This is a genomic window from Ruegeria sp. AP11 (assembly GCF_056535865.1).
The window spans coordinates 115343-172460 of sequence record NZ_JBQFJB010000002.1; the positions used below are offsets into that span (position 1 = coordinate 115343).

53 protein-coding genes and 1 pseudogene (2 of these 54 cut by a window edge) are annotated in these 57118 nt (G+C 56.9%); 35 read left to right on the plus strand and 19 right to left on the minus strand.

The features are described 5' to 3' along the window. From phnY to ACR3E4_RS18430, 4 genes are all read left to right on the plus strand, one after another. Nucleotides 1-804 carry the 3' portion of a phosphonoacetaldehyde dehydrogenase gene (gene phnY, locus ACR3E4_RS18415; protein ID WP_480536138.1) on the plus strand. Its footprint begins 660 nt before the window's first position, so 804 of the gene's 1464 nt are visible here — the last part of the coding sequence; the start codon falls outside the window, past its left edge; it ends in the stop codon at nt 802-804. A gap of 103 nt (nt 805-907) precedes the next feature. After that, complete coding sequence (gene pbfA / locus ACR3E4_RS18420) at nt 908-2260, plus strand: (R)-1-hydroxy-2-aminoethylphosphonate ammonia-lyase (protein WP_480536140.1); 1353 nt, start codon at nt 908-910, stop codon at nt 2258-2260. 214 nt (nt 2261-2474) lie between these two features. Further along, the gene (locus ACR3E4_RS18425) at nt 2475-4139 is read left to right on the plus strand and encodes a Na/Pi cotransporter family protein (RefSeq protein ID WP_480536142.1); all 1665 of its coding nucleotides are present in this window, start codon (nt 2475-2477) and stop codon (nt 4137-4139) included. A 90-nt stretch (nt 4140-4229) separates the two neighbouring features. After that, nucleotides 4230-4514 carry a hypothetical protein gene (locus tag ACR3E4_RS18430; protein WP_480536143.1) on the plus strand — a complete coding sequence of 95 codons (285 nt, stop codon included), beginning with the start codon at nt 4230-4232 and terminating at the stop codon, nt 4512-4514. Nucleotides 4515-4576: 62 nt separating this feature from the next. Here ACR3E4_RS18430 and ACR3E4_RS18435 read toward each other — a convergent pair whose 3' ends face one another. Further along, nucleotides 4577-5173: a LuxR C-terminal-related transcriptional regulator gene (locus ACR3E4_RS18435; RefSeq protein ID WP_480536154.1), complete on the minus strand. Its 597-nt coding sequence runs from the start codon at nt 5171-5173 to the stop codon at nt 4577-4579. Nucleotides 5174-5424: 251 nt separating this feature from the next. On the opposite strand from ACR3E4_RS18435, the gene ACR3E4_RS18440 reads away from it, so the two are divergent. The 12 genes from ACR3E4_RS18440 to ACR3E4_RS18495 all read left to right on the plus strand — a co-directional run bounded on the left by ACR3E4_RS18440 (nt 5425) and on the right by ACR3E4_RS18495 (nt 21142). Further along, entirely contained in the window at nt 5425-6666 is a 1242-nt protein-coding gene (locus ACR3E4_RS18440) for a pyridoxal-phosphate-dependent aminotransferase family protein (protein WP_480536144.1), read from the plus strand. A 28-nt stretch (nt 6667-6694) separates the two neighbouring features. After that, nucleotides 6695-7891 (plus strand): malate--CoA ligase subunit beta, encoded by a 1197-nt coding sequence (locus tag ACR3E4_RS18445; protein ID WP_480536146.1) that lies wholly within the window; start codon nt 6695-6697, stop codon nt 7889-7891. Then, complete coding sequence (gene sucD, locus ACR3E4_RS18450; protein ID WP_480536148.1) at nt 7891-8781, plus strand: succinate--CoA ligase subunit alpha; 891 nt, start codon at nt 7891-7893, stop codon at nt 8779-8781. Before ACR3E4_RS18445 ends, sucD begins: the two co-directional genes overlap by 1 nt. After that, nucleotides 8781-9752: a 2-hydroxyacid dehydrogenase gene (locus ACR3E4_RS18455; RefSeq protein WP_480536150.1), complete on the plus strand. Its 972-nt coding sequence runs from the start codon at nt 8781-8783 to the stop codon at nt 9750-9752. Before sucD ends, ACR3E4_RS18455 begins: the two co-directional genes overlap by 1 nt. Further along, nucleotides 9752-12382, plus strand: coding sequence for a phosphoenolpyruvate carboxylase (locus ACR3E4_RS18460; protein ID WP_480536152.1), 2631 nt, complete (start codon nt 9752-9754; stop codon nt 12380-12382). Before ACR3E4_RS18455 ends, ACR3E4_RS18460 begins: the two co-directional genes overlap by 1 nt. A 21-nt stretch (nt 12383-12403) precedes the next feature. Further along, nucleotides 12404-13699 (plus strand): serine hydroxymethyltransferase, encoded by a 1296-nt coding sequence (glyA, locus tag ACR3E4_RS18465; RefSeq protein WP_480567132.1) that lies wholly within the window; start codon nt 12404-12406, stop codon nt 13697-13699. Nucleotides 13700-13717: 18 nt separating this feature from the next. Beyond that, nucleotides 13718-14695, plus strand: coding sequence for an HpcH/HpaI aldolase/citrate lyase family protein (locus ACR3E4_RS18470; protein WP_480536480.1), 978 nt, complete (start codon nt 13718-13720; stop codon nt 14693-14695). A 7-nt stretch (nt 14696-14702) separates the two neighbouring features. Then, a complete protein-coding gene (locus ACR3E4_RS18475; protein ID WP_480536479.1) occupies nt 14703-15986 on the plus strand; it encodes a glycerate kinase type-2 family protein in 1284 nt (427 codons plus the stop codon). Between the two features lie 109 nt (nt 15987-16095). Then, a complete protein-coding gene (locus ACR3E4_RS18480) occupies nt 16096-17346 on the plus strand; it encodes a sarcosine oxidase subunit beta family protein (protein WP_480536478.1) in 1251 nt (416 codons plus the stop codon). Nucleotides 17347-17359: 13 nt separating this feature from the next. Continuing rightward, on the plus strand, nt 17360-17647 hold the full coding sequence (locus tag ACR3E4_RS18485) for a sarcosine oxidase subunit delta (RefSeq protein ID WP_480536477.1): 288 nt from the start codon (nt 17360-17362) through the stop codon (nt 17645-17647). After that, nucleotides 17644-20589 carry a sarcosine oxidase subunit alpha family protein gene (locus ACR3E4_RS18490; RefSeq protein WP_480536476.1) on the plus strand — a complete coding sequence of 982 codons (2946 nt, stop codon included), beginning with the start codon at nt 17644-17646 and terminating at the stop codon, nt 20587-20589. The genes ACR3E4_RS18485 and ACR3E4_RS18490 overlap by 4 nt, the downstream gene beginning before the upstream one ends. Continuing rightward, the gene (locus tag ACR3E4_RS18495; RefSeq protein ID WP_480536474.1) at nt 20582-21142 is read left to right on the plus strand and encodes a sarcosine oxidase subunit gamma; all 561 of its coding nucleotides are present in this window, start codon (nt 20582-20584) and stop codon (nt 21140-21142) included. Before ACR3E4_RS18490 ends, ACR3E4_RS18495 begins: the two co-directional genes overlap by 8 nt. A 9-nt stretch (nt 21143-21151) precedes the next feature. On the opposite strand, the gene ACR3E4_RS18500 is transcribed toward ACR3E4_RS18495, so the two are convergent. Next, nucleotides 21152-21997 carry a GlxA family transcriptional regulator gene (locus ACR3E4_RS18500; RefSeq protein ID WP_480536472.1) on the minus strand — a complete coding sequence of 282 codons (846 nt, stop codon included), beginning with the start codon at nt 21995-21997 and terminating at the stop codon, nt 21152-21154. Between ACR3E4_RS18500 and ACR3E4_RS18505 the strand changes: the two genes are divergently transcribed. Together ACR3E4_RS18505 and ACR3E4_RS18510 are read left to right on the plus strand one after the other, a co-directional pair. Next, nucleotides 21996-22265 carry a hypothetical protein gene (locus ACR3E4_RS18505; protein WP_480536471.1) on the plus strand — a complete coding sequence of 90 codons (270 nt, stop codon included), beginning with the start codon at nt 21996-21998 and terminating at the stop codon, nt 22263-22265. The genes ACR3E4_RS18500 and ACR3E4_RS18505 overlap by 2 nt on opposite strands. Nucleotides 22266-22296: 31 nt before the next feature. Then, nucleotides 22297-22926 (plus strand): helix-turn-helix domain-containing protein, encoded by a 630-nt coding sequence (locus ACR3E4_RS18510; protein ID WP_480536483.1) that lies wholly within the window; start codon nt 22297-22299, stop codon nt 22924-22926. On the opposite strand, the gene ACR3E4_RS18515 is transcribed toward ACR3E4_RS18510, so the two are convergent. From ACR3E4_RS18515 to ACR3E4_RS18535, 5 genes are all read right to left on the minus strand, one after another. After that, complete coding sequence (locus ACR3E4_RS18515) at nt 22904-23308, minus strand: GNAT family N-acetyltransferase (RefSeq protein ID WP_480567267.1); 405 nt, start codon at nt 23306-23308, stop codon at nt 22904-22906. The two genes, ACR3E4_RS18510 and ACR3E4_RS18515, sit on opposite strands and share 23 nt — an antisense overlap. A gap of 111 nt (nt 23309-23419) precedes the next feature. Next, nucleotides 23420-24487, minus strand: coding sequence for a heme-dependent oxidative N-demethylase family protein (locus tag ACR3E4_RS18520; RefSeq protein ID WP_480536469.1), 1068 nt, complete (start codon nt 24485-24487; stop codon nt 23420-23422). Nucleotides 24488-24500: 13 nt separating this feature from the next. Next, entirely contained in the window at nt 24501-25463 is a 963-nt protein-coding gene (locus ACR3E4_RS18525; protein ID WP_480536468.1) for a PDR/VanB family oxidoreductase, read from the minus strand. After that, nucleotides 25460-26056, minus strand: a complete 597-nt coding sequence (locus ACR3E4_RS18530; RefSeq protein ID WP_480536467.1) for a dimethylamine monooxygenase subunit DmmA family protein — start codon at nt 26054-26056, stop codon at nt 25460-25462. The genes ACR3E4_RS18525 and ACR3E4_RS18530 overlap by 4 nt, the downstream gene beginning before the upstream one ends. 55 nt (nt 26057-26111) lie before the next feature. Further along, the gene (locus ACR3E4_RS18535; protein ID WP_480536466.1) at nt 26112-27257 is read right to left on the minus strand and encodes an aminomethyl transferase family protein; all 1146 of its coding nucleotides are present in this window, start codon (nt 27255-27257) and stop codon (nt 26112-26114) included. Between the two features lie 341 nt (nt 27258-27598). Between ACR3E4_RS18535 and ACR3E4_RS18540 the strand changes: the two genes are divergently transcribed. The 7 genes from ACR3E4_RS18540 (at nt 27599) to ACR3E4_RS18570 (ending at nt 34496) form a co-directional block, all read left to right on the plus strand. Then, nucleotides 27599-28972: an ammonium transporter gene (locus ACR3E4_RS18540; RefSeq protein ID WP_480473113.1), complete on the plus strand. Its 1374-nt coding sequence runs from the start codon at nt 27599-27601 to the stop codon at nt 28970-28972. Nucleotides 28973-28984: 12 nt separating this feature from the next. Beyond that, nucleotides 28985-29200 carry a hypothetical protein gene (locus tag ACR3E4_RS18545; protein ID WP_010437786.1) on the plus strand — a complete coding sequence of 72 codons (216 nt, stop codon included), beginning with the start codon at nt 28985-28987 and terminating at the stop codon, nt 29198-29200. A 146-nt stretch (nt 29201-29346) separates the two neighbouring features. Continuing rightward, entirely contained in the window at nt 29347-30276 is a 930-nt protein-coding gene (locus ACR3E4_RS18550; RefSeq protein ID WP_480536465.1) for a class II glutamine amidotransferase, read from the plus strand. A 1-nt stretch (nt 30277) separates the two neighbouring features. Continuing rightward, entirely contained in the window at nt 30278-30961 is a 684-nt protein-coding gene (locus ACR3E4_RS18555; RefSeq protein WP_480536464.1) for a protein GlxC, read from the plus strand. 20 nt (nt 30962-30981) lie between these two features. After that, entirely contained in the window at nt 30982-32310 is a 1329-nt protein-coding gene (locus tag ACR3E4_RS18560; protein ID WP_480536481.1) for an FMN-binding glutamate synthase family protein, read from the plus strand. 80 nt (nt 32311-32390) lie between these two features. Beyond that, nucleotides 32391-33719: a type III glutamate--ammonia ligase gene (gene glnT / locus ACR3E4_RS18565; RefSeq protein ID WP_480536463.1), complete on the plus strand. Its 1329-nt coding sequence runs from the start codon at nt 32391-32393 to the stop codon at nt 33717-33719. 66 nt (nt 33720-33785) lie between these two features. After that, entirely contained in the window at nt 33786-34496 is a 711-nt protein-coding gene (locus tag ACR3E4_RS18570) for a type 1 glutamine amidotransferase (RefSeq protein ID WP_480536462.1), read from the plus strand. Nucleotides 34497-34506: 10 nt separating this feature from the next. On the opposite strand, the gene ACR3E4_RS18575 is transcribed toward ACR3E4_RS18570, so the two are convergent. Next, a complete protein-coding gene (locus tag ACR3E4_RS18575; RefSeq protein ID WP_480536461.1) occupies nt 34507-34941 on the minus strand; it encodes a group II truncated hemoglobin in 435 nt (144 codons plus the stop codon). 141 nt (nt 34942-35082) lie between these two features. On the opposite strand from ACR3E4_RS18575, the gene ACR3E4_RS18580 reads away from it, so the two are divergent. After that, entirely contained in the window at nt 35083-35928 is an 846-nt protein-coding gene (locus tag ACR3E4_RS18580; RefSeq protein WP_480536460.1) for an EamA family transporter, read from the plus strand. On the opposite strand, the gene ACR3E4_RS18585 is transcribed toward ACR3E4_RS18580, so the two are convergent. From ACR3E4_RS18585 to ACR3E4_RS18605, 5 genes and pseudogenes are all read right to left on the minus strand, one after another. Then, nucleotides 35913-36221, minus strand: coding sequence for a hypothetical protein (locus tag ACR3E4_RS18585; RefSeq protein WP_480567133.1), 309 nt, complete (start codon nt 36219-36221; stop codon nt 35913-35915). The genes ACR3E4_RS18580 and ACR3E4_RS18585 overlap by 16 nt on opposite strands. A gap of 170 nt (nt 36222-36391) precedes the next feature. Continuing rightward, nucleotides 36392-37281 (minus strand): annotated as a pseudogene (folD, locus tag ACR3E4_RS18590) (bifunctional methylenetetrahydrofolate dehydrogenase/methenyltetrahydrofolate cyclohydrolase FolD). Nucleotides 37282-37328: 47 nt separating this feature from the next. Further along, nucleotides 37329-37634 (minus strand): chorismate mutase, encoded by a 306-nt coding sequence (locus ACR3E4_RS18595; protein WP_480536660.1) that lies wholly within the window; start codon nt 37632-37634, stop codon nt 37329-37331. A 59-nt stretch (nt 37635-37693) separates the two neighbouring features. Then, the gene (locus tag ACR3E4_RS18600) at nt 37694-39370 is read right to left on the minus strand and encodes a formate--tetrahydrofolate ligase (RefSeq protein WP_480536662.1); all 1677 of its coding nucleotides are present in this window, start codon (nt 39368-39370) and stop codon (nt 37694-37696) included. A gap of 174 nt (nt 39371-39544) precedes the next feature. Further along, on the minus strand, nt 39545-40480 hold the full coding sequence (locus tag ACR3E4_RS18605; RefSeq protein ID WP_480536376.1) for a LysR substrate-binding domain-containing protein: 936 nt from the start codon (nt 40478-40480) through the stop codon (nt 39545-39547). 238 nt (nt 40481-40718) lie between these two features. On the opposite strand from ACR3E4_RS18605, the gene ACR3E4_RS18610 reads away from it, so the two are divergent. The 6 genes from ACR3E4_RS18610 (at nt 40719) to ACR3E4_RS18635 (ending at nt 48368) form a co-directional block, all read left to right on the plus strand. Further along, nucleotides 40719-41669, plus strand: a complete 951-nt coding sequence (locus ACR3E4_RS18610) for an ABC transporter substrate-binding protein (RefSeq protein ID WP_480536375.1) — start codon at nt 40719-40721, stop codon at nt 41667-41669. 84 nt (nt 41670-41753) lie between these two features. Then, a complete protein-coding gene (locus ACR3E4_RS18615; protein WP_480536373.1) occupies nt 41754-42782 on the plus strand; it encodes a quaternary amine ABC transporter ATP-binding protein in 1029 nt (342 codons plus the stop codon). Further along, nucleotides 42782-44764, plus strand: coding sequence for an ABC transporter permease (locus tag ACR3E4_RS18620; protein ID WP_480536372.1), 1983 nt, complete (start codon nt 42782-42784; stop codon nt 44762-44764). The genes ACR3E4_RS18615 and ACR3E4_RS18620 overlap by 1 nt, the downstream gene beginning before the upstream one ends. A 1-nt stretch (nt 44765) precedes the next feature. Further along, on the plus strand, nt 44766-45137 hold the full coding sequence (locus tag ACR3E4_RS18625; RefSeq protein WP_480536370.1) for a cupin domain-containing protein: 372 nt from the start codon (nt 44766-44768) through the stop codon (nt 45135-45137). Next, on the plus strand, nt 45134-47533 hold the full coding sequence (locus ACR3E4_RS18630) for a trimethylamine N-oxide demethylase (protein WP_480536368.1): 2400 nt from the start codon (nt 45134-45136) through the stop codon (nt 47531-47533). The genes ACR3E4_RS18625 and ACR3E4_RS18630 overlap by 4 nt, the downstream gene beginning before the upstream one ends. A 151-nt stretch (nt 47534-47684) precedes the next feature. Further along, nucleotides 47685-48368, plus strand: a complete 684-nt coding sequence (locus tag ACR3E4_RS18635) for an IS6 family transposase (RefSeq protein ID WP_480536380.1) — start codon at nt 47685-47687, stop codon at nt 48366-48368. 423 nt (nt 48369-48791) lie between these two features. Here ACR3E4_RS18635 and ACR3E4_RS18640 read toward each other — a convergent pair whose 3' ends face one another. The 5 genes from ACR3E4_RS18640 to ACR3E4_RS18660 all read right to left on the minus strand — a co-directional run bounded on the left by ACR3E4_RS18640 (nt 48792) and on the right by ACR3E4_RS18660 (nt 53556). After that, complete coding sequence (locus tag ACR3E4_RS18640) at nt 48792-49655, minus strand: sugar phosphate isomerase/epimerase family protein (protein ID WP_480536366.1); 864 nt, start codon at nt 49653-49655, stop codon at nt 48792-48794. 14 nt (nt 49656-49669) lie between these two features. After that, nucleotides 49670-50560 carry an NAD(P)-dependent oxidoreductase gene (locus ACR3E4_RS18645; protein ID WP_480536365.1) on the minus strand — a complete coding sequence of 297 codons (891 nt, stop codon included), beginning with the start codon at nt 50558-50560 and terminating at the stop codon, nt 49670-49672. 149 nt (nt 50561-50709) lie between these two features. After that, nucleotides 50710-51990, minus strand: a complete 1281-nt coding sequence (locus ACR3E4_RS18650) for a TRAP transporter large permease (RefSeq protein ID WP_480536364.1) — start codon at nt 51988-51990, stop codon at nt 50710-50712. Between the two features lies 1 nt (nt 51991). Then, nucleotides 51992-52495 (minus strand): TRAP transporter small permease, encoded by a 504-nt coding sequence (locus ACR3E4_RS18655; protein ID WP_480536363.1) that lies wholly within the window; start codon nt 52493-52495, stop codon nt 51992-51994. 65 nt (nt 52496-52560) lie between these two features. Further along, entirely contained in the window at nt 52561-53556 is a 996-nt protein-coding gene (locus ACR3E4_RS18660; RefSeq protein ID WP_480536362.1) for a TRAP transporter substrate-binding protein, read from the minus strand. 167 nt (nt 53557-53723) lie between these two features. Between ACR3E4_RS18660 and ACR3E4_RS18665 the strand changes: the two genes are divergently transcribed. Next, entirely contained in the window at nt 53724-54761 is a 1038-nt protein-coding gene (locus ACR3E4_RS18665; protein ID WP_480536361.1) for a LacI family DNA-binding transcriptional regulator, read from the plus strand. 3 nt (nt 54762-54764) lie between these two features. On the opposite strand, the gene ACR3E4_RS18670 is transcribed toward ACR3E4_RS18665, so the two are convergent. Next, the gene (locus tag ACR3E4_RS18670) at nt 54765-55808 is read right to left on the minus strand and encodes a LacI family DNA-binding transcriptional regulator (RefSeq protein WP_480567134.1); all 1044 of its coding nucleotides are present in this window, start codon (nt 55806-55808) and stop codon (nt 54765-54767) included. Between the two features lie 222 nt (nt 55809-56030). Here ACR3E4_RS18670 and ACR3E4_RS18675 point away from each other — a divergent pair, with 222 nt between their 5' ends. Beyond that, nucleotides 56031-57005: a fatty acid desaturase gene (locus ACR3E4_RS18675; protein WP_480567135.1), complete on the plus strand. Its 975-nt coding sequence runs from the start codon at nt 56031-56033 to the stop codon at nt 57003-57005. Between the two features lie 27 nt (nt 57006-57032). Continuing rightward, nucleotides 57033-57118, plus strand: the 5' portion of a protein-coding gene (locus tag ACR3E4_RS18680; RefSeq protein WP_170680686.1) for a MocE family 2Fe-2S type ferredoxin. Its footprint extends 229 nt past the window's final position; 86 of the gene's 315 nt are visible here — the first part of the coding sequence; its start codon is at nt 57033-57035; its stop codon lies off the right edge, out of view.

A 57118-nucleotide genomic window follows, 5' to 3' on the forward strand; every position in this document is an offset into this window, starting at 1 on the left:
GAAATGATCACCAACGATCACATCGACATCATTACCTTCACCGGCGGTGTACCGGTCGGCAAGATGATCGCCGAAAAGGGTGTCTACAAACGCCAGGCGCTGGAACTCGGCGGCAACGATCCCCTTATTATTCTAAATGATCTCAGCGACGCGGACCTGGACAAGGCGGCAACAATTGCGGTTGCGGGCGCGACCGGCAACTCCGGCCAGCGCTGTACGGCGGTCAAACGCATTTTGGTGCAGGAAGGTGTGGCGGACAAGTTTGTGCCGCTGGTTCTGGAGAAAGCCAAAAAGATCAAATTCGGCGATCCGCAGGATCCCGAAACTGAACTGGGTTGCGTGATCCATGACAAGGCAGCAGAGATCTTTGAAAACCGCGTTTATCAAGCAGAGAAAGAGGGCGCCGAAATCCTCTATCACCCCGGTCGTCAGGGCGCGCTGCTGCCACCCATCGTGGTCGACAAGGTACCTCATGACAGTGAATTGGTCATGGAGGAAACCTTTGGCCCGATCGTCCCCATCGTGCGTGTGCCCGACAATGATGAAGAGGTGATGGCGATTTCGAACTCGACCGAGTTTGGCCTGTCTTCGGGCGTCTGCACCAACGATCTGAACCGCGCGATATCCTATATCAACGGGTTGGATGTGGGCACCTGCAACATTTGGGAACAACCCGGATACCGCATCGAAATGTCGCCCTTTGGCGGCATCAAGGACAGCGGTAACGGCGTTAAAGAAGGCGTCATCGAAGCGATGAAGTTCTTTACCAACGTCAAAACCTATTCACTGCCCTGGCCCGGCTGATATTCCTGCCCATCCCGTTGGCGGGCGGGGCTTCAAAATTCCTCCCCTACTGGCGGACCTTTCGGGGTCCGCATCTTTTACGAAGCAACAGCGAGAAGCGGATATGCCACAGATTGTCCATACCGAAGGGGAATCGAATACTTCGGAAGCCCGCAAAACCTGGCTGAAGAAGTCTATCGGCCCCAAATCTTCGCCACTGCTAAAACGCGACGCGGATGTGTTCCTGCATCAATCCTTGTCCAGCCCCTGCGTTAGCACGATTGCCAAGGCAGAAGGGATCTGGATCGAGGACCTCGATGGCCGCCGCTATATGGATTTCCACGGCAATTCGGTGCATCACATCGGTTATGGCCATCCCCGGTTGGTGCAGGCTATCAAGGATCAACTGGACGACCTGCCCTTTGCCCCGCGCCGCTTCACCAATGACCCGGCGGTGAAACTGGCCGAGAAACTGGTCGCTATCACCCCCGGTGATCTGGGCAAGGTGCTGTTCACCACCGGCGGCTCGGACGCTAATGAAGTCGCGCTCAAGATCGCGCGCGCCGCTACGGGCCGCTTCAAGACGCTCAGCTTCTGGGACGCCTTCCATGGTGCCGGTTTTGGCGCAGCAAGCATTGGCGGCGAGGCCACGTTCCGCAGCCATATTGCCGGGCCACTTTTGCCGGGAACCGAGCATGTGGCCCCCTTCCACCCCACCCGCTGCCCTTATGGGCACACAACGCTTGAGGCCAGCGCCGAAGCCTGCGCCAACATGATCGACTATGTGCTGGAGCGCGAAGGCGACATCTGCGCCGTGGTGGCCGAAGCGATGCGCGCCGTCCCCATTGTGCCACCGCCGGGTTTCTGGAAACGGGTGCGCGAAATCTGCGACCGCCATGGTGCATTGCTGATCCTGGACGAGATTCCGACGGGGTTGGGTAAGACCGGGCAGATGTTCTCGTTCCAACATGACGAGATCGTTCCCGACATTGTCACCATCGGCAAATCACTGGGCGGAGGTATCCTCCCCATCGCCGCCTGCATCGCCCGCAAGAATCTGGATGTTTGCGGCGATTTTGCCATCGGGCACTACACGCACGAAAAGAACCCTGTCACCGCGCGCGCCGCATTAACCACGCTGCAGATCATTGAGGATGAGGGATTGGTCGAACGGGCGTCGGAGTTGGGCGAACATGCAATATGCCGACTTATGGAGACATTGCAAAACGTTCCCATCGTTGGCGACATCCGGGGCCGTGGCCTTATGTTCGGGATCGAGATTGTCGAAGACCGTGTTACCAAGACACCGGGAAATACCCGCGCGGAACGGATCTATTATGCCTGTCTCGAAGCGGGGCTGAGCTACAAGATCAGCCAGGGGTGCGTTCTGACCCTGTCGCCGCCGCTGACTATTTCGAAAGGTGAACTAGACCGGGCAATCGATATCGTAGTTGCAGCGATTGAAAACGAGGTCTGACCGGTCGGTCCGCATACGCCGTGCAAAACTCTAGCGCGGGGGAGCACAGTTCAAACCGATCAAACCCTGACGCGGATGACACGGCGCGAACGCTCATCGCGAAGTTGATTGAAACCGACGTTTCTAGCGCCGCGGTCAAAAAAGTAAAAGCTACTTGCAGATTATCGCACAAGAGCTGCGGTGAACTGAGCCTATATTGAAGTCGGAGTGAAGTATGGCGATTGTCACCTTCCTGATCAGCCTGGCCGGGGCCACCATGCTGCTGCTGTACGCGGTCCGCATGGTGCGTACCGGGATAGAACGCAGCTACGGCGCGTCGTTCCAGCGGGTGATGACGCAACAACGTAGTTACGTGCAAGCTTCGATGGTGGGCGTGGTGATGGCGATGGTGCTGCAAAGCTCGGCGGCGGTAGCTCTGTTAAGCTCGGGTTTTGCTGCCAGCGGATTGCTGAGCTTTCCGGCTGGGCTGGCCATTGTGCTGGGTGGCGATCTGGGCTCGGCACTGATCATTCAAATCCTTTCGTTCAAACTGGACTGGCTTGTTCCGTTGCTGCTGGCCGTTGGCGGCTATCTGTTCGTCAAGACCGAGGCTAAAAAAGCCCGACAGCTGGGGCGTATCCTGATGGGTGTTGCCTTTATACTGATCTCGCTCAGGTTTCTGCGCGAAGCGATGGACCCCATTCGCGACAGCGCATTTCTACCCGCCGTAGCCGACTATTTGGCCCGTGACTATATTACCGCCTTCCTTGTCGGAGGTGCGCTGGCCTTTGTCATGCATTCTTCGGTCGCAGCCATCCTTATGTGCGTGACGCTTGTGCAGATTGGCGCAATCCCGTTCGCCGCCGGTATGTCATTGGTCTTTGGCGCGAATTTCGGCTCAGCCTTCATACCGGTCTGGCTGACGCGAGGGATGCCCGTGACCGCCCGGCGTATACCCTATGCCAATCTGGCGCTACGGGGCAGTTGGGCACTAGTCACATTGTTTGCCGCTAACTTCGCCTTGCGGACCGGGCTGTTGGGCGACCCGCAAGGGGGCCAGATGCTGGTTAACGTACATCTTGCATTCAACCTGTCGCTTCTGGTTCTGGCTCTTCCGTTTTGCGGACGCGTGGAGGGCTTGTTCGAAAAGCTCTTGCCCGACCAGAAGAAAGAAAAGGAATCCCGACCTGCGCGCCCGACCTGCGCACTGGACATGGAAAATGTGGCTAACCCGAGCCAGGCCATGCCGAGCCTCAAGCGTGAGCTTCTGCGGATGAGTGACTTTCTCGAAACCATGTTCCGTCCTGTCCTGGAGCTGTACCGCAGCGGAGACAAGGAACAGATCCGCTCGGTACAGGCTATTGACGAGGACGTAAACAGATGCCTTTCCGATATTCGAGCCTTTATCGCTGCGATGCCCTCAGAGCTATATGAAAAACGGGATGCAAAAACCGCGCGCGATTTAATGGAATTTGCGATCCGGCTTGAAACGGCAGGGGATGTTGTCGCCAAACGCCTGACAGTTTTGGCCGGCGAAATGCGCGCAAAGGGATCAAGTTTTTCACAGGAAGGCTGGTCGGAACTTGTTCAGATGCACGAGGGAATTCTGGCCAATATGAAACTGGCATCGAATGTGCTGATTTCGGACGATCTGGAAAGCGCCCGGCTTCTCAGCCTTGAAAAAACCGAAATCAAACGCGTGGAGCGAGACAGCCGCAAACGACACCTACGCCGACTGCAGCACGGCACAACGGAAAGCTTCGAGACCAGCGACATTCATCTGGAGACTTTACGGGCATTCCGGGAATTCAACAGCCACATCGCTTCGATCGCCTACCCGGTCCTGTACCGGAATGGTCAGTTGCTTGAGACACGATTAATCACCCAGATTGCTGACTAACGAGTTGCCGAATGGAGTACTTTATTAAGCACTTGGACGACGAAATCGTGTTACTATCGGTAAGGCGGTCTGACACAGGAGTCAGTTTCAATGAAAAAAGTCAAATCAGAAGATGGAAACAAGGAAATAGGTACAAGTAATTCCGTTCGCATACATCAGTTTGTCTCAGGATTGTCAGGCTTTTTTAAAAGCCTCGCTAATAGACGGTCTCAGGCGGGCGGCTTCGAACCAGCGAAGCCCGTTGATTGCCACTTTGAACTCCGATTCTTCGACACTCCTTCAACTCAATCAAAACAAAGTGAGCCAACTTCCAGAAATAAAGATGGAACCGAAAGTAGCAAGACTCAAAGGGCCGAACCATTTTATTTACCATAATTTCGCTTACACCCAGATATTGCGTGTTCGATAGTACACGCCCGGCTATTGGCGCAATTCAATTAATCTGAGGCTGCGCCAGAAGAGTAGAAGAATGCAATCGCTTGTGCCCGATTTTTGACTGAGAGCTTTTCATATATATTGGACAGATGAAACTTGACTGTGTTTGTCGAAATTTGCAGGTCCTTAGAAAGCTCGCGGTTTGACAGACCCTTGGCCAATGCCTCGAGGATGACACGTTCTTTGCGTGAAAGGCTATGAATTGGGTCCTGCTGCATCTTCCGAACATCGATGAACGGAAACACCATTTTACCAGCCGCCACGTCCGCGCAGGTTTCCAACAATCCTTCGACCTCACCAGACCGGGATGCAAACCCCGCGGCACCGGCCTGCATCGCAAGGCGCGGAACATCTCCTGCCTCATCGCCGTAGACGACAAAACGGGGCGCGTTTTCCTGTTCACGCAAAACCTCGATCAGTTTGGCTGCACCCAGGACCGGCAAATTCCAGGCAATCACGCAGACCTTAACCGGAACTCTCATCACCGCACCCAGGAAGCCTTCGGCGGTTGCAGATGTAGCAACCAGAGAGAATCGCGGATCACGTTCAAAAATCTCTGACATGGCCGACAATACCAGCGGATTGTTGTCGGCAAGCATAACGTCAATAGGTTGCTGTGAAGGCTCTGTCATTGATTTTACACCCAAAATTCGCAAAACCTACCCAGTAGTATAGGGCTTTTCTTGGTATACATCGGCATTCTTGCAAAAATGGGTAGGTTTTTCCCAGTCCTATTAGAAGGCCTAAAGCAGTAGTAAGTTACGTTGCGCGATGATGCAAGCAACGCTTTTCTGATCCACAAAACGATATTTGGGCGTGGTCGACCACCCCGACGATCAAGGAGGATCGAATGACTTTCCATATTTACCCCACGCTCGAAATCCCCGAGACGCTGGCCGCTGGTCCGGGGCCGGGCAACACCGATGCTCGCGTTCTTCAGGCCTTCTCCAACGCCGGAGTTGCGGATCACATGCAGGGCGACGTTCTGCGTGGCATGGTCGAATGCAAGCATATGCTACGCGAGATCTGGGGCACTTCGAATACATATACTTTCGCAGTCGCAGGCACCGGCTGGAGCGCGCTGGACACCATGTTCTCGGCCGTCATGCCCGGCGACAATGTTGTTGCATTTAACAACGGCACATTTTCAGGCATCGACACGCTGACCCTTCGAATCAAGGCGGCCACGGCGGAAGAGCATGCCGCCAACCCTCTGGACCCGCATGCCGCCAGTGTCACCGTCATCGACGTGCCGCATGGCCAATCGGTGACCGGTGAAATGGTCGAGGCCACACTGGCCGAGCACAAGCCCAAATGGGCGTTCATGGCGCATTGGGAAACGGGTTCGGGTCGTATCAATGATCTCCGCGGGTTCTCAGATGCCTGTGAACGCCACGGCGCAATGGGTCTGATCGATGCCGTTTCGTCTTTGGGTGTCGAGGACTTCCGGATCGACGATTATCCGGGCATCGCTGGCTGGGCCTCGTGCCCGCAAAAGGGCCTGTGCTGCTTGCCATTGACCTATGCGCCGGTCAGCTTTTCCGATGAATTTATCGACAGCCTGAAATCAACAGGTGCCTACAGCTATGTCCACAATCCCATTTTCGAGGCCCGTCATTGGGGAATCGTCGATGGGCAGGATGTCGAGAAAGGTACCTATCACCGGACCCATTCCGGCTACGCTGTGGCCGCCTTCCATGAATCCCTTCGTCTGACGCTGACTGAGGGATTGGCAAAGCGGTCGGGCTCGTACCGCACGCACGAAAAGGTGCTGCGTGACGCCGTAACCGCGATGGGGTGCGAAGTGACTTCGGATATGCCCAGCCTACTGGTCCTCAACCTGCCGCCGGAGCTCGCCGGTCGCGAGATGGAGCTGGTCCAGAATTGCCGGGCGCGCGGGTTCGGCATCTGGCCGACGCTCAGCGCACCGGTACAGGTCCGGATCGGCATCCTCAACCAGCTGAACCGCCAGGCGATCAGCCAGATCATCCGTCTATTCGCCGAAGCCATGCGCGAACTGGGCGGCACCGTCGATTTTGAAGAGATCGAGGCATTGCTCGAAAGCCGTTACGGCACGTCGATCGCTGCTTGAACGCACTGCATAAACGGGAGGAATGCAGATGGATATTCATGAGTATCAGGCGAAGGAAGTTCTTTCGAACTTCGGTGTTGCCATACCGTCCGGCGCGTTGGCCTATAGCCCTGAACAGGCAGCCTATCGCGCCCGAGAGCTTGGCGGAGACAAGTGGATTGTCAAAGCACAAGTCCACGCAGGCGGCCGCGGCAAAGCGGGTGGCGTCAAGCTGTGCAACAGCGAAAATGAGATACATACGGCCTGCGACGAGATGTTCGGCCGCAAACTGGTGACCCACCAGACCGGACCGGAAGGCAAGGGCATCTATCGTGTCTATGTCGAATCCGCTGTGCCGATCGATCGCGAGATTTATCTGGGTTTCGTTCTGGACCGTTCCAGCCAGCGGGTCATGATCGTAGCCTCCTCGGAAGGTGGAATGGAGATTGAAGAGATTTCCGCCGAACGCCCTGACAGCATCGTGCGCTCAATCGTGGAACCAGCCGTTGGACTGCAGGAGTTTCAGGCCCGCGAGATCGCTTTCAATCTGGGCCTTGAACCCCGTCTGGTGCAGCAAATGGTTCGCACGTTGCAGGGCTGCTATGCCGCCTTCAACGAACTGGACGCGACCATGGTTGAGATTAACCCGCTGGTCGTCACTGGCGACGACCGGGTTCTGGCGCTGGATGCGAAGATGAGCTTTGACGACAACGCATTGTTCCGTCATCCCCAGATTTCCGAACTGCGAGACAAAAGTCAGGAAGACCCGCGCGAAAGCCGTGCCGCGGACCGGGGGCTGTCTTATGTGGGCCTTGAAGGCAATATCGGCTGCATCGTGAACGGTGCAGGTCTGGCCATGGCCACGATGGACACGATCAAGCTGGCGGGCGGCGAGCCTGCGAACTTCCTCGACATTGGCGGCGGCGCCTCGCCGGAACGTGTCGCCAAGGCTTTCCGACTGGTTCTGTCCGACAAGAACGTTCAGGCAGTGTTGGTCAACATTTTTGCCGGTATCAACCGCTGTGACTGGGTCGCCGAAGGCGTCGTACAGGCGCTGCGCGAGTTGGAGATCGACATCCCTGTCATTGTGCGACTTGCGGGGACCAACGTTGAAGAGGGTCAGAAGATCCTCGCCAAATCCGGCCTGCCGATCATCCGAGCCACTACGCTGATGGAAGCCGCCGAACGGGCGGTGGGTGCCTGGCGGAACGATCTGACACAAAACACCAAGGTGAGGGCTGTATAATGAGCATTCTTCTCGACCGCGACTCTCGCGTAATCGTTCAGGGCATCACCGGACGTATGGCGCGCTTTCATACCAAGGATATGCTGGATTATGGCACCAACGTAGTCGGCGGCGTCGTTCCCGGAAAAGGTGGCGAAACCGTCGAGGGTGTGCCCGTATTTGACACAGTCAAGCAGGCTGTTGAATGCACCAGCGCGGATGCGAGCCTTGTGTTTGTCCCGCCCCCGTTTGCGGCGGATTCGATCATGGAAGCCGCAGATGCGGGTATCCGCTATTGCGTTTGCATCACCGACGGTATTCCGGCTCAGGACATGATCCGCGTCAAACGCTACATGTATCGCTATCCCAAGGACAAGCGTATGGTATTGACCGGCCCGAACTGCGCCGGAACGATCAGTCCCGGCAAAGCTCTGTTGGGGATCATGCCCGGGCATATCTACCTGCCCGGAAATGTCGGCATCATTGGCCGCTCGGGGACGCTTGGCTATGAGGCTGCGGCTCAGTTGAAAGAACGCGGTATCGGAGTTTCGACCAGCGTCGGCATCGGAGGTGATCCGATCAACGGTTCCTCGTTCCGTGATATACTCGAACGCTTTGAGTGGGATGAGGACACCGAAGTTATTGCCATGATTGGCGAGATCGGCGGGCCGCAAGAGGCTGAAGCGGCTGAATACATTCGCGATCACATCTCGAAACCCGTCATTGCCTATGTTGCTGGTCTGACCGCGCCAAAAGGGCGGACTATGGGCCATGCCGGTGCGATTATCTCGGCTTTTGGTGAAAGTGCATCGGAAAAGGTCGAGATTCTGTCCGCCGCCGGAGTAACCGTTGCCGAAAACCCTGCTGTCATCGGTGAGACGATCGCCCGTGTCATGGGAAAGGCTGCGTGATGGTTAAGCCTTCGGTTCTTGTCACCCGTCGTTGGCCTGCTGCGGTCGAAGCGCAGTTGACCGAGAACTACAACGCCGTGCTCAATACCGGGGACAAACCAATGTCCCCGGCCGAAATCCGCGATGCGCTGAAAAGCTATGACGCGGTTCTGCCCACGGTTACGGACACGCTCAGCGCCGAAGCGCTGGACGTTCCCGCAGCACAGACCAAAATCCTCGCCAATTATGGCGTGGGATATAGCCATATCTGCGAACCATCGGCGCGCAATCTTGGGATGACCGTGACCAATACACCGGACGTCCTGTCCGAATGTACGGCCGATCTGGCCATGACGCTGCTGCTGATGGTTGCCCGTCGCGCTGGCGAAGGCGAGCGCGAACTGCGCGCTGGAAACTGGTCCGGTTGGCGCCCGACCCACCTTGTCGGTACGAAGGTCAGCGGCAAGACGCTTGGCATTATCGGCTTTGGACGGATCGGGCAGGAAATGGCGCGGCGCGCGCATCACGGCTTTGGCATGAAAATTGTGATTCAGAACCGCAGCGCAGTGTCAGCCGAGGTACTGAAGCAGTTTAACGCTACGCAGGTCGAAACGGTCGATGATTTGCTGCCACAATGTGATTTCGTCTCGCTACATTGCCCCGGAGGATCGACGAACCGGCACCTGATCAATGGGCGCAGGCTCGACCTGATGAAGCCTGACGCATTCCTTATTAACACCGCACGCGGCGAAGTTGTGGACGAGCACGCTTTGGTACAGTCGCTGATGTTCGACACGATCGGCGGCGCGGCACTGGATGTCTTTGACGGCGAGCCCCGGATCAGCCCGGACCTGTTGCAATGCGACAGTCTGGTGATGTTGCCCCATCTGGGCAGCGCCACGCGCGAATCCCGCGAAGCCATGGGGTTCCGCGTACTCGACAATCTCGGCGATTTTTTTGCAGGCCGCACTCCGCGGGATCAGGTGATCTGATGCAAGCGCTGGCCCGAAATATTCCACCCACCCCGGAACCTTCGAATTATGCCGAAGGGTTGCGCTCGGAATTGCGGGTGTTGTGGCGGAACATTTTGCTAAAACGGGCGCCCCATGTAGCGACCTGGGCCGAGGCCACGCCATTGCAACCCATCCCCACCGGTCCTGAAGCAACGCCCTACCTACAGGCCCTGTCGATCTGGTTCCAACTTTTGCGCATCATTGACGAAAACGCAGAAGTCCGGGACCGTCGCCTGACCGAGACCCAAAGCGGGGCCGAAGCGGTCGAAGGCGGATTCGCCGAGGTATTGTCTGACCTGTCCCTGACGGATCGCCAGACGGAAAAGCTGACCGCTGATCTGTGTGCAGGTCCCACCCTGACCGCGCATCCGACCGAGGCCAAACGGGTCACTGTTCTGGAAATTCACCGTCGGATTTACCGCAACCTCGTCGGTCTTGAAACCCAACGCTGGACCCCGACCGAACGCGCCGATTTGCTGAATGGTCTGGAGGGTGAGATCGATCTTTTGTGGCTGACGGGTGAACTTCGACTGTCGCGCCCAAGCCTGCACGATGAAATCGAATGGGGGTTGCAATTTTTCCGGGATGCAATCTTTGACGCCGTCCCGCAGGTAATGGATCGATTTGATCAGGCCTGCCTGCATGTGCTGGGCCAGACACTGAACGAAACACCCGATATCCGCTTTCACAGCTGGATCGGCGGTGATCGGGACGGCAATCCGAATGTCACGACCGAGACGACCGCGCTGGCCTTGCAACGCGGGCGTGAAACGGTTCTTGACCTTTACCGTCAGGCCCTTGATCGGGCTGCAAGCAGGCTGAGTATAAGTGCACTCATATTGCCGCTGCCCGAGCTCAACAGGGCGCGAATACAAGAAATAATCGACCGGTTTCCGGACGCTGGCCGCAATCGGAACGAACCGTTTCGGCAAGCTCTCAATGCCATTCGCCATCGGCTGACAGATGGCGGCTATGATCACATCTCACAATTCGTGAGCGATCTTGATGCGCTTGATAACGCATTATGCGCGGTCAATGCCGATATTCTGGCGCGACGACATATCCGCCCCCTGCGCCGAGCTGCGACGGTTTTTGGGTTCCGAACCACAACGTTGGATATCCGTCAGAATTCGACCGTCACAACCGATGTTCTGGCCGAAATCTGGTCACAATCCGGGCAGGCTCCGGACTATGGCACGGCCGAATGGTCTGCCCGTTTGCGAACCGAACTGGCGGATCAGAACCTGCCTCATCAAAGCCGCGATGCACTGAGCGATCAGGCACAGGAATTGCTCGCCCTTCTGGCGCTGGTCCATAACGTGCGATCAGGGCCAGATCCCAAGGCAATCGGCCCGCTCATCCTGTCCATGACCTGTTCTGCCGATGATATTCTCGGCGTCTACCTGCTGGCCCGTTATGCCGGGTTCGGGTCCGAAACACTGGATATTTCGGTGGTTCCGCTGTTTGAGACGATTGCCGATCTGCGCAACGCCCCGGCGATCCTGCTGGATGTTCTGGGCGTTCCGCTCGCCCGCCGCAGCCTCAAAACTGACGGTAACGTAATCGAGGTGATGCTGGGATATTCGGACAGCGGTAAGGATGGCGGCTATTTCTGCTCAACATGGGAGTTGGAGCGTGCCCAACGCCGGATCGTGTCGGCACTGGCCTCGCAAGGCTTTAAGGCCACATTTTTTCATGGTCGCGGCGGCTCGGTCAGCCGGGGCGGCGCACCTACCGGACGCGCCATTGCCGCGCAACCCAGCGGAACAATTGCCGGGCGATTGCGCGTAACCGAACAGGGCGAGGTTGTTTCGACCAAATATGCTAACCGCGGTACGGCTGCGGCGCATCTAGAATTGCTGCTTTCAAGCACGCTGCGCCATACAGCCAACCCCGGCGAAACCCCTGCCCGGCCCGAGTTCGACGACGCGCTGGATGCCCTGTCGGAACTGTCTCAGATGGCTTATGTCTCGCTTCTTCAGATGCCGGGCTTTCTGGATTATTTCCAGCAAGCCAGCCCGGTCGAAGAACTTGCCCGCCTGAAAATCGGCTCCCGCCCGACCCGCAGGTTCGGCGCAGCCAGTCTGGATGACCTGCGGGCCATACCATGGGTTTTTGCATGGTCGCAGAACCGTCACCTGATCACCGGTTGGTACGGGTTTGGCGCCGCCATGACCAGCTTTCGTAAATTCCGTGGCGCGCGAGGTGATGAAGTGCTGCAGGACATGTTCAATGATTCTCGCCTGTTCCGCCTCGCCGTCGATGAGATGGAAAAATCGCTCTATCAGGCGGATATGGATATCGCCGCACAATACGGCGAATTGGTCCCCGATGCGGAGACTTCTCAACGCATCTCGCGGGCTATCAAAACGGAATACGACAGTGCCTGCAGCGCAGTGCAGTTTCTGACCGGCGGTCAGACCATCGGTCACCGTTTTCCTCGTCTGTGTGAGCGGTTTGATCGTAAACGGGCCGAACTGGCCCGCATTCACGCGCTGCAAGTCGAACTGCTGCGACAAGCCCGAAGCGAGCCGCAGGCAGGATCGGTACCTGTGCCTTTGCTGCAATCCATGAACGCCATTTCCGCTGGCCTCGGCTGGACCGGCTAACCCTTTTCAGGAGGTTTCAACGTGAACGCCCCGCAACGCACTCAAGGTTTTTTCACCCAGTCCCTTTCGGATCGTGACCCCGAGCTGTTCGGCTCGATCACGTCCGAGCTGGGCCGTCAGCGCGACGAGATCGAGCTGATCGCGTCCGAGAACATCGTCTCTGCCGCCGTCATGGAGGCGCAGGGCTCGGTTCTGACCAACAAATACGCCGAGGGCTATCCCGGACGCCGCTACTATGGCGGCTGCCAGTATGTCGACATCGCCGAGAATCTGGCCATCGATCGCGCCAAGCAGCTGTTCGGCTGCGAATTCGCCAACGTTCAGCCGAACTCGGGCAGCCAGGCCAACCAGGGTGTGTTTCAGGCGCTGATCCAGCCTGGTGACACCATTCTGGGCATGAGCCTGGATGCCGGCGGTCACCTGACCCACGGCGCGCGTCCGAACCAGTCGGGCAAGTGGTTCAACGCCGTGCAGTATGGCGTGCGCAAGCAGGACAACATGCTGGACTACGATCAGGTCGAGGCGCTGGCGAAAGAGCATAACCCCAAGCTGATCATCGCCGGTGGTTCCGCCATCCCGCGCCAGATCGACTTTGCTCGTATGCGCGAGATCGCGGACATGGTCGGCGCCTATCTGCATGTGGACATGGCGCACTTTGCCGGTCTGGTCGCAGCCGGTGAACATCCCAGTCCGTTCCCGCACGCGCATGTGGCGACGACCACCACGCACAAGACCCTGCGCGGTCCGCGTGGCGGCATGATCCTGACCAATGATGAAGATATCGCCAAGAAAGTGAATTCGGCGATCTTCCCCGGCATTCAGGGCGGCCCGCTGATGCATGTGATCGCAGGTAAGGCCGCGGCCTTTGGCGAGGCGCTGCGGCCCGAGTTCAAAGGCTATATCCAGCAGGTGATCACCAACGCACAGGCGCTGTCGGATCAGCTGATCAAGGGCGGTCTGGACACGGTGACCCACGGCACTGACACCCATGTGGTTCTGGTCGACCTGCGTCCCAAAGGCGTCAAGGGCAACGCGACCGAGAAGGCCCTGGGCCGTGCGCATATCACCTGCAACAAGAACGGCGTGCCGTTTGACCCCGAGAAGCCGACCATCACCAGCGGCATCCGCCTGGGCTCCCCCGCCGGGACCACCCGTGGCTTCGGCGAGACCGAATTCCGCCAGATCGCCGACTGGATCATCGAGGTTGTCGACGGTCTGGCCGCCAACGGCGAAGACGGCAACGCCGCCGTCGAGGCAAAGGTCAAAGCCGAGGTCGCCGACCTCTGCGCCAGATTCCCAATCTACCCGAACCTGTAAGACGAAGGACCCTAACCCATGAGCTTTCATTCCATTGACCAAGCCCCTGCCCGCCTGAACCGCAGCGAATTGGCCGTACCGGGCAGCCAGCCCGGCATGTTCGAAAAGGCTGCACAATCGGACGTGGATGTCATCTTCCTTGATCTCGAAGATGCCGTCGCACCTGACGAAAAGGAACAGGCCCGTAAGAACATCATTCAGGCACTGAACGATATTGACTGGGGCAACAAGACCATGTCGGTGCGGATCAACGGGCTTGATACCCATTACATGTATCGCGATGTGGTGGATGTGGTCGAACAGGCCGGAGAGCGGCTGGACCTCATCATGATTCCCAAGGTCGGCACTGCAGCTGATGTTTATGCGGTAGACATGCTGGTGACCCAGATCGAGGACGCCAAGGGCTACAAGAAGCGTATCGGGTTCGAACACATCATCGAAACCGCGCTGGGGATGCAGAATGTCAGCGAAATCGCGGCGGCTTCCAAACGAAATGAAAGCCTGCATTTTGGTGTTGCGGATTATGCAGCCTCGACCCGGGCGCGGACGACCATCATCGGTGGCGTGAACCCTGACTATTCCGTTCTGACCGACGCAGATGCGGACGGTGGCCGCCTGTCCCATTGGGGCGACATGTGGCACTATGCGCTGGCCCGAATGGTTGTTGCAGCCCGTGCCAATGGCCTTCGCCCGATTGATGGCCCCTTTGGTGATTTTCAGGACCCCGACGGCTATCGCGCGGCGGCCAAGCGGGCGGCTGTTCTGGGATGTGAAGGCAAATGGGCAATTCACCCCAGCCAGATTGCGTTGGCGAACGAGGTTATGTCTCCTTCGGATGCCGAAGTGAACAAGGCTCAGCGCATTCTTGTAGCAATGGCCGAGGCCGAAGCGTCCGGCAAAGGCGCCGTGTCTTTGGATGGTCGCCTGATTGACTATGCCTCGATCCGTCAGGCGGAAGTATTGGTCGAAAAGGCGGGTCAGATCGCTGCCGCATGAGCGAACTATGACCGGGCAATCCTCAATAAATCTGTGGGATAGAGCCGCAGCCATCTTCGCTGCGGCGGTCACCGCCGCAGATCCGGCAGATTCGCTGCGCAGACAATTGCGAACGGCACCGCTTCCCGCACCAAAACAGGGCGGGCGCAGCATCCTTATAGCTGTTGGAAAAGCTGCGCCTGCCATGATGGCAGAGGCATTGCTACATGTTCAGGGCGACCACATCGCCCTAGCCGTGACACATGCCGAAAACCAGACCAATGTGGACGGAGCGACCGTATTGAATTGCGCGCACCCCGTCCCGGACGAACGAGGACTGAAAGCCGGGAGACAGATCATCGCACTGCTCAAGGCAGCACGTGAGGAAGATCAGATCATTGCGCTGATCTCGGGCGGGGGATCGGCCTTGGTTCCCGCGCCTGTCAAAGGGTTGACCCTGTCAGACAAAATCACGGTCAACGAGGTTTTGCTGTCCTCCGGGCTCGACATCGTGCGGATGAATCTTGTGCGTCAGCACCTGAGCCGAGTTAAGGGCGGAGGGTTCTTGCGACACGGCTCGCCTGCCCCGGTCACGGCCTATATCCTGTCGGATGTGATCGGAGATGATCTGCGCGCTGTTGCCAGCGGACCGACCGCCCTTCCAATCGGAAGCCGCGCCGACGCCCGCAGAACCTGCATCGAGGCCGGTATCTGGCATCGGTTACCAAAATCTGCCCGCGCCCATCTGGAACAAAGCACTCCTGAACAGGCCATAGCGCCTGAGGCAACCAATCACCTGATCGGATCGAACACGATCAGCCTTGAAGCGGCACATGCATGTGCATCGCAGACCTGCCGCGCCGAAATTGCCTCTGACGCGTTGATCGGTGACGTGTCAGATGCCGCAGACAAGATTTTGCAAGCAATCCCGTCCGCAACTGTTGAGCGTCCAGTCGCTCTGCTGTTTGGTGGTGAGACTACTGTGCGTTTGCAAGGCTCCGGGCACGGAGGGCGCAATCAGGAATTGGCACTGCGGGTGGCCCAACTGGCGGAGGGACGATCAATACCCGGCAACTGGGTATTCCTCAGCGGCGGCACGGATGGACGCGATGGCCCCACCCCCGCAGCGGGTGCGATTGTGGATGCCGGGACGTTCGGCCGAATCCGCGCTTCAGGGCATGACCCCGCCGCCCTTTTGGCAAACAACGACAGTTACAAGGCGCTGACGCTGTCAGGTGACCTTCTGATAACCGGCGCGACCGGGACCAATGTTGCGGACATCCAGGTCTTGCTGCTTGGCGCTAACGCGTAAGGCGTTGTGAATTCGCCGGCCTTCAGGTCTGATTCAACGCTATCGATGTCGGATTTGAGAGTATCAATTCAAATGATTTGCGTGGAATCTGGCGAAAAAGGTCCGATCCATGCGATATTCTGGCTTCAAAGTCATCAAAGAGGCGCTTACCGGCCACAAAGGTTGGAAGCCAGCCTGGCGCGACCCTGAACCCAAGCCGCAGTATGACATCGTGATCATAGGCGGCGGCGGTCATGGTTTGGCCACGGCGCACTACCTTGCCAAGGTCTATGGTCAGCGCAGCGTGGCGGTGATCGAAAAGGGCTGGATCGGTGGTGGCAATGTCGGGCGCAACACCACGATCATCCGCTCAAACTATCTGCTGGACGGGAATGAGCCGTTCTATGAGTTCTCGCTAAAACTGTGGGAGGGTCTGGAACAGGACGTCAACTACAACGCGATGGTCAGCCAGCGCGGGATCATCAATCTGATCCATACGGATGCGCAGCGTGACGCCTTTACCCGGCGGGGCAATGCGATGATCCTGAACGGCGCGGATGCCGAATTGCTGGATGCCGATCAGGTGCGCCGGGAATATCCCTTTCTGAATTTCAACGATGCGCGGTTCCCGATCAAAGGTGGTCTGGCGCAGCGGCGCGGCGGCACCGTGCGTCACGATGCCGTGGCCTGGGGATATGCGCGCTCAGCCGACAGTTTTGGCGTCGATATCATCCAGAACTGCGAAGTGACCGGGTTTCGGATCGAAGACGGCACATGTCTGGGTGTCGAGACCTCGAAAGGGTTTATCGGCGCGGGCAAGGTCGGCTGTGCCGTTGCGGGCAATTCGGGGCGGTTGATGGGCATGGCGGGGATACGCCTGCCGATCGAAAGCCATGTCTTGCAGGCCTTTGTCTCGGAAGGTCTGAAACCGGTTCTACCCGGTGTCATCACCTTTGGCGCGGGGCATTTCTATGTCAGCCAGTCCGACAAGGGCGGCCTGGTCTTTGGCGGCGATCTGGACGGGTATAACTCCTACGCGCAGCGCGGCAATCTGCCAGTGGTCGAGGATGTCTGCGAAGGCGGCATGGCGCTGATGCCGATGATCGGCCGGGCGCGTCTGCTGCGAATGTGGGGCGGCATTATGGACATGTCGATGGATGGTTCGCCCATCATCGACCGGACCGGAATCGACCGGCTCTATTTCAATGGCGGCTGGTGTTATGGCGGGTTCAAGGCGACCCCGGCGTCTGGCTATTGCTTTGCGCATCTGTTGGCACGGGATGAGCCACACCCGACCGCAACCGCCTATCGCTTTGACCGGTTCCGCACCGGGCACATGATTGACGAAAAAGGCATGGGCAATCAGCCCAACCTGCACTGAGGGGACCAGCACCATGATCATCCATCATCCCTTGCTGGGCCCGCGTGACAGTTCCGAATTTGTCTATCTGGGCGACGCGTCGCTGATTGACCGCCCCGACTGGCAGGGCGACGACGCGGTGACGGCGTTTCACGATTATGCCTATCTGCGCGACAATCCCGCCGGTCTGCATCGCGAGCTGTGGTTTCACGAAGGCGGCGACCGGTCCTGGCTGGTGGTGACCCGCAATACCGTGACGCATGAGATCACAGAGGTGGAGTTGGCCCGAGACGTGGCCCGGGCACAGGGACGTTCAAAATGACTCAAGACAACAGGCTGAGCGGCGGTCAGATCGACCGCACCAAAACCCTGAATTTCAAGTTCGACAACCGCAGCTACGCGGCTCATCCTGGCGATACACTGGCCTCGGCCCTGCTGGCCAATGGCGTACGCCTGATGGGGCGGTCGTTCAAGTATCACCGCCCCCGCGGTGTGCTGACCGCCGGATCGGAAGAACCCAATGCGATCGTCGAACTGCGCTCGGGCAACCGTCGGGAGCCCAACACCCGCGCCACAACGATCGAGATGTTTGACGGGCTTGAGGCCCGATCGCAAAACCGTTGGCCCAGCCTGAAGTTCGACGCGCTGGCGATCAATGACAGGTTTTCGAACTTCCTGTCGGCTGGGTTTTATTACAAGACCTTTATGTGGCCCGCTACGTTCTGGGAAAAGTTGTACGAGCCGATGATCCGCCGCGCCGCCGGTCTGGGCTCGCTTTCGATGCAAGAGGACCCGGACGAATACGACAAGGGGTTCCGGCATTGTGACCTGCTGATCATTGGCGCCGGTCCGTCCGGTCTGGCTGCCGCCTTGACCGCGGGCCGGGCCGGATCGGACGTTATCCTGGCTGACGAGGATTTCGCGCTTGGCGGACGGTTGAACAGTGAGACCTTCACGCTGAACGACGGCCCTGCGGATGAATGGGTCGCGCAGACGGTGGCTGAGCTGTCCGCAATGCCGAACGTCCGCCTGATGCCGCGTACAACTGTCATCGGGGCTTTTGATCACGGCATTTATGGCGCGGTTGAACGTACCGGTGACCACATTGCCACTTTGCCTTCGGGCAAGCCCCGGCAAATCCTGTGGCGTATCTATTCCAAACGCGCCCTGCTCTGTGCAGGCGCGACCGAACGACCCATCGCATTCGAAAACAACGACCGTCCCGGTGTCATGCTGGCCAGCGCGTTGCGGACTTATGCCAACCGGTTCGCGACCACGGCAGCGCAGCGCGTGGCGATCTTTACCAATAATGATGACGGCCATCGGACCGCCGCCGATCTGAATGCCAAGGGCGTCAAGATCGCGGCCGTGGTGGATGTTCGATCGGATGCGCCGATCAGCTACGAATACGAAGTGCTCGCAGGCGCTCAGGTCGTTGATACCAAGGGCCGTCTGGGTCTGAGCTTTGTCGAGGTCAAACTGGCCGACGGGTCCAAGCGCACATTAGACTGCGGTGCGCTTGGCGTGTCCGGTGGCTGGAACCCGAACGTACATCTGACCTGCCATCAGCGGGGGCGCCCGATCTGGAACGAAGATCTGGCGGCCTTCGTTCCGGGCGCAGACCTACCGCCGGGCCTTACGGTCGCGGGCGCAGCAAACGGGATGATGTCGACCCATGGCGCGTTGCAATCCGGTGCCCAGGCAGCGGTTGAAGCGCTGAAACTCGGCGGCGCGCTGCCCGACTTGCCCAAGGCCGAGGATGCCCAGGTCTCGCAAACGCCATATTGGTATGTTCCGGGCTGCGCGCGCGCATGGCTGGATCAACAGAACGATGTGACGGTCAAGGATGTGAAGCTCAGCCATCAGGAAGGGTTTCGATCGGTCGAACACCTGAAACGCTATACCACGCTGGGCATGGCAACCGATCAGGGTAAGACATCGAACATGGGCGGTCTGGCAATCATGGCGGAACTGGCCGGTAAATCCATCCCCGAGACGGGAACGACGATATTCCGCCCACCCTATACACCGGTGTCTATCGGCACGCTTGCTGGGCGCATGAAAGGGCAGGAATTCCATCCAACCCGCCTCACGCCCTCGCATTATTGGGCCAAGGAACGGGGCGCGGTATTTGTTGAGGTCGGCAACTGGTTGCGCGCGCAGTGGTTCCCCCTGCCCGGCGAGACGCATTGGCGTGAATCCGTCGACCGCGAAGTACGGCAGACCCGCGCCTCGGTCGGCGTGTGTGACTGTACGACGCTTGGAAAAATCGACGTGCAAGGCACCGATGCTGCGGACTTCCTGAACCGCATCTACTGCAATGGCTTTGCCAAACTGGCGGTGGGAAAAACCCGCTATGGCCTGATGCTGCGCGAGGACGGGATTGCCATGGATGATGGCACCGCCGGACGTCTGGCCGAGGATCATTTTGTGGTAACAACTACCACGGCCAATGCGGTCAAAGTCTATCAGCATATGGAGTTCGTCCGGCAATGCCTGTTCCCGGACATGGACGTCCAACTGATCTCGACCACCGAAGCCTGGGCGCAATATGCCGTTGCTGGTCCAAACTCGCGCAAACTGCTGCAGAAGATCGTGGACCCGGAATTTGACATTTCGAATGAAGGTTTTCCGTTCATGGCCTGCGCGAATATCACCATTTGCGGTGGCCTGCGGGCGCGTCTGTTCCGGATTTCGTTCTCGGGCGAGCTGGCGTTCGAGATTGCGGTTCCCTCACGCTATGGCGATGCGTTGATGCGGCGTCTGATGCAGGAAGGTGAAGAGTTCAATGTTGTTCCCTACGGCACCGAGGCTCTTGGCGTCATGCGGATCGAAAAGGGACACGCCGCAGGGAATGAACTCAACGGAACCACCACGGCGCTGAACCTTGGCATGGGCCGGATGGTGTCCAAGAAGAAAGACAGTATCGGTTCGACCCTGACCGAACGTGAAGGGCTGAATGAGACTGATGCGCTGAACATGGTCGGCGTCAAACCCGTAAACAGCGCGGACAAAATCACCGCTGGCGCGCATCTCATGGATGCATCCGGCCCGGTCGATGCCGCGCATGATCAGGGCTATGTTACGTCGGCCGCGTTCTCGCCTTCGCTGGATAGTCACATCGGCCTGGGCTTTCTGAAGAATGGTGGTGACCGTCAGGGCGAAAAAATGCGCCTTGTCTCGCCGCTGACCGATCTGACCGTCGAGGTCGAGATTGTCTCGGCTCATTTTGTCGACCCTGAGGGAGAACGGCTTCGTGCATGATCTTGTTGCAAAAACCGCCTTGGGCGGATCTGAGCCCCATGTCGATACGGTTGGAACCGTCACATGTACCGAGGTGCCTGGTGTTGCGTTGGCCTCGGTCGCCGCGCGCGCTGGCCTCGAAGCAGAAGCCCGCAAAGCGCTTGCAAGACTAATCGGTGCGTCAGCACCCGATGTTGGTAAGTTCGGTGGTGACGTTGTCTCGGCATTCTGGACCGGACCGGATCAGTGGATGGTCGAAGCCCCGTTCGATACACATGAAGAACTGGCGCATCAGACGAAAGACTGTGTCGGCGACACCGCGTCCGTTTCAGAACAGACCGATGCCTGGACCCGGTTCGATCTGGAAGGCGCAGACATTCTGGCGGTTCTGGAGCTGCTATGTAATCTGGATTGCCGCAAGATGGGTGCGGGCGAGACGGCCCGTACTTCGATCCATCATCTCGGGTGCTTCGTTCTGTGCAGGTCCACCGCATTGTTCAGCCTTTATGGTCCCCGTTCTTCGGCAGGGTCTATGCATCATGCGCTTGTGGCAGCGATGAAATCCGCTCTTTGAGCGTCTCGCTCAGCTTGAAGGCAGCGGTGCGTTGTCTTCGACTCGGAAGCGGTTGATGCGGCGGCGGTCTTCGCTGGGGCTTAGCCCGAAGGCAGATCGGTAATGTGTCACCAATGGTGTGACCGAGCTAAAGCCGATAGCGGCTGCGATGTCGGCAATGGGGTCTTTGGTATAGACAACCATCTGACGTGCCGCTTTCATGCGCATGGCGCGGAAATAGTGGCTGGGGCTTTGACCTGTCGCCTGTTTGAAGGCGCGTTCGATTTGGCGCGGCGTGACACCGGCCTGCTTTGACAGTTCGGCAATCGACAACGGATCGCCAATCCGGCTGGCGTATAGCTCAACGCATTTTGCCACAAGTGGCGGCAGCTTTTCACCGGTGTCGGGCCTGCTGGTATTCGGAACCTGTTGGCGCACACCTTCACCTCGCATCAGCGGGTGCTGAAACCAGCAGGCCACCTCATGCGCAACATCACCACCCAGACGATCCTCGATCAGGTGCAGCGCCAGATCGAACGCGGCCGCGGCCCCCGCTGCAGTGTAGCGAGAGTTGTCCGTTACAATAACTTCGCGCCGGGCGTCCATGTCCGGAAACTCGGCCTCAAAGGCCGACTCGTAACACCAGTGAACCGACACCGGATGACCATTCATGACGCCTGAGCGGACCAACGGAAACACGCCCGCGCTGATCCCGCCCAGAATGGTTCCGTGGCGCGCCAGCATGCGTAATGCTCCATCACCCTGGATCGGATTCTGAAACTTTGAAGTCGGGCTGCTGAGCAGGAACAGAATATCGATTGACTGACAATCCGACAGGTCGCGCTCGGCCTCGAAGCGGACATTGGCGCTGGACATGACTTTGCCCCCGTCTTCTGTTACCAATGACCAGCAAAATGCCTCTTGTCCCGCTATTTCATTTGCCGCTCTCAAAGGTTCGATGACAGAAGTCAAGCAGGCCATCGGAAATCCGTCGAACAACAGGAATCCAATCTCGTTACATTTTTCTACCAGCATGATTATTTTACTATCAGGAATAATAGGTGCTATGATAGCCCGAATTGGATTGGCTGAAACGGCGCAGCTGCTTGCACCGTTGGTTCGGACAAGTGTAGCAAGACATTGAAGGCGAAACATTGAAAAAACGCGACACAGAAATGATGGGAAATCTGACTCAGGATCCGCATTCCGTTCGAACGAGTGAACGTGAAAAGGTGCTCGAAATAGCAATCGGCCGCGAGGTCCGAGCCTTTCGTAAACAGCAAAACATCACCGTAGCTGAACTGGCCCAACTGACAGGATTATCAATTGGCATGTTGTCGAAGATCGAGAACGGCAACACGTCGCCCTCTCTGACGACGCTGCAATTACTCGCCGACGCACTTTCGGTTCCCCTGACCAGCTTCTTCCGCCAGTTCGAGGAACGCCGGGAAGCCGTTCACACAAAAGCGGGCGAGGGTGTAGAGCTTGAGCGCGAAGGAACCCGCGCCAATCATCAATACAATCTTTTGGGTCATATCGGCGCTAACGGGTCAGGCGTGATCGTCGAGCCGTATTTGATCACGCTTACCGCAGAATCCGATGTCTTTCCGACGTTCCAGCACGGTGGGATTGAAACAATTTACATGTTGGAGGGCGAAGTCGATTATCGCCACGGAGATAAGAATTATCCATTGAAGCCCGGCGATACCCTATTCTTTGACGCGGATGCCCCGCATGGACCAGAGAAACTGGTCAGCCTGCCGGCAAGATACATTTCTGTGATTAGCTATCCGCAGACAAATTGACTGGCTTGCGCATCAGGAAATCAGTGGGTTTGTCGTAACCTTCGTGCGTTCCCATACTTACGATCGTGAAACCAAGGCGTGAAAACACGCGATGATTTTCAGTAAGTTCGACACGGGTTTCCAGCTCCAGCTCGGACAATTCAAGGGCCGCAGCCCGACGTACGGCATGGTCTACTATCACCGAACACAGGCCCTGCCCGCGCATCCGCTCGTGCACCGCCAGTTTTCCCATATACAGCCTGCCAGACTTTGGCATAAGGAACATGCAGCCAGTTAGCGGACGGCCAATAGCCCAAATCTCACCTCCGGCATGACAATGTGCCTGCATACCCTCCACGGTCAGCCGATGAACGGAGGACGGCGAGAAGATCCGGCCATCCATGTATCGGAACGAAGAACGCAGTAAGGCTAATACGTCATACAAAGCTGAGTCGTTGCCGAGTACCTGCCAAATTGTCTTGTCCGGACCAGCTATGACCGCTGCGATACCCGTTTACTTTGACAAAGGCGGTTCCGTTTCCAGATCCGGCCATACACCCGGTGAGGTTGGCAGTCCGTCGTCAAATTGGTTGAGGTAATCCAGCATCATTGGACGGTTGTCGATGAACCCTTTATAAGTGGCCAATTCAACCGGAAGATCGCGAATAACACGATGAAGGCGGCGACCCCATTTCGGTACCGTCATCAGATCCTGAAAACTGCACAGATAACAGCGGATCGGGAACACCAGCGCGTTTGACCGCGGCAACCGGAAGAAGGTCTGCAACTCGACCCGTAGATGCTGCTTATGAGCAATATTCTCAGGCGTCAAAGTTGTCTTCTGGATACCCCATTTATGATAGTTTTCTGGGCTCGTATCCAGCAGCGGGTTCACGGTCATGGTCCAGTTCAGACGCCGTGCCGGTGCCCCTTGTTGAATGTTCAGCAGGAATTTCAGTGCGCGCTTGAAAATTCCCATCTCATGGGCTTTCGGAACTGGCGCATGCCATTCGAAAAAGTTCATGCCGATGTCGAAATCCAGGCTCCAATCGGCTTGGGTCGTTACCATCCCGGCGTCCATCCACAGCATCTCGTCCCGCTGATCCAGCACCGCGAAATCACCCTGTGCCTGACGCGTGATGTATTCCATCGGCCCGTACGGCAGCGTGGTTTCATCCATGAAGGTGAAACTGTGATCAATGCCCAGTGGCTTGTTGATCCAACGCCACTGATTGCCGTTGCGGTGCAATTCGAACAGGTCGGGATAATCCTCTGACTTGCTGACCATGATCAGCTCGAGCAGGTCCCAACCCGCCAATGTCATGTGTGGCAGGGACTGACAGCGCAGAGGGTCCTGATCCAGAACAATGGCCCGGTCTTTCATCTCGGACACATAGTGTTCGTCAACATCGAACCGCATCTCATAGACCGAGCCCTCGGGCCCGCCCCGGTGCTGCTCCATGTTGACCGAATACATGTAGCTGTCTTCGTGAAACGGGAAAGGAAAGCGTTTGATCGCCCATTCCGAGTTGTGGAACGTATAGTCGTCACGGAAGGACTCGTCGTTGAATTGGATGGTCATGTTGGGCCTCCTTTCAGCGGTCCAGCACGAGGGACTTGCCCTCGAAACGCGATACGCAGGGCATGATCTTCTTGCCTGCGGCTTTTTCTTCGTCAGTCAGCCAATGATCGCGATGAACGAAATTGCCGTCGTGATCCAGCACAACGGTTTCGCATTGGCCGCAGGCCCCGCCACGGCACAGATACGGCGCATCCACGCCTTCGCGTTCGATGGCTTCCAGCAGGCTTTCGTTCTCACCCACATGAATGACTTTGTCCGATGTTGCCAAGCGCACTTCGAACGGTTTGCCGGGCTGCGGTGCCAAAAACTCTTCGTAATGCACGCAATCCTCGGGCCAGCCTTCGACAGCAGCAGTGCCGCGCACCCAATCGATCATGCCCTTGGGGCCGCAGACATAGACATGCGTGCCCAAAGGCTGCCCGCTCAGCAGGCTTTTCAGATCGATCTGTTGATTTTGGTCGTCATAGTACAGATGTGTTTCGTTTGGATGCCGGTCAGTCAGTTGATCGGCATAAGATGCCAACGCATTGTTACGGCACGCATAATGCAGTTCCCAATGACCGTGCAGTAGTTCAAGCTGTTTGATCTGCGCCAGAAACGGTGTGATACCGATACCACCGGCAAGAAACAGGTGTTTGCGGGCCCGCAGATCAAGTGAGAACAGGTTGACCGGATAGCTGATGGTCATCTCATCGCCCAGTTTGACCTGACGGTGCATAAACAACGAACCACCCCTGCCTTGATCGTCGCGCCGGACCGAGATGGTATAAGACGACTGATCGAAAGGGTCGGACATCAGGGAATAGGGGTTAAGCCGCGTGATGCCGCCATCCTGCATCTCGACGACGGTATGTGCGCCGCCTGAAAAGGTGGGCAATTGCCCGCCATCAACGCGTTCGAACCGGAATCGCGTCACCAGCTCGTTCAGCGGGGTGATTTCGGTCACTTTGACCTGAATTTTCTCGGCGCCACTCATTCGTAGATCCCTTTTGGCTCGGGCACGTTACCATGATCTTCGGCATCAACGCGGACACCCTGATAAGCGGCAAGGCGACGGGAATAGTGGTCCCGCACAAACAGGTTGAGCCCACAGTGCGCGCAGACAAACGGATCGACCTCGACATCTTCGGTGACGCCTTTGCAATGCACACATTGCATCCGGCGCGCGACCGAACCCCGATGTTCAGTCTGAATCGCAGTATGCGGAAGACCGACAGCCATCACTTCATTCATGGCCTGACCCATCATGCCCTCGGTACCGGTCAGATAGACCTGCAACCCCATATGCGCGTCCTCCAACACGCGGCGAATTCGATGCAGCGCGGCTTCATAAGACGGACCTTCGTAGAATTGCGCAGGGTTCAGCGCCTGCAGCTTTTCCGAGAAATCCGTGCCTTTTGGGATGTAGATCAGATGGGTTTTAGCCATCAGGTCGGATGTCGCTATGTCAAGAACGGCTTCGGCCCCTTCGGCCTCGGCGATCATGAGATGATGTTCACCTGAGCGAACCTTTAGCGTGCCCCAGACCGGGCGGCTTGCGATTGACTTTGGAAATTCGAACTTTGACATTGTGCCCTCAAATCGGAAAAGGGCGCCACGGTGTGTCCGTTGCGCCCCCTGAAACTCAGCCTTTTGCGGTTCTGATCGATTTGTCCTGATCGTAGAACGGCATCTCTTCCGCAGTCGCCGCTATTTCTGTCCCATCGCCGTTGCGCACTGTCAGCTCGGTGCCGGGCGAGGCACAGGCGACCGGCATCCGTGCGATACCCACATTGTGCCCATTGATTTCGGAATACATGCCAAAGGTGACAACACCGACCTTTTCACCGTTCTGCAACAGATCAGCACCCTCATCCGCCGGGGTGGTGCCATCCAGTTTGACACCATAGATCTTGAACCGCTCTTTGCCTTGCGAGGCATAGTGGTTCTCGGCGCCGATAAATCCGGTCTTGCCTGGTGAAACCGTGAATTCCAGACCCAGCTCCCACAAAGTATCGCCGCAGGTTTGGTCGTCGAATGGATAGGTTTCCGAGTTGTCCCCAGGGTAAAACAGCAGGTAGCTTTCTGTGCGCAGCAAATCGAGCGTCGAGAACTGGACCGGAACAATGCCCATGTCCTTGCCTTCGGCAAGGATGTTGTCCCACAGATGCACAGCGTGCTTGGCTTGGCAGAAAATCTCATACCCGCGCTCGCCGGTATAACCGGTTCGCGAAATCATCACCGGGCAGCCATAGAGTTTGGTCTGCATGATGCCAAAATAGGCCAGATCCCGAATACCGGGAACGTGCTTGGCCAGGAAATCCACCGCTACCGGCCCCTGCAGCGACATATCGTGCAAGTCATCGTCAAAGATAACCGAACAATTCTTACCGGCGGCCACCGATGTCAGCTGTTCCATCCCGGTCCCGGTGCCGTGCACGACAAGCCACGTGTTCACTGACAGGCGGTAGATGATGCAATCGTCGACAAATTTGCCTTCGGCATTCAAGATCGACGCATAAGTCGACCGACCCGGCATGATTTTTTCTACATTCCGCGTGGTGACACGATCAATGACATAGGCCGCATCTTCGCCGACCACATGAACCTTCTTCAGACCAGACACATCCATCAGCCCTGCCTTGGTGCGGATCGCTTCGTAATCTGCTTTGGCGCGTTCCGGGCTGTGGTCGTAGAACCATGCGGTCCCCATACCGTTCCAGTCTTCCAGCTCGCCGCCGATCTCGGCATGGCGCTGCGCAAGGGCGGACGTTCTCCAAAGAATGGCCATTGTTCAGCTCTCCCGTTGATTGCTTTTTGTTGACCATATTGAGGCCGAAGTCGGATCGAAAATCAACACCTCTGTGCAGATTATTTTCCTGTTGGGAATATTTGCCTGCAATTTTTGCACCCTGGGTAGGGTGCGCGAGTGTTTCATAAGTGATTATTTATCAATGCTATAGCCACTTATTTGGCATTAAGAAACATGCGCGAATTACTGGCCTCAAAGATGTTTGCCCCACATATCTATTGACAGGTCGCGAATGAAATTGTCCCCTGAGTGCACAATTATTCCCAGCAGGAAATTCTTCGCAGAAAGACCTCCTGCTGCAACAACAGGGAGACTACGAAGTGGATGGTAATCTAAATGCACTCACGACGGTCTTTACCGAGTTTTACTACTGGGTAACGGTCGTTTTCATGTTCCTCATCCATGTGGGCTTTTGCATGTACGAGGTCGGCGCCAGCCGGGCTCGTAACCATATGCACACATTGATGAAAAACATCATGATCATCCCGCTGGTGACGGTCACGTTCTTCTTCTTCGGCTGGTGGATTTACTGGGCCTTTCCGAACTTTCCGTTCTGGGGTGGATTAGATACCGAGGCGGGCGCTGCAAATCTGCCATGGGCCGACACCATGGCGACCAATCTGGGTGACAGAATCACTGGCGTCTTCTGGGCAGCATTCCTGCTGTTCTCGTGGACGGCAGCCTCGATTGTATCTGGCTCTGTGATCGAGCGGATTAGATCTTCGGCCTTGTGGGTCCATGCCGTGATGATTGGATCAGTCTGGTGGATCATCGACGCCGCGTGGGGTTGGCACTACGGCGGTTGGATGGTGCGCGTTCTTGGGTACCACGATGCTTATGCTTCCGGGGTTATTCATGCTATCGCAGGTGGTTACGCATTAGGGGTGATCATGGTTCTGGGTCCCCGCCTAGGCAAATTTGCCAAGGACGGTACGCCGCGGGACATTCCGCCGCATAACCCATGGCTGCTGACCATCGGGATATTCCTGATCTACACTGGTTTCTGGGGCTTCTATGCCGCATGCAATGTTCCGGCGATATCTCCGGAGGCAATCGACGGTCAGATAACGGGTGTTACGTGGACCGCGACCAACATCTATCTGGCGCCGACCACGCTTTCCGCGATTACCTTCAACTTCCTGATGTCTCTGTCTGGCGGGTTGATGGCAGCGTATGTTGTTTCCAAAGGTGACGCGTTTTGGACGTTCTCGGGCGGACTGGCCGGTATTATCACCGCATCTGCGGGTAACGATCTTTATCACCCGGTGCAGGCAATGATCATCGCCGCGATCGGTGTCGTGATCGTGTACAAGCTGCACTATTGGGTCGAGCGTCGGTTCAAGCTGGATGATGCCGTTGGTGCCGTTGCCGTGCATGGTTATGCAGGATTCGTTGGTCTGGTGATTTCCGGCTTTGTCCTGTGGGGCGTACCTTCTTCGCCATACGAAGGCTATGCAACGATTAACCCGGTCGGTCAGATCACTGGTGCTGTCATCATGTTCTTTGTTCTTGGCTTCTTGCCAGGTTGGATTCTTGCAAAAATCCAGTCGGCCGCAGGTGTGCTTCGAATTCCGGAAGAAGTCGAACTTCAGGGCCTCGATTACGCTGAACACCATGCCTATGAAGACGCCAAAGCCGCGATCATTGCAGCCGACAAAGAAGAATTGGCTGCCCGTGGCGTAGCCGCTGAGTAAGGGAGAAAAAGAATGTCTACTAATGGATATACAAGCTGGGCTGTTGATCTGGCCGAAGTCGGACCGATCTATCCCTTCCAAGGTTACGAAGTCCTTATGGTCATCGTGGGCGTCGTATTCTGGATCGGCTGGCATCGCATCCAATTTGTCCGAGAAGGTGAACACCTCGAGAAGGCCCGCCACACTGGCGACGAAGAAAAAGTGAAAGCACAGCTGGAACGATATTGATCCAGCTTTGAATGCTGGTGATGGGCGTAAATCTGAGTTTGCGCCCATTGCCTATCAGGAAAATTATTTTCCTGTGATTATTGATACCTGTTGGATTTGTTGATACCCTCGAATCAGGACGAAACACACAAGGAGATTTGCCAGCTATGTGCGGAATTGTTGGATTATTCCTGAAAGACCGGTCGCTTGCACCACAGTTAGGCAATATGTTGACAGACATGCTGGTCACCATGACCGACCGCGGCCCAGATAGTGCGGGGATCGCGATTTATGGTGATGAGGCAAATGGCCAGACCAAGGTGACACTGCAGTCGCCCAATCCCAAGGACGACTTTGCCGGTCTAGCCGAAGAGCTGGGGCAGCACTTGGGCGTGGTAGTAAGGCAGACTGATAATGACACGCACACTGTGCTGGACGTTCCGGCCGGGCAGTTTGAAGCAGCACGGGCCGCGTTGGCGGAAATCCGGCCTTCAGTCCGGATCATGAGCCGGGGCGAGATGCTGGAGATTTACAAAGAGGTCGGCCTGCCCAAGGACGTGGCCGCGCGCTTTGACATCAGCAGTATGAGCGGCACACATGGCATTGGTCACACTCGCATGGCTACAGAGTCTGCCGTGACGACGATGGGCGCGCACCCGTTCAACACTGGGCCAGATCAGTGTCTGGTTCATAACGGCTCGCTGTCGAACCACAATTCGCTGCGCCGCAAGCTGCGCCGTGAAGGTGTAGTGATCCAAACCGAGAATGATACCGAGGTCGGAGCCGCCTATCTGACCTGGAAGATGATGAACGGGGCCAGTCTGGGCGAGGCGCTGGAAAGCAGCCTCGAAGACCTAGATGGATTTTTTACCTTTGTGGTCGGCACCAAAGACGGGTTCGGCGTAGTCCGCGATCCGATCGCCTGTAAGCCTGCGGTTATGGCCGAAACCGATCAATACGTGGCCTTTGGCAGCGAATACCGGGCACTGGTGAACCTGCCGGGTATCGAAGAGGCCCGCGTCTGGGAGCCGGAGCCAGCAACGGTTTACTTCTGGTCTCACAATGACAGCCCCACGACCAACGAAAAGGCCGCATGATATGCAAACCTATGATCTTGAAGCAGATGGCCTGCGTGGGTTGAACACCACCCTGCAGTCGCAATCTACCGAGACTAACCAGACCAATTGGGAAGTCGTGAACCCCAAAGGCAGCCACGCCATTGCCGTTGGGCTGGATGCGCCCATCGAAGTTACGGTCAAGGGCTCAACTGGCTATTACTGCGCGGGAATGAACCAGCAGGCGACGGTCAAGGTCGAAGGCTCGGTCGGGCCCGGCGTGGCCGAGAACATGATGTCCGGTCGGGTCGTTGTCGAAGGCGACGCCAGCCAATATGCTGGCGCCACCGGCCATGGCGGTCTGCTGGTAATCAAGGGCAACGCAAGTTCGCGCTGCGGCATCTCGATGAAAGGCATCGACATCGTGGTGCATGGTAATATCGGTCATATGTCGGCCTTCATGGCGCAGGCCGGTAATCTTGTGGTCTGCGGTGATGCAGGCGATGCACTGGGAGACTCGCTTTACGAGGCGCAGCTGTTCGTGCGCGGCTCGGTCAAGAGCCTAGGCGCCGATTGCATCGAGAAAGAGATGCGCCCGGAGCATCTGGATATCTTGAAGGACCTGCTGGACCGCGCAGGCGCGGATGCCAGCCCCGAAGAATTCAAACGCTACGGTTCCGCCCGTCAGCTTTATAACTTCGACGTCGACAACGCCGCTGCTTACTGAGGAAGAAGGGTATGAAAGACATGGACGATCAGATCCCCCGCACCCTGCCGATTCAGTCGGCGACATTCACCAATCCGATCAATGCGGAAATCCGCCGCGCTGCGGCCACCGGTATCTATGATATCCGCGGTGGCGGAGCCAAACGCAAGGTACCGCATTTCGATGATCTGTTGTTTCTAGGCGCCAGCATCAGTCGCTATCCGCTCGAAGGTTACCGCGAGCGCTGCGACACATCGGTAACGTTGGGCACGCGCTTTGCAAAAAAGCCGATTGAACTGGACATTCCGATCACCATTGCGGGTATGAGCTTTGGCGCTCTGTCCGGCCCTGCGAAAGAGGCCCTTGGCCGCGGCGCATCAGCGGCGGGCACGTCGACCACCACCGGCGACGGCGGCATGACGCCCGAGGAACGCGGCCATTCCAGCAAACTGGTCTATCAGTATCTGCCTTCACGCTACGGTATGAATCCCAATGATCTGCGCAAGGCCGACGCGATTGAGGTCGTGGTTGGTCAAGGCGCAAAACCCGGCGGTGGCGGCATGTTGCTGGGTCAGAAGATTAGCGACCGCGTCGCGGAAATGCGGACTCTGCCCAAAGGCATCGACCAGCGCTCGGCCTGTCGCCATCCCGACTGGACCGGCCCGGATGATCTGGAAATCAAGATCCTCGAACTGCGAGAGATTACGGGCTGGCAGGTGCCCATCTATGTCAAGGTTGGTGCGACCCGCCCCTATTATGACACCGCGCTGGCAGTTAAGGCCGGGGCCGATGTGGTGGTGATGGACGGCATGCAAGGTGGTACTGCCGCGACGCAGGACGTGTTTATCGAGCATGTAGGTCTGCCGACGCTGTCCTGTATTCGCCCTGCCGTGCAAGCGCTGCAGGATTTGGGCGTGCATCGCGAAGTGCAACTGGTGATCTCGGGCGGCATTCGCACCGGGGCCGATGTGGCAAAGGCAATGGCTCTAGGCGCCGACGCGGTGGCCATTGGCACCGCAGCGCTGGTGGCGCTTGGTGACAACGACCCGAAATGGGAATCCGAATACCAAAAGCTGGGCACCACCACCGGGGCCTATGACGACTGGCACGAGGGTCAAGACCCCGCAGGTATCACCACGCAGGATCCCGAGCTGGCTGCCCGCCTGAACCCGGTCGAGGCCGGACGCCGTTTGCGCAACTATCTCAAGGTTATGACGCTTGAGGCGCAGACTATTGCGCGGGCCTGTGGTCATAATCACCTCCACAACCTCGAACCCGAGGATTTGTGCGCCCTGACGATGGAGGCCGCGGCCATGGCGCGTGTCCCGTTGGCCGGGACAAGTTGGTACCCGGGCAAGGAAGGGTTCTGAACTGATGCTGCGCGGCTCCCTGACGGGGGCCGCGTTTTTGCTTTGGAAATTGAAAATTCAACAGGGAAAGGAAAGCCATCGTGACGACAGATCTCGCAGCTTTCGCAAAAGAAAAAGGCGTCAAATATTTCATGATCTCGTTCACCGATCTGTTCGGTGGACAGCGGGCCAAGCTGGTGCCCGCGCAAGCCATTGCCGAGATGCAGGAAGACGGCGCGGGTTTTGCCGGGTTCGCCACCTGGCTTGACATGACCCCGGCGCATCCTGACATGCTGGCGGTGCCAGACCCGTCATCGGTGATCCAGCTGCCTTGGAAGCCCGAGGTCGCCTGGGTTGCAGGCAACTGTGTGATGGAAGGCAAGGATGTCGCCCAGGCCCCGCGCAATGTGCTGCGCCGCCTGATCGGCGAGGCCGCCGAGATGGGCATGCATGTCAAAACCGGCATCGAGGCTGAATTCTTCCTGCTCACCCCTGATGGCGAGCAGATCAGCGACCCGTTCGATACCGCTGAAAAGCCTTGCTACGACCAGCAGGCGGTGATGCGTCGCTATGATGTGGTGCGTGAGATCTGTGATTATATGCTGGAACTCGGTTGGGGGCCCTATCAGAACGACCACGAAGACGCCAATGGCCAGTTCGAAATGAACTGGGAATTTGACGACGTTCTGAAAACCGCCGACAAGCATTCCTTCTTCAAATTCATGACCAAGTCAGTGGCCGAAAAGCATGGGCTGCGGGCCACCTTCATGCCCAAGCCTGTCGAAGGGCTGACAGGCAATGGCTGCCACGCCCATATCTCGGTCTGGGATGCACCGGGAGCGGATGCCAAAACCAACGTTTTTGCCGGCGCAGGCGATGGTCCGACCGGCGAGGTAGGTCTTGGCGAACAGGGCAAGTATTTCCTGGGCGGTATCATGAAACACGCCAGCGCGCTGGCGGCGATCACAAACCCGACCGTAAACAGCTATAAACGTATCAACGCACCGCGCACGATGTCGGGTGCGACTTGGGCCCCCAATACCGTGACCTGGACCGGCAACAACCGCACCCACATGGTCCGGGTGCCCGGCCCGGGCCGGTTCGAACTGCGCCTGGCCGACGGGGCCACGAACCCCTATCTGTTGCAGGCCGTCATCATCGCCGCTGGTCTGTCTGGCATCCGCTCGAAGGCCGATCCGGGACGGCGTTGGGATATTGACATGTATGCCGAAGGCCACACCGTCACCGACGCCCCCAAATTGCCGCTGAACATGCTCGACGGGTTGCGCGAATACGACAATGATACCGAGTTGAAAGCCATGATGGGTCAGGAATTCTCAAGCGCATTTTTGAAAATGAAGCATCAGGAGTGGAACTCTTTCGTCAGCCATTTCTCTCGCTGGGAAAAGGACCACACGCTCGATATCTAAGAAACTTTTTGGGGCTGCGGACCGCTGCCGCCCCAATACCGACGCTCGGATGGAGGCCCACGCCCAATGAATGTTCTCATTTTGCAGCATTCGTTGGGTGAAAACCCAGGAGCGTTTCTGGAACATATTTCATCATGCGGTGATACCGCCAAGGTCGTGCATTTGTATGATGGCCAACCAATCCCGCAACTCGACGATTTTGATTTGCTTCTGGTTCTGGGCGGCCCGATGGACGTCTGGGAAACCGAGGTGCATCTGTGGCTCGTGCCCGAAAAACAAGCGATCAGGACGTGGATTCAAGACCTCAACCGCCCGTACTTTGGGATATGTCTGGGCCACCAACTTCTGGTTGATGCGTTAGGAGGGAAATGTGCACCTATGCAGAAGCCTGAGATCGGTGTGCTTTCCATCAATCTGACTGACGACTCGCGCAGTGATCCGCTGTTCGGGCCCCTGCCCCATCAATTCCGGGTGCTACAGTGGCATGGGGTTGAAGCCATCGACCTACCGCCCAACTCATCGGTTCTGGCGCAATCTGATGCTTGCGCTGTACAGGCTTTGCGGGTCTCAGATCGCGCCTGGGGCGTGCAGTTTCACCCCGAACTTGTTCAGGGCACGATCCAATCGTGGATGACCGATCCGGCAAATCATCAATGCGCTATGGATTGGCTTGGATGCGCAGATGCGGTGCAGGAGATGGTCACTGACAGCGACAACATTGCCGAGGAACAATTCAAGATCACGTCCAGCATTTATGCCAGACTGCGACAGATCTGATCACATCGGATCAGTCATGAACCTCGAGGTTCTTTCCGCTGTCGGCTTCAACTCTCCAGTCTGGGACATCGTTGACCAGCATCAATGCCGCACGGCGCAGAGTTTTGCGCATTTTGTCCACCACCCGACCGTCCATTCCGCAATCCGCCAACGCGGCGTCAAACGTATCCAGCCAAAGCTCGGCATCGGCCTCGCGTATCGGCACATGCGCATGAATTTCCCGCAGGTCCATATGACCAAATCGCTCACGATAATACGCCCGACCGCCCAGAAATCCGCTCAGAAACTCAAACTGTGCCTGTCTTGTATGAGACAATCCATGGCCGCGAAAATGCAATCTGTGCAATGAATGTACGGCCGGATCGGTCTCCATGCGGTCATAGAACCGTTCGACCAGAGCCCGAAGTCGATCTTCACCGCCGATTTGATCCAATGCCGATGACATACGTCTCTTCCCCGAGTTGCAGTCGTCAATAATTATTGCATAACAGGAAAATAAGTTTATCACCAGTGACATGTTGGCGCGGTTGATATCGAAAGATGGACACGGAATGCCCGGGCATGACCAGATACATGAGGCGACCGGATGAGCGCCCTTGCACTGGGTCTGCTGGCAGCATTGTGCTGGGGTTTTCACGATCTTGCCGTGCGATATGTCAGCCAATCCGTGAGCGTCATCGCAGCGTTGATGGCCGTGCTGGTTGCCGGGGCTGTGCTTCAGTTCGGGCTTGTAGCGATCTGGTCCGGGTTTGCCCCCATGCCCGTCGAGGCAGTATCCTATTCAGTTGCGTCGGGCGGCTTTTACCTGCTGGCTGGCCTCAGCATGTATGCTGCGTTTCAGCGCGGGCCTGTGCGTCTGGTCGCCCCGCTTGTCGCCAGCTATCCTGTTTTGTCAGTCACCCTTGCAATATGGCGCGGTTCCGAAGTCAGCATATGGCATTGGCTGGCGATCATTGCCATTGGTCTCGGCGTGTCCATTGTCTCGGCACGATCCAAGGATGACGGTGCAGAATATCCTGCAGCCGGGCCGACAATTGCCTTTTCCATTCTTGCTGCAATCGGGTTTGCTGCGACATTCGCATTGGGACAATATGCAGCCGAACTGGGCAATGAGTTCACCGTTTCGCTGATCGGACGACTGACCGCGATCCCTGCACTGGCTGTAATCGCCCTTGCATTCCGCACGCCGCTTTGGCCAGGCATGCGGGCCCTACCCCTTTTGTGCCTGATGGGCGCGCTCGACGCAGTGGCGCTTCTATGCGTGGTGTCAGCCGGAGGCTTGCCAAACGCCCAATACGCATCCGTTGCCGCCTCAATCTTCGGATTGTTGACGGTTGTATTGGCTTGGGCAATCTTGCGAGAGAGAATGTCAACATCTCAATGGCTAGGATGCATCATTGCATTTGCCGGGATTGGTTATCTCGCGATCTGAACATCTTTTAACCCCATTGCAATTCCATGGGCCTGATGCGCCGTAGTCGCACTGTTCAGTACGCAATCAATTTCGCCTGGCCGGACCGGTCCGGGGTGATGCCACGCGCCCGGGCGAATGAGGTCTTTGTATCCCTGCAATTCTCCGCGCAATCTTAGAACATCGATATGCTCAGGCGCGTCAGGCAGCAACAAGACAGCATATACATCCACCGTCGCGTTCAATTGCTTGACCTGAGTTCGGCACTTATCTTGCGACATATCCTTGCCCCAGAATTGCTGATCCAACGCCATACCGGATTGTGCCGCACAAGCTACCAACGCGCGGACGCGCGCAGCATTCGACGCCGAATGACCAATGGACACGATCACCATACGCGCGGCACGGCATGCAAAACGCCAATAATGATGCGCGTTGGTGCAGGCAAGGAGCCTGCCGCCGGTTTGAGAGGCGGCAGGGAGGCTCACGCCGTGAGACCTTCGGGTTCCGGCAGGCTGTTCGCGCGGCATGCGGCGGTGAGGGTGTTGGCCAGCAGGCAGGCGATGGTCATGGGGCCGACGCCTCCGGGGACGGGGGTGATGGCACCCGCGCGCTCGGCTGCGCTGGCAAAGTCGACATCGCCGACCAGCTTGTTCTTGCCGTCACGCTCGATCCGGTTGATGCCCACGTCAATCACGGTAGTGCCTTCCTTGATCCAGTCGCCCGGCACCATCTCGGGGCGGCCTACGGCGGCGACAACGATATCGGCGCGGCGCACCACATCCGGCAGATCCTTGGTGCGGCTGTGCGCGATGGTTACGGTGCAGCTGTCGCCCAACAGCAGCTGCGCCATCGGCTTGCCCACGATGTTCGACCGGCCGATCACAACCGCATCCATCCCCGACAGCGAGCCGTGGTGGTCACGCAGCAACATCAGGCAGCCCAGCGGCGTGCAGGGCACCATCGACTTCTGACCGGTACCCAGCAGGCCCACATTCGAGATGTGGAAGCCGTCCACATCCTTGGCCGGGTCGATCGAGTTGATCACCAGATCCTCGTTCAGATGCCCGGGCAGCGGCAGTTGCACCAGAATGCCATGCACGGCAGGATCGTTGTTCAGCTTGTCGATCAGCGCCAGCAGATCCTCTTCGGACGTGTCGACATCCAGCTTGTGCTCATACGAGTTCATGCCGACCTCGACGGTCATCTTGCCCTTCGAGCGGACATAGACCTGGCTGGCCGGGTCTTCGCCCACCAGAACCACGGCCAGACCGGGGTAATGCCGTTTTCCTCTTTCAGTTTCGCGACCTGATCGGCCACCTGCGCGCGCACTTTGGCCGCAAAAGCCTTACCGTCGATAACCTGGGCTACCATTCTTCGATCCCTTCTTTCAAAACGGATCGGGCGCCTGTTGCGCCCGGTCAATCAGGGCCGAGCACGCGTTCTTCGCGCGCAATCGACCAGTCAATCAATACGCGCCACAACTGTTCGGCAAGATCGGGGTCCATGCCCGTCCGCTCCGCGTTGTCACGCACCTTCTGCACCACTTCCTCGACACGTTCGGGGATGCGGGCCGGCAGCCCCACGCCCTGCTTCAGCTGCGAGGCCCGGTCGATATATCCCGCACGGGTCACCAGCATCTCGATCAGCTGACGGTCCAGCGCGTCGATCTGAATCCGTAGGTCCGGCATCGAGTGGCAATCTTGCGGCGGTGTCAGAGTGGGCATGTCGATCTCCTCGTGGCCCGGGCATATTCCCCGGACCACGAGATGTCTTATTCGGCGGCTTAGAACAAGCCCTCGATCTGGCCTTCTTCGTTGAGGCGGATTGTCTCGGCCGCGGGTTTGCGGGGCAGACCGGGCATGGTCATGATCTCGCCGCAGACAACCACGATGAAACCGGCACCTGCGGACAGGCGGACCTCACGCACCGGAACCGAGTGGCCGGTGGGCGCGCCGCGCAGGGTCGGATCGGTCGAGAACGAGTACTGGGTTTTCGCCATGCAGACCGGCAGGTTGCCATAGCCCGCTTCTTCCCATTCGCGCAGCTGGTTGCGGATCTTGTTGTCGGCCAGCACCTCATCCGCGCGATAGATACGCTTGGCGATGGTTTCGATCTTCTCGAACAGTGGCATGTCGTCAGGGTAAATCGGCGCGAAGTTGGCGCTGCCGCCTTCGACGATTTCCACAACCTTCTCGGCCAGCGGCGCCGAGCCTTCCGAACCCAGCTCCCAGTGACGCGACAGAACCGCCTCGACACCGTGATCGGCACAGTAGTTCTTGACCGCATCAACTTCGGCATCAGTGTCGGTGACGAAGTGGTTGATGGCGACGACAACCGGAACGCCGAAGGATTTCACGTTCTCGATGTGGCGGCCCAGGTTGGCGCAGCCCGACTTGACCGCGTCGACGTTTTCGGCACCCAGATCGGCTTTGGCCACGCCGCCGTTCATTTTCATTGCGCGCACAGTAGCAACCAGCACCACAGCCGAAGGCGCGATGCCTGCCTTACGGCATTTGATGTTCATGAACTTCTCGGCACCCAGGTCAGCACCGAAACCGGCTTCGGTGACAACATAGTCAGCCACTTTCAGAGCGGTTTTGGTCGCAATGACCGAGTTACAGCCGTGTGCGATGTTCGCGAACGGGCCACCATGGACAAATGCCGGGTTGTTTTCCAGCGTCTGCACCAGGTTCGGCTGCATCGCGTCTTTCAGCAGAACGGTCATTGCGCCTTCGGCTTTAATGTCGCGGCAATAGACAGCGGTTTTGTCGCGGCGGTAGGCCACGATGATGTCACCCAGGCGCTTCTCCAGGTCTTTTAGGTCAGTTGCCAGGCAGAGGATCGCCATGACTTCGGATGCCACAGTGATGTCAAAACCAGTTTCTCGCGGGAAGCCATTCGACACACCACCCAAGGACGCAGTGATCTGACGCAGTGCACGATCATTCATGTCAACCACGCGGCGCCATGCGACGCGGCGGGTGTCGATCTCGCACTCGTTGCCCCAGTAGATGTGGTTGTCGATCATCGCCGACAGCAGCGAGTGGGCCGAGGTGATCGCATGGAAGTCACCGGTGAAGTGCAGGTTCATTTCCTCCATCGGAACAACCTGCGCGTAACCGCCACCTGCAGCGCCGCCCTTCATACCGAAGTTCGGGCCAAGCGAGGCTTCGCGGATACAGATCATCGCGTTCTTGCCGATGCGGTTCAGACCGTCGCCCAGACCCACGGTGGTGGTGGTCTTGCCTTCGCCTGCAGGCGTCGGGTTGATCGCGGTGACCAGAATCAGCTTGCCGTCTTCGCGGTCCTGGACCGAGTTGATGAAGTCCTGGCTGACTTTCGCCTTGTCGTGGCCATAGGGCAGCAGATCCGCAGATTCGATGCCGATCTTGGCACCGATTTCCTGAATCGGCTTCTTGTTCGCCTCGCGGGCGATTTCGATGTCGGATTTATAGCTCATTGGGCTTTGGACTCCCTGCAAAAGTAGGCCGAACGAATTCAGACCCGTCCGCATATGCGACCCGGGGCTGAATCAGATACTTTCTTTAAGGTAAATATTTATTCCCTTCGGTCAACCTTTGAATTTCAGAGTCATTGAAGGAAAGAAAATTTATCGCGCGATGGCACCATCGGATCACGCGTAACGTTTGCGCCCTGCGCTGAGCCCTAACAACCAATCCTCGACAATGCCTCGCTCGGGAAATGATTTTTGCGTTGGGCTCTTCAGAAGAAAATATCCCGACTGCGTTCGTACCGATATGTCCTGGATTGGTCTGACCAACGCACCGCTTTCAAGCAGGGGGTCAACAAGATGGGCCCAACCCAGTGCGACGCCCAAACCATCAACAGCTGCTTGTATAGAGAGAGGATAGGTGTTGAAGGCCACAGCGCGTTCCATCAATGAGGTGGAAATTCCATTGCTGCCAAGCCAGGTATGCCAAGTCATCCATTCCGCATGGCTGCTCGTCACCTCAATCAGGTCCAATTCCGGCAGCGCGGATAGTACTGCCGCCTTCGGATTACTTTTGAGATAATCAGGGCTACATACCGGGAAAACGGTTTCCCCGAACAAAAGCTGCGCCTCATATCCGGGCCAATCCCCTTCCCCGCGCAATATCGTCAGATCCATAGAATCAGACAGGCACTCCGCGTCGCTGTCCGAAGACACCAGCGAAATACGGATGCGGCCATTGGATTTGTTGAACTTACGCAGTTGCGGCATCAACCAGAGCGACGCGACAGAGTTGGTCGCGGAGATCGACACCGTATTGGCCTGATGTTTGGCCAACATATCACGGCTGACGTCTCGCATCAGATCCAGCGACTTTTCAACTGTCGCTAGCAATATGGCCCCTTGTTGTGTCAGCGAAACCGACCGATGACCTCTGACAAACAAGGGTACGTCATAATGTTGCTCCAGCAGACGTACTTTGCGGCTGATTGCTGTTTCCGAAATGTTGAGCACCTTGCTGGCCTGCGCAAAACTCTGGGCCTTGGCGGCCGCTTCAAAAGCCAAAAGGTAGTCGAGCGGTGGAAGAACCTTCCCGGTAACTGGTGCTTTCTTTGGCATCTGACGGCGGATTCCCAATCTGAAGCGGATTGCAATCAAAGAGCATTCGCCTGCGTCGACTGGAAACCGATCAGGCAACTGACTGTTAAGATAGTAAAAAACTGAATTAGCCTCAAGATTTTATGGGCAACGCCTCTCAAATTTCTGTTCTGCGTTTCGCGCAAATTTGGGCAGAATACGCAAATTCGGGGCCGGAAGAGCCCTCAATCCAATATCGAACGTCACTCAGGGAGCAATCATGAAACTTTCAAACCTACTTTCTGCTGCAACCTTGGCAGCGGTAGCGGGCACCGGTGCGATCGCAGAAGACAGCAGCGATCCGATCGTCATCCCAATTCACAACTGGTCCAGCCAGATTGTGATGTCTTACGTGGTCGGCCAGTTGTTCGAAGAGATCGGCGATAATGTCGAATACGTCACGACCGACAGTCAGGCGGTCTACGAGTCGGTGCGTCTGGGCGACGTCACGCTTGAGATGGAAGTCTGGGAAGGCGCATTTGGAGCATCCTTCCGCACGGCTCTGGAAAAGGGTGGTCTGCATGATGCAGGTGACCACGATGCCGTCACCCGCGAGGACTGGTGGTATCCGATGTGGACCAAAGAGTCCTGCCCCGGCCTGCCCGACTGGAAAGCTCTGAACGACTGTGCGCATCTGTTTGCAACAGCGGAAACCGGCGACAAGGGTCGATATTTGGATGGTCCGGTAGACTGGTTGAAGCATGGTAAAGAACGCGCCGAAGCTCTTGATCTGAATTTCACTGTGATCAATGCAGGTTCGGCTGCAGCCCTTTGGGCCGAGATCGGCGCCGCAGAGGCGGACAAGAAGCCGGTTCTGGTCTTCAACTGGACACCCAACTTTGCCGAAGCTGTCTGGCCCGGTGAGTTTGTCGAATTTCCTGCCTGGGAAGATGGTTGCGACAAAGATCCATCCAAAGGTCCGAATCCCGAGGCTTTGTATGATTGCGGTAATCCAGCCACCGGTTACCTGAAAAAAGCTGCGTGGGATGGCATGAAAGACAAGTGGCCGGCGGCCTATTGCGTATTGACTGAAATTTCGTTCACCAACCCGCAAATCGCGGAAATGGCCAAGCTGGTCGACACAGACGAGCTGGAACCGGAAGAGGCAGCAGCCGAATGGCTGGATGCTAACCGCGCCGTTGTTGACCCCTGGATCAGCGCCTGCAGCTGATAATCCGGTCATTCGCAACGAAACTGGCGCGGCCTTGCCGATCTCAGTGAAGCAAGGCCGTGCCTAACAAGAAAGAAGGCAGCCATGTCCACCACAGCGCCCGTCATCTCAGCCAAAAACGTCTGGAAATTGTTTGGAGCTTCTCCTGAGACCTATCTGAAATCTATTCCCGCGGGCCGCAGCTTCGATGAGATACGTGCGGACGGCTACATCGCCGGGGTCAAGGATGTATCGATTGAGGTTGGCCGAGGTGAAATGCTGGTCATCATGGGGTTGTCGGGATCAGGAAAATCCACCCTGGTACGGTGTTTTTCGCGGCTGCATGACATTACTGGAGGCATCATTGAGGTCGACGGCCAGGATATTATGAGCCTGAGCGAACGTGACCTGATTGAGTTGCGCCGCAACAAGATGGGCATGGTGTTCCAGTCCTTTGGCTTGCTGCCGCATCGTACCGTTCTGGACAACGTGGCCTTCCCTTTGGAAATGCGCGGCCAAGATCGTCATGACCGACGCGAGCGCGCTTTGGAAGTTGTAAAACTGGTCGGCCTAGAAGGCCGTGAAGAATATTTCCCGCGCGAGCTCAGCGGAGGGCAACAGCAACGCGTCGGCATCGCCCGGTCCCTGGCGATTGAGCCGGACATCTGGTTTCTGGACGAGCCGTTCTCGGCCCTTGATCCATTGATCCGCCGTGAAATGCAGGATGAATTCCTGCGGCTGCAAGAGATGCTGGGCAAAACCATCGTCTTTATCACTCACGATTTCGACGAAGCGCTGCGTCTCGCAGATCGCATCGCAATCATGCGCAACGGCGCGGTTGAACAATGCGATACACCTGATCAGATCGTCATGAACCCGGCCACCGAATACGTGGCAAAATTTACCGAAGACATCGACAAAGCCCGTGTCGTACACGCAAAAGGGCTGGCGAAACCGATCAATGGGCATGCTCTGGAAGGCACGCCTATCAATGGTGGTTCGACCATCCACGAATTGGCGCGTGTTCTGGTCAATGACAACCGCATCCTGTTGCCGGTCGCCGATGACAAAGGCGTTGTCACCGGCGTACTGGAACGCGATGCCGCGTTGAACGTACTGCTCGGAGCCGAATGATGGCGACGCTGTCCACTGATCTGCACGAGGCCTCGGACAAGCCGTGGGGGCGTACCCGCGTGCTCACGGCATTGTTGGTCGTGGCCTTTGTACTGATCCTTGCCAAGGCCGTCGGTGTTATGCCCGAATGGCTGAACCGCATTCCCGAATCGGCCATCCCGCCCACAGCGCAGGTTCTGGATGCAATCTTCAGCTTCATCCAGAACGACCTTGGCCTGATCTATGTGACTCGCTTCATCGCCGAAGGTCCGCTGGAGTTTTTGTTGGACACATCGGCCAACCTTTTGGAAGGCAAGCGCCGCTGGCCTAATCTGGGACCGATCCCATGGTCTGCGATCGCCGCTGTTGCCGGTGTTGTTGGCTATGCTGTCGGGGGATGGAAATTGGCAGCCCTTGGAGCGGGCACCTTCATCTGGACGGCGGCAATCGGACAGTGGAAAATCGCCATGCAAACCATGTCCGTGATTGTTGTCGCGGCACCTTTGGCGTTCCTGCTGGGTCTGGTTCTGGGTATCGCCGCGTGGAAATATGGCTGGTTCGAGCGGATGCTGAAGCCCATCTTGTCCGTGTTGCAGACCCTGCCTTTTTTTACTTACCTGCTGCCTGCGGTGATCTTCTTTAAAGTCGGGCCAACTGCCGGTGCCGTGGCAACGATTACATTCGCCATCCCGCCGATGATCCTGATGACAACACTGGGCCTTAAAAAGGTCAGTCCTGAAGTGATCGAAGCGGGTCAGATGTCTGGATGCACCCGCTGGCAGATGCTGCGTCATGTCTGTGTTCCGGCGGCACGTACCGAAATTTTGGTTGGCGTCAATCAGGTGATCATGCTGTGTCTGGCCATGGTGGTTCTGACCGCCTTCATCGGCATGCCTGGACTTGGCGCCAAGCTGCTGGCGATGATGGGCAGCTTCAAACTGGGCCGCTCCTTCGAGATCGGCGTTACCATCGTTCTTCTGGCCGTAACGCTGGACCGCATGTCGAAAGCATGGGTGGTCAAGCAACCGGTTCACTTTGAACGCGGCACTCCCTGGTGGAAGCGGCACCAGATCTCGCTGGTCGCGCTGGGTCTGTTTGTCGGGTTTATCCTGCTCTCGCAGCTGTTCCCGATCCTTGCCGAAGTTGGCCGCGAGCAGCACCTGAGCCAAGGCAAGGAAATTGACGTGGTAATCAAGTCGATTCTGGCGATCGATGCCATCAAGGGAACGACCGAATGGTTGCGCTGGTTCCTGAACGTCAAGGTTCTGATCCCGTTCCGGGACACGTTGCTGGCGATCCCTACCCCCGCCTTCATCCTGCTGGTCGTTGCCTTTGCCTATTGGGTCGGCGGACGCCGCCCCGGCATCTACGCTGCGGTGTTCTTTACCATCGTCGCATTCTCGGGTTGGTGGGACCGGTCGGTGATCACGCTGTATACAGTGATCTCGGCCGTCGCGCTCGCCACCTTGATCGGCATACCGCTTGGCGTGATTGCCGCCCGGTCCGAGCGCTGGTCGAAAAGCATCCTTCTAGCCTGCGACACCGCGCAGACTTTCCCCAGTTTCATCTATCTGATCCCAGCAATTATGCTGTTCGGCGTCAATGATGTGGCCGTCGTGTTCTCGATCCTGATCTTCGCCGCCGTGCCATTGATCCGGTACACCATTATTGGCCTCAGCAGTGTGCCCCCGGAAATGACCGAAGCGGCAGACATGTCCGGGTCCACGCGGCGGCAAAAGCTGATGTCGGTTCAATTTCCGCTGGCGCTGCCAACAATGGCCGTCGGGTTCAATCAGGCGATCATGTTTGCCTTTTTCATGGTCATCATCGCGGCGTTCATCGGCACGCAGGATCTGGGACAGGAATTGCAGCGGACACTGGCAGGCACCGAGCTGGGTAAGAACTTTGTGCTTGGCCTAAACGTGTCGCTGATGGCGTTGACCTTTGACATGGCCATCAACAGCTGGGCGGAAACGCGTAAAAAGCGACTGGGACTAGACTGAGATGGCACAGCTACAAAACAGACGCAGTGTTGCCCGTTTCGACGATACAGGATTTGTCCGGATGCGGATGGAAGGCCTGCCAGACGAGCAGATCTGGTGGAAGAACGTGAGTTTTGATGAGGAAACCGGGCAAGGCAGCTATCTGATGAAGATGGAGCCGGGCACACGCTCGAACCCCCACATCCATCACGGGCCAGAAGAGTTCTTTGTCCTCGAAGGCGATCTGACCGATCACGATGGATATTGTTATCGCAGCGGGGATTTCGTCAGCCTCGCCGCAGGATCCAGCCATTGCTCGCACACTAAGGCGGGCTGTCTTTTGGTAGTCACGCACCGAGGTGCGACGGAATCCATTCAGGAAGGTGCATTATGAATGTGAAGCCGGTTTTTGAGGTACCGTATGAACGCAGCGGGGTATTGGCGCCCGGCCTTCCGATCCTGCCTCATGGAACGGAACGCCATCCCGTCCCCGGCGCCGGGTCGCGTGCGGTTCCGGTGTCCAAAGGCGACAAGATCACTTTGCTGGATCGCGATGGGATGCAACCGGCCGAGATGGTGTTCTTTGCCCCCGATCGAAGCTCGGATGCAGCCATGCTCGGGGCGCAGGGGCATGGGCGGCCTGAAGGGTTGATTGCAACTCTGGCGAATGGCTCGGCCTCGGGCAAGAAAGTGCTGCGCGCTTTAGAGATCGCAGGCTTCGATATCGGACGCGGAGATGCAGTCCGGGCCTTCTCGGACGGATCGCGCCCGGGCGATATGGTGCACTTCGTAGCAGAAAATGACGGCCTGCTGATTGTCGCCGCACCGGGCGAAGCGATGCGGCCCGAAGACAACAACCCTCCGACCGACATCATTCTGTACATTCAGCGGGCCGCGCCCGGCCTCGAGAAACCCGAAATGGGTCCGCCCGAACCGCTGGCCGATCCTGTCAAGGACATCAACATCCAGCCGGGCAATGCCAAATCTTATGAGGTCAAGGCCGGAGAGTTCATCCAGATTGTCGATATCCGGGGCCGCGAGTGCTCGGATTTTCAAGCCTTCAGCCGCCGCGCATTGGATCAGGGGATCGAGCGTGAGATTGATCCCACCACAACCCGTAGCCTGATGGGAAGCTTGTATCCACAACCGGGCATATTCTCGAAATACTGGTCGGTGGATCAGGAACCCCTTGTCGAGATCGTTCAAGACACCTGCGGACGTCACGATACGTTCGGGTTGGCCTGCACGGCGCGGTACTATGAGGATCTGGGCTATCCCGGCCATGTGAACTGCTCGGACAACATCAACAAGGATCTGGACCAGTATGGCATCCGCCCGCGCGGTGGCTGGCCTGCGATCAACTTCTTCTTCAACACAATGCTGGACGAGACCAACGCCATCGGAATGGACGATCCCTGGTCGCGGCCCGGTGACTTCGTGCTGCTGCGCGCACTGACGGATCTGGTCTGCGTCAGCACCGGCTGTCCCTGCGACATCGACCCGGCCAACGGCTGGAACCCGACCGACATTCAGGTGCGAACCTACAAGGCGACCGAGGACTTCAAGCGGTCCTACGGCTACAGAAAATCTGCGGAGGCGGATGTGGAAGAAACCAAGAAAACAGCATTTCACGACTGCTTTGCGCGTCATACCCGTGATTTCGTCGAATACAACGGCTACTGGCTGCCCAACACGATGACCAATCATGGCGCGATCGCCGAATACTGGGCCTGTCGGGACAAAGTCGCCGTTATGGACCTGAGCCCACTGCGCAAGTACGAAGTTGTCGGCCCGGACGCCGAAGAGCTGATGCAGCTTTGCGTGACCCGCAATATGAAAAAGCTAAGCGTTGGTCAGGTGGTCTATACAGCCATGTGTTATGAGCACGGTGGCATGATCGACGACGGCACCGTTTATCGCCTGGGCGAGACCAATTTCCGCTGGATTGGAGGCAACGACACCAGCGGTTTGTGGCTGCAGGAACAGGCGCGCAAGCGGAACCTGAACGTCTGGGTGCGCAACTCGACGGATCAGTTGCATAACATCGCGGTTCAAGGGCGGCATAGCCGCGACATCCTCTCGCAGATCTTCTGGACACCCCCCCAGCAGCCGACGATTGAAGAGCTGCCGTGGTTCCGGCTGACAGTGGCCCGGGTCGGAGACGTGCGCGGAACCTCGGTCGTGATTTCCCGGACTGGATATTCCGGCGAGCTAGGGTATGAAATCTTCTGCCATCCCAAAGACGCCGTCGAAGTCTTTGATCGGGTCTGGGAAGTCGGTCAGGAATATGGCGTCGCACCGCTCGGGCTTGCCGCGCTCGACATGTTGCGGATCGAAGGTGGATTGATCTTTGCAGGGTCGGAATTCGACGATCAGACGGATCCGTTTGAAGCAGGTATCGGCTTTACTGTGCCACTGAAGTCAAAAACCGACGATTTCATCGGACGGGTGGCAATCGAAGAGCGCAAAGCACACCCGCATCGTAAATTGGTCGGTTTCGAAGTCGAAGGGGGCACGGTCCCCGCGCCCGGCGATTGCGTGCGCATCGGAAAGGCACAGGTTGGCGAAATCACCAGTGCAATGAAATCACCCATCTTGGGAAAAGTCATCGCCTTGGGCCGTGTTGCGTCGACCCATGCGATCGTGGGGTGCGACATAGAAATTGGTCAACTGGATGGGCAGCAAAAGCGTTTAAAGGCGAGAATGGTTCCGTTCCCGCATTTTGATCCAACCAAAGAGCGCGTGAAAGGTGTCTACCTCGAAAATAGTTTTCCGGACGCAGCAGAATGATAATTTGATTACTAAATAAAAGGTCAAATTCGCCTCCAATGGTATTCTGGGACTTATCACGGATGTGCCGCAAACTCTGGGGTCTAGTTGACGAGCCTGCGTGATCTGAGGTTTGTACTGTTCGAAATATTTCGAACAGGTTTTTTTGAGCATGATCTCGTTAAAGGGCAGTCATTTCCCCAAGGATACAGTTTTGTACGCTGTTTACTTCTATCTGCGGTACACAGTGTCCTATCGTGACCTTGAAGAGGTCATGGCTGAGCGCGGTGTGCAGGTGGACCACGCTACACTTAACAGGTGGGTTGTTAAGTATTCACCGATGATCGCAGCAAGAGCGCAATCGAAGAAACGCCCAACGCTGAGCTCCTGGCGCATGGACGAGACCTATATTCGTGTTCGCGGCAAGTGGATGTACCTCTATCGGGCCGTCGATAAAGCTGGGAATACTCTTGATTTCATGCTGTCTGAGCGTAGGAACCGTCCAGCAGCAGCCAGGTTCTTTGCCAAAGCTCTGTCTTCTAATGGAATCCCGAGCAAGATTGTCATTGACAAAAGTGGCGCCAACGCAGCGGGCATTCGAGAGGTGAACAGAACCCTGAAGCGGTTCGGCTGCCCAGCCAAAATCCAAACGGTCAGGTCCAAATATCTGAATAACCTGATCGAACAGGATCACAGATTTATCAAACGACGCGTGCGGCACATGTGTGGGTTCAAGTCGTTCAGATCAGCTTCAGCCACACTGGATGGCATTGAGGTAGCCAACATGATCCGGAAGAAGCAATTCACTAGTGATACGACTTCCGGCTTTCGGATGTTTGCTGAGATCGCAGGATAACTGCGTCTAGCATATCGCTGGCTCTGGTCGTTCCAAAAGTTTGCGACACAACCCTGCCTCCGAAGTCAACTGTGAGCCCATTTTGACAAATGCTGCGCACGCACGAGTGACTTCGAAGCTCTGATTGCTGCCATGGGTCTGCGCAAGGATCACCCCTTGCGGACGTTGACCAGACTATCTCCACGCTACGGTGCCGTCCGCCTAAGCTGCCATTGATGTACTGCGGCACGATTGCCGAAAGGGAATTTTTTTTGCGGCAATTGATGCGAAATATCCTCAATCGTCCCGCAGAATTAGATCTTTTGACCATCATTCAGTTTTCACCTGAAACCCAAAACAGACCCGCCTGACGACGGGTCTGTGTTTCGGCCGAACGATGTATTGGGAGGAACATCGATTGGCCGTAGCGGTCTCGCCGGAGGTTCAACCAAAATGCTCTTTGAAGCGATCAATACAGCGGCGGAAACCGTCTTCGAAATTTCCGTTACCGGGGTGGTAGACACTTTCGAATGATATCACCCCATCATAGGCGTCGGCTTTCAGAGCATCCGCCATCGGCTGAAACTGATCGGCCAGTTGGCCTTCGCCCATTTGTTTGACCGTCAATGTCGCGCGGGGCGTGTCGACTTGAACGTCCTTGATGTGGATGTGCCCGAGATAACCATCTTTTACTTCGTCATACCCAGCAGGAAACGCTTGTTCGTGACACCAGCAATTGTTGGCCGGGTCCCAAAGTACCTTTAACGTGTCTTTGGCATCCAGATCATCGATCAGCTTACGGGCGGTGTAATTCGAATTCACCATGGTCCCGTTGCCCGTTTCGACGACCAAAGTCACTCCGCCGTCCTTGGCAACGTCAATCGCCGGTGCAATCAGGGGCAGCATCGCGTCCCATGCACCCTTGGCGACGTTCCACTTTTCGGCACCTCCGTACCCCCAAAGGATTTGCTCTTTCTTGGGCGTCATAATGCGAACCAATGGGCTACCGACCACATGCGCCATGTCGATCACGCGCTTCAGAGAATCCAAATGCTTGCTGTGCAGGTCGTCCCCTGGTTTGTTCGCTCCGCTCATTCCCGCGAAGATGTGGCGCGACAGACAGGATACAGGCTTGCCGCGGTCACGCAGCAGCGTATCAATTTCCCGGATCTCATCCGCCGAGTGATCGCCAACCTCGGTATCGCCGACGAATTGTAGTTCCGCATATTCGAGATCAAACTCATCCATCACATCGACCGCGTGTTTCAGGTCCCGACTGATGCCATCACAGATAACGCCAAGTTTCATGTTCTTGTCCTTTCTCAGCGATGCAACTCAGCGCCGACAATGTCTTCGATCACACGGGTGCAGGCCCAGTTGTCGCCATCGGGGAATTTGGTTTTGCCAGCATGGAAAATCTGCATGGCAGATGAAGCAGTATGCATCGGAACGCCTAGCTCTTCGGCCAGATCCAGTGAGATGGTCAGGTCCTTGTGCATGGTGCCGATGCCCGAGCCGGTGTTTTCGAATTTACGGTCGATGATGTTCTCCAACGCCGTGTTAGTGCATCCGCATCCCGCGCCAGAGGTCGAAAAGACCTTGAACAGGTTTTCGCCCTTCACGCCCGCCTTGGCGGCAAGAACCGACGCCTCAAATGTTGCCGAAAAGATTGAACCGATCAGAGTCTGCAGACATGCTTTTACGGTCTGACCTTGGCCGGGCCCGTCCCCTACGCGGTGAATGGTGGCCGAGACCGCCTCCATCACTGGTTGGAATTCGTCCAGTATGGCATCGGGGGCCGCGGCCATCATGGTAAGAGTGCCGCCCTGAGCGCCTGGAAATCCGCCAGAGACGGGGCTGTCGATCAGGTGGATGCCCGAACCGACCATGGCCTCGCCAATCTCGCGGGCCTCACGCGGTTTGATCGTGGCTGTCAGAATGACCGCCCCGCCTTGCGCCATGTGACGGACCAGACCGTTTTCACCAAGAATGACAGCCTTGGCCTGATCGCCGTTCATAACCATGACATAGACCGCATCCGCGTTGGCCCCTACATCTACCACACTTGCTGCAGGCGTTCCGCCCATTTCAGCCAGCGCCTTCAGGCGCGCTTCACTCAGATCAAACCCGGTGGTTTCGAACCCGTTTTTGATCAGGTTCCTCGCCAACCCGCTGCCCATATCCCCTAATCCAATGACACCTGCACGTTGCATAATTGTCTTCCTAATGTGTCGTCCGGCCCGGCCGGAGTTGAGGTTTGGCGCCCCAATTTCCGAGGCGTCGATGTGTGCGGGGATTTCAGGCATTGGCTGACCAAGGCCGGGCAGGTCCGGAAGACACCCCGCTGCCCAATTCCGTGTCGTTACGGCCCCATGACCGCGTCCGGTATCCACATGACCAGTTGCGGGAAGATCGCGATCAAAATCAGCACCACCACATTTGCCAGCAGGAACGGCGCGGCCCCGACGAAAATCTTTCCGATCGGCATCCGGCAGATTGCAGCGCAGACGTTCAGGCAATTCCCCACCGGTGGCGTGCACGCACCAACCGCCAGACCCGAAACCATCACCACACCAAAATGCACGCCAGACACGCCCAGCTTTTCAGCGACCGGCAATAGAACCGGTGTCAGCAAAAGAATGGCGGGGCTAACGTCGATGAACGTACCCGCCATCAGGATCAAAATGGCTGTCAGAACCATGAAGGCGACCGGGCCAAGTCCGAGTCCCGAAACGAAATCGGCCAGTTGATTGGGTACACGTTCCAGCGCCAGAACAGTGATGAACACCTGACTGAATGCGATGATCATCATGATCTTAGCGGACATGATGATTGCGTGGCGCATGGCCCCCGGGAGATCTTTCAGAACACCAAAGCCGACAATGAACAATCCGATGATCAGGCCATACACTACAGCAGCTCCGGCTGTTTCGGTCGGGGTAACAAAGCCGAAGACGACGGAACCTACGATCAAGATCGGCATCAGTGCTACGGCGGCAGAACGTCTTGCCTGCCGCCCGGCTTCGGCCAATGTGAACGGTACGTCTTCGGTCGGGTAATCGTTCCTCTTGGCCAGCAACCACACGACGATCAGTTGAAGTAAACCAACCATGATACCGGGAATGATCCCGCCCAGAAACAGGCGACCGATGCTCTCTTCGGCAGCGACGGCGTAGATAATCATGGGAACAGACGGCGGGATGATCATGCCCATAGTGGACGAGGCAACCGTGATCCCCGCTGCGAAACTCTTGGGGTATCCTCGTTTCTCCATCTCAGGAATCAGCACAGACCCGATTGAAGCAGTATCCGAGGCGGAAGAACCCGAGATGCCGCCAAAGATCATCGAGCCCACGACGTTGACCAATCCCAGCCCACCTTTCAACCGACCGACGAAGAACATGGACAAGTCCAGCAGCCGCCGCGTGATGCCTCCGGAATTCATCACCAAGCCCATCAGGATGAAGAAGGGCAGTGAAACCAGCGGATAATTATTGATGCCGGAGAAGAAACGCTGAACAACGAACCCGGTCGCCGCAGGAGCCTCGATCAGGAAATACGCCAGTGACGCCAGCCCCAGAGAATAGGCAATTGGAACTCCGCAGACCAACAATATTCCAAGCGTGGCAAACAGGATCAACATGTCAGTCCTCCGGCATCCAGAGAACATCGATGGAATCCCGACCGCCCAGAGTCAGAACCACACGAACAAAGCAATAAAACACGGCAATCGAACAGGAGATCGGAACAATGATGAACACATAAGCCTGAGGCATCCCGAAGGGTTGCCACATGTTTTTGCCTGGCCCTGCGATCCAATCGATGGACAGCCAGACCAATGCCGCGTTCATCACTCCGACAAGGACAAGCCCTGCCACGTATAAGGCCATTTTGACGTAGTAGGGCATCATGTCGATGAAGAATGTGATTGCGATATGCTCGCGCTTCGTAATCGCGACGGCACCGCCCAAGGCCGAGGTGCAAAGAAACGCGATCTTGACCTGTTCGTCGACGCCGTAGATCGCCATGTCAAAGGGGCGCATCAGGACTTTGGTGACGACAATCACCAGAAACACCCCAAACAGCACGACCATCAACGCTTCGATAACGCGCGTCAGTACACGGTCAATTGCAGAGAGCGTATCCATAAACCGGTTCCGTTAAGAAGGGAATCCGGGCGCAGGGTAAGAGCGCCCGGAATTGCCGTTTCAGATCAGCCGCAGGACGCCGCTGCCGCACGGGCTGCGTCGATATCATCCATCGTGAAATGACCTGCGTCGATCATTTGTTGATAGACCGGCGCAACGGCTTCCTGGAAACCCGCCAGGGCTTCGGGCGTCAGTTCGTTGATCTCCATGTGCTTGCCGAGTTCGCCGACGATGTTCGTTTCAGCATCGCGATACAGCTTGTCCGACATCGCCATCGCTTCGACCGCAACCTCGTCAAAGGTGGCCTGAAGATCTTCGGGCAAACCGTCATACCATGCCTTGTTGACGATCAAAGGATCGGGGCCGGTCATGTGGTTCGACAGTGTCAGATACTTCTGGACTTCATGAATGTTAAAGTCCCAGATATTTTGCGGCGGGTTGTGCTGACCGTCGATCACGCCCTGTTTGAATGCCTGATATGCCTCTGAAAACGGCATGGCGACCGGAACAGACCCGATGGCCGTGCCCGTGGCGATCATCAGATCAGATTGCGGTTCGCGAATGCGCAGACCTTGCAGATCGCCAACCGAGGTTATTGGCTGAACGTTGTTGGTATATGCCCGGAACCCTTGGCTGATACCGGTGGCAGGGATGTGGTACCCGTTTTCCTCTGCACGAGCCTGCACTCCCTTGGTGAAGTCCGAACCGACCAGACATTCCATCTCATCCCAATTCGCGACGAGGAACGGCAACTGGTACAGGTTGAATGCCCCGGACGCGTCGGCAAAGAAACCGCCACGCGTGCCCTGCAGCAAACCGGCCGTCACCTGATCCATCATTTCACGCTCATTACCAAGCGCGGCACCGAAGAAATTCTCGACTTCGATGCGACCGTCCGTACGTTTTTCAAGTTCGGTCTTGAACCAGTCCATGGACTGCGAACGGATTGAGGTTTCCGGCTGCTCATTGCCATATTTAAAGGTGAAGTCCGCTGCCAGTGCTGAACTGGCCGTCATTATTAGGCCGGTAACCCCGGCCAGTAATTTAGCTGTGTAGGTCATGCTATCCTCCCTGAACGGGACTCGATCCCGTGCATGACGTTGGGATAAGCCCCCTCACAATTTGGTGGCAAGAAAAAATACATCAGATGACGGTAATGATGGATTTTGATGTTCTTTGAAGTTTATTTGAGGATGATTTTGATCGAAAATGATGTTAGCAGAGGCCTATGAGCGATGAAGCTGTAGTTATCCCAAAGAAGGCACGCGTCTCCGAGATTGCGAGGATTGCGGGGGTCGGCACCGCTACGGTTGACCGGGTTTTGAACAACAGATCAAACGTAAAGCCTGAGACCCGCCAGCGTGTATTGCAAGCCAAGCACGCGATCGAATCCGGCGCTCAATTGGACCAGCCTGCGCGACCCTGGCGGCTGAAGATATTTCTGCCAGAGGAAGCCGGGCCATCGACAGAATTTTTGGGCGATTGCTTTCAGAATGTTTTTACCAATGGCCGCGCAACGGTCGAATGCGTGTTTTCCACGAAACTGGAACCGTCCGTGTTGGCACGAAAGCTAAGAGCTTGCGCCGGGCAGGGAATTGACGCAGTGGGTTTTCAGGCTTTGGATGATCCGCGGGTTCGCGACGCTGTCGAAGAGCTGCACGGTTTGAATATTCCCTGCATTCCTGTCGTTTCCGATCTGATCAGCCCCGTTCTGGGCCAATTTGTCGGGACGGACAATATGGCCGCAGGACGAACAGCGGCCTATTTTATGGGTCGGATGCTACGGCAATCCGGAACCGTCGGCGTGATTTCCGGCGAGCAACTATATCGCAACCATTCGGATCGAGAGATGGGGTTTCGGTCAGCCTTGCGAAGGGATTTCAGCCATCTCCGCGTTGTGGGCACCTATATCGGCCACGATGATGTTCAGGAAAATCGCGTGGTGGTGGGCCAGATGCTGGACGAACATCCTGGGCTGCTGGGCATTTATAACGTTGGCGGCGGCAACGAAGGCATTGTTGCGGCCCTGGCTGATCGCGATTTGACGGGAGAAATCATGCTGATCGGCCACAACCTTACGCCGAAGACGAGAAACTACCTGCTGGACGGATCAATGGATCTTGTCATTCATCAGAATATGCAACGGATCGCTGAACAAGCCGTTCAGACCCTGATCGCGACACTGGAAAACCGGCCCCATCAGGCTGAGGTCGTTCCAGTTGAAGTCATCACCCGTGAAAACATCAACGGCGCCACCTTCGGCTGATGTTCACAGGTTTTCAGATGTGCAGAGATCAAACGGAATAACTCCAACCTGTTCCTGAATTGGTTTTCCGGTCAGACACCGAGACATCATCTGAGTCACGCGATCTGCAACCTGATCCAGCGGGTTGTTAATCACCAAATCGATGCTGCCATCGGCAAGCGCGGCTTCGGTAACCGGTGTCCGTTCATGGCAGATGTAGACAATCTCCCGCGATTGCCCTGCCTCGCGCAGCGCTTTCAATGCTCCGGTCACCCCGCCTCCACAATGATAAATACCGGAGAGGTCTTTGTTGGCCCGCAGCAATTCTGCTGTCGCTTCATATGCGACTGCGGCGTCATCCAGATACACCACAGAGTCTCGAAGAGGTTTCTGCGGTGCAAATTCGCGCATGTAGCTTCTGAACCCACTCTCAAGCGCTTCGTGCCCCAGATACCTGTGCGACCCGATAAGGATGCCAACCGCGCCTTCGGTTCGATCAAGACGCGCCATCGCCCAACCTGCTGTCCGCCCTGCTTTTCGACTGTCGATCCCGACATAGGCAGTAACGTGAGGCGATGACAGGGGCGAGAGCAATGCAATGACAGGGACATCGGCGCTGGCGATCGCACGATTGATCTCCGGATGATCAATCGCAACCAAGCCTATGGCGTCTACCTTGCCGCGCATTTCGTCAATCGCAGTTGCAAGCTCGGACGGCGACAGGCTTTCTACATACCGGATCACAACATTTGCCCGGATACTGCGCAATTGCTCTGCTTTTTGCTGCAACTCGATTGCCAATTCGCGATAAAACCACTTGCTTTCTTTTTGAAGAATGAACCCCAACCGTTTAGCTGGAGCCATCTCCTCAACCCGGCGCCGCAACAATCCTGCCGAGCGATACCCCAACGCTTCTGCCGCTGAAAGAACCCGCGCAGATGTCGCCGCAGAAACCGGCGCACGCGCATTCAGAACGCGGTCTACCGTTGCGACGCCTACCCCCGCCTTTTCTGCGACGTCTTTGAGTGTGACACGGGCCATAGCACGCTCCATGATAAAACGTATCATCTATTTTACAGAATATTATGAGAGAAATGATAGAAAATATCACGACAGGTTTGACGATTCAGACGCCCTTCAGTTCTGCTCGGCAACAGCTATGTAGAAAAGGAACCTGATGTGCTGAAGGATAATACCCTTCCTTGGCGGGATTATTCGCTGACGGGCCGGGACAGCGGTCCAAGCTTTGCACCTAAACAGTGGTATTCTACTCCAGTCCCTCGGAAACGGATGAAGGAACTGATGAAGCGCCGCGATGCTCCAGCCTTGATCGACTATGGGATCTGGCTGGGATTGGTGTTGGCAACCGGTGCTCTGGTCGTTCTGACCTGGGGTACATGGTGGGCAGTGCCGTCTGTCATTCTTTACGGGGTGTTTTATGGATCCTGCGCCGACAGCCGTTGGCACGAGTGCTGCCATGGGACTGTGTTCAAAACGCCTTGGCTGAACACCGCAGCCTATCAGCTGGCCTCATTCATGTCGCTGAAAAACCCCTATCTTTGGCGGTGGAGCCATACACGCCATCACACTGATACGATGATCGTCGGAAAAGACCCCGAGATCGCGTTTCCTCGGCCTCCGCATCCACTCAACATCCTGTGGAACATGCTGCACCTGCAATCTGGCTGGAACGAGTTGAAAAAGATGTTTTGGCTGGCAGCTGGTCGTTTGACCAAAGATCAGAAAACATTCCTCATCGAAGCCGACCGCTCTAAGGCGTTCTTGGCGTCGCGTGTTCACCTCGCAATCCTCGCAATGACATTTGCTTTGGCAATGGTGCTGCAATCATGGCTGCCCATTGTGCTGATCGGCGGACCGACGTTTTATGGTTCGTGGCTGCATCACTTGCTGGCATCACTGCAGCATGCCGGGCTGGCAGAAGACGTCCCGGATCACCGATTGAACTCGCGAACCGTCTACATGAACCGGTTCTTCCGCTTCGTGTATTCGAACATGAACTACCATGTCGAACACCACATGTATCCCATGGTTCCATTCTACAATCTCCCGGCCTTGCACGAAGAAATCAAAGGCGATTGCCCACCAGCGTACGCGGGAACACTGACCGCGTTTCGCGAAATGCTCCCAGCCATTCTGATCCAGCGGCGCGATCCGTTCTACTTTGTCGACCGCAAGCCGTTGCTGCCCAAGGACGCTAACCCCAGCCCAGAATACACTCGACCAACAGCCATCGCGGCCGAGTGACCCACTCCCCGGAATACAGGAAAGCCCATGACCAACTGGACCCGCGCCTGCGCTTGCGATGACATCGAAACCGAAGATCTAATCCGTTACGACAATGGCGATCGTACCTTTGC

What these genes read in the sequence shown, in the direction of transcription:
- ACR3E4_RS18440 (WP_480536144.1), top strand. Translation starts at nt 5,425, where the DNA reads ATGACTTTCCATATTTACCCCACGCTCGAAATCCCCGAGACGCTGGCC.
- ACR3E4_RS18555 (WP_480536464.1), top strand. Translation starts at nt 30,278, where the DNA reads ATGCAAACCTATGATCTTGAAGCAGATGGCCTGCGTGGGTTGAACACC.
- ACR3E4_RS18570 (WP_480536462.1), top strand. Translation starts at nt 33,786, where the DNA reads ATGAATGTTCTCATTTTGCAGCATTCGTTGGGTGAAAACCCAGGAGCG.
- ACR3E4_RS18675 (WP_480567135.1), top strand. Translation starts at nt 56,031, where the DNA reads ATGAAGGAACTGATGAAGCGCCGCGATGCTCCAGCCTTGATCGACTAT.
- ACR3E4_RS18445 (WP_480536146.1), top strand. Translation starts at nt 6,695, where the DNA reads ATGGATATTCATGAGTATCAGGCGAAGGAAGTTCTTTCGAACTTCGGT.
- ACR3E4_RS18610 (WP_480536375.1), top strand. Translation starts at nt 40,719, where the DNA reads ATGAAACTTTCAAACCTACTTTCTGCTGCAACCTTGGCAGCGGTAGCG.
- ACR3E4_RS18475 (WP_480536479.1), top strand. Translation starts at nt 14,703, where the DNA reads ATGACCGGGCAATCCTCAATAAATCTGTGGGATAGAGCCGCAGCCATC.
- ACR3E4_RS18575 (WP_480536461.1), bottom strand. Translation starts at nt 34,941, where the DNA reads ATGTCATCGGCATTGGATCAAATCGGCGGTGAAGATCGACTTCGGGCT.
- ACR3E4_RS18455 (WP_480536150.1), top strand. Translation starts at nt 8,781, where the DNA reads ATGGTTAAGCCTTCGGTTCTTGTCACCCGTCGTTGGCCTGCTGCGGTC.
- ACR3E4_RS18640 (WP_480536366.1), bottom strand. Translation starts at nt 49,655, where the DNA reads ATGAAACTTGGCGTTATCTGTGATGGCATCAGTCGGGACCTGAAACAC.
- ACR3E4_RS18630 (WP_480536368.1), top strand. Translation starts at nt 45,134, where the DNA reads ATGAATGTGAAGCCGGTTTTTGAGGTACCGTATGAACGCAGCGGGGTA.
- ACR3E4_RS18580 (WP_480536460.1), top strand. Translation starts at nt 35,083, where the DNA reads ATGAGCGCCCTTGCACTGGGTCTGCTGGCAGCATTGTGCTGGGGTTTT.
- ACR3E4_RS18435 (WP_480536154.1), bottom strand. Translation starts at nt 5,173, where the DNA reads ATGCTTGCCGACAACAATCCGCTGGTATTGTCGGCCATGTCAGAGATT.
- ACR3E4_RS18470 (WP_480536480.1), top strand. Translation starts at nt 13,718, where the DNA reads ATGAGCTTTCATTCCATTGACCAAGCCCCTGCCCGCCTGAACCGCAGC.
- ACR3E4_RS18515 (WP_480567267.1), bottom strand. Translation starts at nt 23,308, where the DNA reads ATGGATGGCCGGATCTTCTCGCCGTCCTCCGTTCATCGGCTGACCGTG.
- ACR3E4_RS18530 (WP_480536467.1), bottom strand. Translation starts at nt 26,056, where the DNA reads ATGTCAAAGTTCGAATTTCCAAAGTCAATCGCAAGCCGCCCGGTCTGG.
- ACR3E4_RS18485 (WP_480536477.1), top strand. Translation starts at nt 17,360, where the DNA reads ATGATCATCCATCATCCCTTGCTGGGCCCGCGTGACAGTTCCGAATTT.
- ACR3E4_RS18665 (WP_480536361.1), top strand. Translation starts at nt 53,724, where the DNA reads ATGAGCGATGAAGCTGTAGTTATCCCAAAGAAGGCACGCGTCTCCGAG.
- ACR3E4_RS18525 (WP_480536468.1), bottom strand. Translation starts at nt 25,463, where the DNA reads ATGAGTGGCGCCGAGAAAATTCAGGTCAAAGTGACCGAAATCACCCCG.
- ACR3E4_RS18650 (WP_480536364.1), bottom strand. Translation starts at nt 51,990, where the DNA reads ATGTTGATCCTGTTTGCCACGCTTGGAATATTGTTGGTCTGCGGAGTT.
- ACR3E4_RS18490 (WP_480536476.1), top strand. Translation starts at nt 17,644, where the DNA reads ATGACTCAAGACAACAGGCTGAGCGGCGGTCAGATCGACCGCACCAAA.
- ACR3E4_RS18430 (WP_480536143.1), top strand. Translation starts at nt 4,230, where the DNA reads ATGAAAAAAGTCAAATCAGAAGATGGAAACAAGGAAATAGGTACAAGT.
- ACR3E4_RS18655 (WP_480536363.1), bottom strand. Translation starts at nt 52,495, where the DNA reads ATGGATACGCTCTCTGCAATTGACCGTGTACTGACGCGCGTTATCGAA.
- ACR3E4_RS18510 (WP_480536483.1), top strand. Translation starts at nt 22,297, where the DNA reads ATGATGGGAAATCTGACTCAGGATCCGCATTCCGTTCGAACGAGTGAA.
- ACR3E4_RS18560 (WP_480536481.1), top strand. Translation starts at nt 30,982, where the DNA reads ATGGACGATCAGATCCCCCGCACCCTGCCGATTCAGTCGGCGACATTC.
- ACR3E4_RS18545 (WP_010437786.1), top strand. Translation starts at nt 28,985, where the DNA reads ATGTCTACTAATGGATATACAAGCTGGGCTGTTGATCTGGCCGAAGTC.
- ACR3E4_RS18660 (WP_480536362.1), bottom strand. Translation starts at nt 53,556, where the DNA reads ATGACCTACACAGCTAAATTACTGGCCGGGGTTACCGGCCTAATAATG.
- ACR3E4_RS18480 (WP_480536478.1), top strand. Translation starts at nt 16,096, where the DNA reads ATGCGATATTCTGGCTTCAAAGTCATCAAAGAGGCGCTTACCGGCCAC.
- ACR3E4_RS18635 (WP_480536380.1), top strand. Translation starts at nt 47,685, where the DNA reads ATGATCTCGTTAAAGGGCAGTCATTTCCCCAAGGATACAGTTTTGTAC.
- ACR3E4_RS18460 (WP_480536152.1), top strand. Translation starts at nt 9,752, where the DNA reads ATGCAAGCGCTGGCCCGAAATATTCCACCCACCCCGGAACCTTCGAAT.
- ACR3E4_RS18620 (WP_480536372.1), top strand. Translation starts at nt 42,782, where the DNA reads ATGGCGACGCTGTCCACTGATCTGCACGAGGCCTCGGACAAGCCGTGG.
- ACR3E4_RS18605 (WP_480536376.1), bottom strand. Translation starts at nt 40,480, where the DNA reads ATGCCAAAGAAAGCACCAGTTACCGGGAAGGTTCTTCCACCGCTCGAC.
- ACR3E4_RS18585 (WP_480567133.1), bottom strand. Translation starts at nt 36,221, where the DNA reads ATGGCGTTGGATCAGCAATTCTGGGGCAAGGATATGTCGCAAGATAAG.
- ACR3E4_RS18535 (WP_480536466.1), bottom strand. Translation starts at nt 27,257, where the DNA reads ATGGCCATTCTTTGGAGAACGTCCGCCCTTGCGCAGCGCCATGCCGAG.
- ACR3E4_RS18615 (WP_480536373.1), top strand. Translation starts at nt 41,754, where the DNA reads ATGTCCACCACAGCGCCCGTCATCTCAGCCAAAAACGTCTGGAAATTG.
- ACR3E4_RS18425 (WP_480536142.1), top strand. Translation starts at nt 2,475, where the DNA reads ATGGCGATTGTCACCTTCCTGATCAGCCTGGCCGGGGCCACCATGCTG.
- ACR3E4_RS18600 (WP_480536662.1), bottom strand. Translation starts at nt 39,370, where the DNA reads ATGAGCTATAAATCCGACATCGAAATCGCCCGCGAGGCGAACAAGAAG.
- sucD (WP_480536148.1), top strand. Translation starts at nt 7,891, where the DNA reads ATGAGCATTCTTCTCGACCGCGACTCTCGCGTAATCGTTCAGGGCATC.
- ACR3E4_RS18645 (WP_480536365.1), bottom strand. Translation starts at nt 50,560, where the DNA reads ATGCAACGTGCAGGTGTCATTGGATTAGGGGATATGGGCAGCGGGTTG.
- ACR3E4_RS18500 (WP_480536472.1), bottom strand. Translation starts at nt 21,997, where the DNA reads ATGTCCAGCGCCAATGTCCGCTTCGAGGCCGAGCGCGACCTGTCGGAT.
- ACR3E4_RS18520 (WP_480536469.1), bottom strand. Translation starts at nt 24,487, where the DNA reads ATGACCATCCAATTCAACGACGAGTCCTTCCGTGACGACTATACGTTC.
- ACR3E4_RS18550 (WP_480536465.1), top strand. Translation starts at nt 29,347, where the DNA reads ATGTGCGGAATTGTTGGATTATTCCTGAAAGACCGGTCGCTTGCACCA.
- ACR3E4_RS18670 (WP_480567134.1), bottom strand. Translation starts at nt 55,808, where the DNA reads ATGATACGTTTTATCATGGAGCGTGCTATGGCCCGTGTCACACTCAAA.
- ACR3E4_RS18505 (WP_480536471.1), top strand. Translation starts at nt 21,996, where the DNA reads ATGACTTTGCCCCCGTCTTCTGTTACCAATGACCAGCAAAATGCCTCT.
- ACR3E4_RS18625 (WP_480536370.1), top strand. Translation starts at nt 44,766, where the DNA reads ATGGCACAGCTACAAAACAGACGCAGTGTTGCCCGTTTCGACGATACA.
- ACR3E4_RS18595 (WP_480536660.1), bottom strand. Translation starts at nt 37,634, where the DNA reads ATGCCCACTCTGACACCGCCGCAAGATTGCCACTCGATGCCGGACCTA.
- pbfA (WP_480536140.1), top strand. Translation starts at nt 908, where the DNA reads ATGCCACAGATTGTCCATACCGAAGGGGAATCGAATACTTCGGAAGCC.